At 70.6% G+C, this 52,381-nt stretch carries 68 protein-coding genes, 2 tRNA genes and 1 pseudogene (1 of these 71 cut by a window edge); 37 read left to right on the top strand and 34 right to left on the bottom strand.

All coding sequences use genetic code 11. The annotated features are described in order from the left end of the window. Nucleotides 1-26, bottom strand: partial view of a histidine kinase gene (locus ACBI99_RS34890; RefSeq protein ID WP_219504226.1) — the beginning only. 1,129 nt of this gene lie to the left of the window's left edge; 26 of the gene's 1,155 nt are visible here — the first part of the coding sequence; it begins with the start codon at nt 24-26; its stop codon lies off the left edge, out of view. 120 nt (nt 27-146) lie between these two features. On the opposite strand from ACBI99_RS34890, the gene ACBI99_RS34885 reads away from it, so the two are divergent. Beyond that, nucleotides 147-1,328 carry a TerC family protein gene (locus ACBI99_RS34885; protein WP_219504228.1) on the top strand — a complete coding sequence of 394 codons (1,182 nt, stop codon included), beginning with the start codon at nt 147-149 and terminating at the stop codon, nt 1,326-1,328. Nucleotides 1,329-1,346: 18 nt separating this feature from the next. Here ACBI99_RS34885 and ACBI99_RS34880 read toward each other — a convergent pair whose 3' ends face one another. Together ACBI99_RS34880 and ACBI99_RS34875 are read right to left on the bottom strand one after the other, a co-directional pair. Further along, complete coding sequence (locus tag ACBI99_RS34880) at nt 1,347-2,276, bottom strand: hypothetical protein (RefSeq protein WP_375074396.1); 930 nt, start codon at nt 2,274-2,276, stop codon at nt 1,347-1,349. 40 nt (nt 2,277-2,316) lie between these two features. Continuing rightward, nucleotides 2,317-2,733, bottom strand: a complete 417-nt coding sequence (locus ACBI99_RS34875; RefSeq protein WP_357582961.1) for a MarR family transcriptional regulator — start codon at nt 2,731-2,733, stop codon at nt 2,317-2,319. 55 nt (nt 2,734-2,788) lie between these two features. On the opposite strand from ACBI99_RS34875, the gene ACBI99_RS34870 reads away from it, so the two are divergent. Then, nucleotides 2,789-3,202, top strand: a complete 414-nt coding sequence (locus tag ACBI99_RS34870) for a MarR family winged helix-turn-helix transcriptional regulator (RefSeq protein WP_375074395.1) — start codon at nt 2,789-2,791, stop codon at nt 3,200-3,202. After that, on the top strand, nt 3,199-3,723 hold the full coding sequence (locus ACBI99_RS34865; protein WP_375074394.1) for a DinB family protein: 525 nt from the start codon (nt 3,199-3,201) through the stop codon (nt 3,721-3,723). The genes ACBI99_RS34870 and ACBI99_RS34865 overlap by 4 nt, the downstream gene beginning before the upstream one ends. Here the strand turns inward: ACBI99_RS34865 and ACBI99_RS34860 are convergent, their stop codons facing one another. Then, nucleotides 3,724-4,131, bottom strand: a complete 408-nt coding sequence (locus ACBI99_RS34860; protein ID WP_375074393.1) for a PaaI family thioesterase — start codon at nt 4,129-4,131, stop codon at nt 3,724-3,726. Nucleotides 4,132-4,328: 197 nt separating this feature from the next. After that, nucleotides 4,329-5,198 (bottom strand): SDR family NAD(P)-dependent oxidoreductase, encoded by an 870-nt coding sequence (locus tag ACBI99_RS34855; RefSeq protein ID WP_357582953.1) that lies wholly within the window; start codon nt 5,196-5,198, stop codon nt 4,329-4,331. A gap of 80 nt (nt 5,199-5,278) precedes the next feature. On the opposite strand from ACBI99_RS34855, the gene ACBI99_RS34850 reads away from it, so the two are divergent. From ACBI99_RS34850 to ACBI99_RS34840, 3 genes are all read left to right on the top strand, one after another. Further along, a complete protein-coding gene (locus tag ACBI99_RS34850) occupies nt 5,279-5,905 on the top strand; it encodes a TetR/AcrR family transcriptional regulator (protein WP_357582951.1) in 627 nt (208 codons plus the stop codon). Nucleotides 5,906-6,056: 151 nt separating this feature from the next. After that, nucleotides 6,057-7,184, top strand: a complete 1,128-nt coding sequence (locus tag ACBI99_RS34845; RefSeq protein ID WP_375074392.1) for a sensor histidine kinase — start codon at nt 6,057-6,059, stop codon at nt 7,182-7,184. 4 nt (nt 7,185-7,188) lie between these two features. Continuing rightward, on the top strand, nt 7,189-7,836 hold the full coding sequence (locus tag ACBI99_RS34840) for a response regulator transcription factor (protein ID WP_357582947.1): 648 nt from the start codon (nt 7,189-7,191) through the stop codon (nt 7,834-7,836). Between the two features lie 339 nt (nt 7,837-8,175). On the opposite strand, the gene ACBI99_RS34835 is transcribed toward ACBI99_RS34840, so the two are convergent. Both ACBI99_RS34835 and ACBI99_RS34830 read right to left on the bottom strand, forming a co-directional pair. Then, nucleotides 8,176-9,363 carry a cytochrome P450 gene (locus ACBI99_RS34835; protein WP_219504252.1) on the bottom strand — a complete coding sequence of 396 codons (1,188 nt, stop codon included), beginning with the start codon at nt 9,361-9,363 and terminating at the stop codon, nt 8,176-8,178. A 44-nt stretch (nt 9,364-9,407) separates the two neighbouring features. Further along, on the bottom strand, nt 9,408-9,881 hold the full coding sequence (locus ACBI99_RS34830) for a GNAT family N-acetyltransferase (protein WP_357582945.1): 474 nt from the start codon (nt 9,879-9,881) through the stop codon (nt 9,408-9,410). Between the two features lie 36 nt (nt 9,882-9,917). Here ACBI99_RS34830 and ACBI99_RS34825 point away from each other — a divergent pair, with 36 nt between their 5' ends. Further along, complete coding sequence (locus tag ACBI99_RS34825; protein ID WP_375074391.1) at nt 9,918-10,721, top strand: LLM class flavin-dependent oxidoreductase; 804 nt, start codon at nt 9,918-9,920, stop codon at nt 10,719-10,721. Here ACBI99_RS34825 and ACBI99_RS34820 read toward each other — a convergent pair. From ACBI99_RS34820 to ACBI99_RS34810, 3 genes are all read right to left on the bottom strand, one after another. Then, nucleotides 10,690-11,625, bottom strand: coding sequence for a CPBP family intramembrane glutamic endopeptidase (locus tag ACBI99_RS34820; protein WP_375074390.1), 936 nt, complete (start codon nt 11,623-11,625; stop codon nt 10,690-10,692). The genes ACBI99_RS34825 and ACBI99_RS34820 overlap by 32 nt on opposite strands. Before the next feature lie 96 nt (nt 11,626-11,721). Beyond that, on the bottom strand, nt 11,722-12,888 hold the full coding sequence (locus ACBI99_RS34815) for an MFS transporter (RefSeq protein ID WP_308125719.1): 1,167 nt from the start codon (nt 12,886-12,888) through the stop codon (nt 11,722-11,724). 61 nt (nt 12,889-12,949) lie between these two features. Then, the gene (locus ACBI99_RS34810; RefSeq protein WP_357582939.1) at nt 12,950-13,681 is read right to left on the bottom strand and encodes a BTAD domain-containing putative transcriptional regulator; all 732 of its coding nucleotides are present in this window, start codon (nt 13,679-13,681) and stop codon (nt 12,950-12,952) included. 425 nt (nt 13,682-14,106) lie between these two features. On the opposite strand from ACBI99_RS34810, the gene ACBI99_RS34805 reads away from it, so the two are divergent. The 4 genes from ACBI99_RS34805 to ACBI99_RS34790 are packed head-to-tail and all read left to right on the top strand — an operon-like array spanning nt 14,107 to nt 16,080. Continuing rightward, a complete protein-coding gene (locus ACBI99_RS34805) occupies nt 14,107-14,865 on the top strand; it encodes a hypothetical protein (RefSeq protein ID WP_357582937.1) in 759 nt (252 codons plus the stop codon). Next, the gene (locus ACBI99_RS34800) at nt 14,865-15,485 is read left to right on the top strand and encodes a hypothetical protein (protein WP_375074389.1); all 621 of its coding nucleotides are present in this window, start codon (nt 14,865-14,867) and stop codon (nt 15,483-15,485) included. Before ACBI99_RS34805 ends, ACBI99_RS34800 begins: the two co-directional genes overlap by 1 nt. After that, nucleotides 15,482-15,865, top strand: coding sequence for a hypothetical protein (locus tag ACBI99_RS34795; RefSeq protein WP_375074388.1), 384 nt, complete (start codon nt 15,482-15,484; stop codon nt 15,863-15,865). The genes ACBI99_RS34800 and ACBI99_RS34795 overlap by 4 nt, the downstream gene beginning before the upstream one ends. A 26-nt stretch (nt 15,866-15,891) precedes the next feature. Further along, nucleotides 15,892-16,080, top strand: a complete 189-nt coding sequence (locus ACBI99_RS34790) for an antitoxin (RefSeq protein ID WP_375074387.1) — start codon at nt 15,892-15,894, stop codon at nt 16,078-16,080. A 45-nt stretch (nt 16,081-16,125) separates the two neighbouring features. Here ACBI99_RS34790 and ACBI99_RS34785 read toward each other — a convergent pair whose 3' ends face one another. Next, complete coding sequence (locus tag ACBI99_RS34785; RefSeq protein WP_219504260.1) at nt 16,126-17,076, bottom strand: alpha/beta fold hydrolase; 951 nt, start codon at nt 17,074-17,076, stop codon at nt 16,126-16,128. Nucleotides 17,077-17,200: 124 nt separating this feature from the next. Here ACBI99_RS34785 and ACBI99_RS34780 point away from each other — a divergent pair, with 124 nt between their 5' ends. Further along, entirely contained in the window at nt 17,201-18,178 is a 978-nt protein-coding gene (locus ACBI99_RS34780; protein ID WP_375074386.1) for a helix-turn-helix transcriptional regulator, read from the top strand. Nucleotides 18,179-18,190: 12 nt separating this feature from the next. Next, complete coding sequence (locus tag ACBI99_RS34775; protein WP_375074385.1) at nt 18,191-18,754, top strand: DUF6461 domain-containing protein; 564 nt, start codon at nt 18,191-18,193, stop codon at nt 18,752-18,754. Nucleotides 18,755-18,771: 17 nt separating this feature from the next. On the opposite strand, the gene ACBI99_RS34770 is transcribed toward ACBI99_RS34775, so the two are convergent. After that, the gene (locus ACBI99_RS34770; RefSeq protein WP_219504266.1) at nt 18,772-19,236 is read right to left on the bottom strand and encodes a hypothetical protein; all 465 of its coding nucleotides are present in this window, start codon (nt 19,234-19,236) and stop codon (nt 18,772-18,774) included. Nucleotides 19,237-19,403: 167 nt separating this feature from the next. Between ACBI99_RS34770 and ACBI99_RS34765 the strand changes: the two genes are divergently transcribed. After that, the gene (locus ACBI99_RS34765) at nt 19,404-20,021 is read left to right on the top strand and encodes a DUF6461 domain-containing protein (protein ID WP_375074384.1); all 618 of its coding nucleotides are present in this window, start codon (nt 19,404-19,406) and stop codon (nt 20,019-20,021) included. A gap of 37 nt (nt 20,022-20,058) precedes the next feature. Here ACBI99_RS34765 and ACBI99_RS34760 read toward each other — a convergent pair whose 3' ends face one another. Further along, the gene (locus ACBI99_RS34760) at nt 20,059-21,144 is read right to left on the bottom strand and encodes a GNAT family N-acetyltransferase (protein WP_219504271.1); all 1,086 of its coding nucleotides are present in this window, start codon (nt 21,142-21,144) and stop codon (nt 20,059-20,061) included. A gap of 82 nt (nt 21,145-21,226) precedes the next feature. On the opposite strand from ACBI99_RS34760, the gene ACBI99_RS34755 reads away from it, so the two are divergent. Continuing rightward, nucleotides 21,227-21,781: a TetR/AcrR family transcriptional regulator C-terminal domain-containing protein gene (locus tag ACBI99_RS34755; protein ID WP_375074383.1), complete on the top strand. Its 555-nt coding sequence runs from the start codon at nt 21,227-21,229 to the stop codon at nt 21,779-21,781. Here the strand turns inward: ACBI99_RS34755 and ACBI99_RS34750 are convergent. From ACBI99_RS34750 to ACBI99_RS34740, 3 genes and pseudogenes are all read right to left on the bottom strand, one after another. Further along, entirely contained in the window at nt 21,744-22,103 is a 360-nt protein-coding gene (locus ACBI99_RS34750) for a helix-turn-helix transcriptional regulator (protein WP_219504280.1), read from the bottom strand. The genes ACBI99_RS34755 and ACBI99_RS34750 overlap by 38 nt on opposite strands. 54 nt (nt 22,104-22,157) lie before the next feature. Beyond that, nucleotides 22,158-22,307, bottom strand: a pseudogene (locus tag ACBI99_RS34745) (addiction module toxin RelE); the annotation flags it as partial. Between the two features lie 177 nt (nt 22,308-22,484). Beyond that, nucleotides 22,485-22,961 (bottom strand): hypothetical protein, encoded by a 477-nt coding sequence (locus ACBI99_RS34740; RefSeq protein ID WP_219504282.1) that lies wholly within the window; start codon nt 22,959-22,961, stop codon nt 22,485-22,487. Nucleotides 22,962-23,412: 451 nt separating this feature from the next. Between ACBI99_RS34740 and ACBI99_RS34735 the strand changes: the two genes are divergently transcribed. Next, complete coding sequence (locus ACBI99_RS34735; protein ID WP_375074382.1) at nt 23,413-23,694, top strand: hypothetical protein; 282 nt, start codon at nt 23,413-23,415, stop codon at nt 23,692-23,694. 78 nt (nt 23,695-23,772) lie between these two features. On the opposite strand, the gene ACBI99_RS34730 is transcribed toward ACBI99_RS34735, so the two are convergent. Continuing rightward, on the bottom strand, nt 23,773-24,141 hold the full coding sequence (locus tag ACBI99_RS34730; protein WP_375074381.1) for an Mth938-like domain-containing protein: 369 nt from the start codon (nt 24,139-24,141) through the stop codon (nt 23,773-23,775). A gap of 82 nt (nt 24,142-24,223) precedes the next feature. Between ACBI99_RS34730 and ACBI99_RS34725 the strand changes: the two genes are divergently transcribed. Further along, nucleotides 24,224-24,403, top strand: coding sequence for a hypothetical protein (locus ACBI99_RS34725; protein WP_375074380.1), 180 nt, complete (start codon nt 24,224-24,226; stop codon nt 24,401-24,403). 18 nt (nt 24,404-24,421) lie between these two features. On the opposite strand, the gene ACBI99_RS34720 is transcribed toward ACBI99_RS34725, so the two are convergent. From ACBI99_RS34720 to ACBI99_RS34710, 3 genes are all read right to left on the bottom strand, one after another. Continuing rightward, nucleotides 24,422-24,494, bottom strand: a tRNA-Ala gene (locus tag ACBI99_RS34720). 29 nt (nt 24,495-24,523) lie between these two features. Continuing rightward, on the bottom strand, nt 24,524-25,243 hold the full coding sequence (locus tag ACBI99_RS34715) for an HAD family hydrolase (protein WP_219504288.1): 720 nt from the start codon (nt 25,241-25,243) through the stop codon (nt 24,524-24,526). Between the two features lie 15 nt (nt 25,244-25,258). Beyond that, nucleotides 25,259-25,378, bottom strand: coding sequence for a DLW-39 family protein (locus ACBI99_RS34710; protein WP_013130296.1), 120 nt, complete (start codon nt 25,376-25,378; stop codon nt 25,259-25,261). A 227-nt stretch (nt 25,379-25,605) separates the two neighbouring features. Between ACBI99_RS34710 and ACBI99_RS34705 the strand changes: the two genes are divergently transcribed. After that, on the top strand, nt 25,606-25,812 hold the full coding sequence (locus tag ACBI99_RS34705) for a heavy-metal-associated domain-containing protein (RefSeq protein ID WP_219504290.1): 207 nt from the start codon (nt 25,606-25,608) through the stop codon (nt 25,810-25,812). Between the two features lie 5 nt (nt 25,813-25,817). On the opposite strand, the gene ACBI99_RS34700 is transcribed toward ACBI99_RS34705, so the two are convergent. Continuing rightward, on the bottom strand, nt 25,818-26,336 hold the full coding sequence (locus ACBI99_RS34700) for a universal stress protein (protein ID WP_357582910.1): 519 nt from the start codon (nt 26,334-26,336) through the stop codon (nt 25,818-25,820). Nucleotides 26,337-26,423: 87 nt separating this feature from the next. Then, on the bottom strand, nt 26,424-27,104 hold the full coding sequence (locus ACBI99_RS34695) for a hypothetical protein (protein WP_375074379.1): 681 nt from the start codon (nt 27,102-27,104) through the stop codon (nt 26,424-26,426). A gap of 148 nt (nt 27,105-27,252) precedes the next feature. Between ACBI99_RS34695 and ACBI99_RS34690 the strand changes: the two genes are divergently transcribed. The 4 genes from ACBI99_RS34690 (at nt 27,253) to ACBI99_RS34675 (ending at nt 30,270) form a co-directional block, all read left to right on the top strand. After that, entirely contained in the window at nt 27,253-27,807 is a 555-nt protein-coding gene (locus ACBI99_RS34690) for an MFS transporter (RefSeq protein ID WP_375074378.1), read from the top strand. 71 nt (nt 27,808-27,878) lie between these two features. Beyond that, nucleotides 27,879-28,400 (top strand): copper chaperone PCu(A)C, encoded by a 522-nt coding sequence (locus ACBI99_RS34685; RefSeq protein ID WP_375074377.1) that lies wholly within the window; start codon nt 27,879-27,881, stop codon nt 28,398-28,400. Next, entirely contained in the window at nt 28,400-29,533 is a 1,134-nt protein-coding gene (locus ACBI99_RS34680; protein ID WP_357582902.1) for a Dyp-type peroxidase, read from the top strand. The genes ACBI99_RS34685 and ACBI99_RS34680 overlap by 1 nt, the downstream gene beginning before the upstream one ends. Before the next feature lie 50 nt (nt 29,534-29,583). Further along, nucleotides 29,584-30,270, top strand: coding sequence for a hypothetical protein (locus tag ACBI99_RS34675; protein WP_375074376.1), 687 nt, complete (start codon nt 29,584-29,586; stop codon nt 30,268-30,270). A 10-nt stretch (nt 30,271-30,280) separates the two neighbouring features. On the opposite strand, the gene ACBI99_RS34670 is transcribed toward ACBI99_RS34675, so the two are convergent. The 5 genes from ACBI99_RS34670 to ACBI99_RS34650 form a co-directional block, all read right to left on the bottom strand. After that, entirely contained in the window at nt 30,281-31,102 is an 822-nt protein-coding gene (locus ACBI99_RS34670) for a hypothetical protein (RefSeq protein ID WP_375074375.1), read from the bottom strand. Nucleotides 31,103-31,647: 545 nt separating this feature from the next. Beyond that, on the bottom strand, nt 31,648-32,850 hold the full coding sequence (locus tag ACBI99_RS34665; protein WP_375074374.1) for an ABC transporter permease: 1,203 nt from the start codon (nt 32,848-32,850) through the stop codon (nt 31,648-31,650). Then, on the bottom strand, nt 32,847-33,530 hold the full coding sequence (locus tag ACBI99_RS34660; RefSeq protein ID WP_219504307.1) for an ABC transporter ATP-binding protein: 684 nt from the start codon (nt 33,528-33,530) through the stop codon (nt 32,847-32,849). Before ACBI99_RS34660 ends, ACBI99_RS34665 begins: the two co-directional genes overlap by 4 nt. Next, entirely contained in the window at nt 33,527-34,660 is a 1,134-nt protein-coding gene (locus ACBI99_RS34655; protein ID WP_375074373.1) for a peptidoglycan-binding protein, read from the bottom strand. Before ACBI99_RS34655 ends, ACBI99_RS34660 begins: the two co-directional genes overlap by 4 nt. Further along, on the bottom strand, nt 34,660-35,151 hold the full coding sequence (locus ACBI99_RS34650; RefSeq protein ID WP_219504310.1) for a hypothetical protein: 492 nt from the start codon (nt 35,149-35,151) through the stop codon (nt 34,660-34,662). The genes ACBI99_RS34655 and ACBI99_RS34650 overlap by 1 nt, the downstream gene beginning before the upstream one ends. A gap of 155 nt (nt 35,152-35,306) precedes the next feature. On the opposite strand from ACBI99_RS34650, the gene ACBI99_RS34645 reads away from it, so the two are divergent. From ACBI99_RS34645 to ACBI99_RS34635, 3 genes are read left to right on the top strand one after another with little or no spacing between them, the layout of a single operon-like run. Continuing rightward, nucleotides 35,307-35,963 carry a response regulator transcription factor gene (locus ACBI99_RS34645; protein ID WP_357582891.1) on the top strand — a complete coding sequence of 219 codons (657 nt, stop codon included), beginning with the start codon at nt 35,307-35,309 and terminating at the stop codon, nt 35,961-35,963. Beyond that, nucleotides 35,960-37,162: a sensor histidine kinase gene (locus tag ACBI99_RS34640; RefSeq protein ID WP_375074372.1), complete on the top strand. Its 1,203-nt coding sequence runs from the start codon at nt 35,960-35,962 to the stop codon at nt 37,160-37,162. Before ACBI99_RS34645 ends, ACBI99_RS34640 begins: the two co-directional genes overlap by 4 nt. A 57-nt stretch (nt 37,163-37,219) precedes the next feature. After that, nucleotides 37,220-37,828 carry a response regulator transcription factor gene (locus ACBI99_RS34635; protein WP_357582889.1) on the top strand — a complete coding sequence of 203 codons (609 nt, stop codon included), beginning with the start codon at nt 37,220-37,222 and terminating at the stop codon, nt 37,826-37,828. Between the two features lie 3 nt (nt 37,829-37,831). Here ACBI99_RS34635 and ACBI99_RS34630 read toward each other — a convergent pair whose 3' ends face one another. The 6 genes from ACBI99_RS34630 to ACBI99_RS34605 all read right to left on the bottom strand — a co-directional run bounded on the left by ACBI99_RS34630 (nt 37,832) and on the right by ACBI99_RS34605 (nt 43,244). After that, nucleotides 37,832-38,707 (bottom strand): CU044_5270 family protein, encoded by an 876-nt coding sequence (locus ACBI99_RS34630; protein WP_375074456.1) that lies wholly within the window; start codon nt 38,705-38,707, stop codon nt 37,832-37,834. Between the two features lies 1 nt (nt 38,708). Beyond that, nucleotides 38,709-39,320, bottom strand: a complete 612-nt coding sequence (locus tag ACBI99_RS34625) for an RNA polymerase sigma factor (protein WP_219504320.1) — start codon at nt 39,318-39,320, stop codon at nt 38,709-38,711. A 70-nt stretch (nt 39,321-39,390) separates the two neighbouring features. Further along, entirely contained in the window at nt 39,391-40,206 is an 816-nt protein-coding gene (locus tag ACBI99_RS34620) for a sugar phosphate isomerase/epimerase family protein (protein WP_375074371.1), read from the bottom strand. 1 nt (nt 40,207) lies between these two features. Next, nucleotides 40,208-41,041 (bottom strand): carbohydrate ABC transporter permease, encoded by an 834-nt coding sequence (locus ACBI99_RS34615; protein ID WP_308125720.1) that lies wholly within the window; start codon nt 41,039-41,041, stop codon nt 40,208-40,210. Then, a complete protein-coding gene (locus ACBI99_RS34610; protein ID WP_357582883.1) occupies nt 41,038-41,913 on the bottom strand; it encodes a sugar ABC transporter permease in 876 nt (291 codons plus the stop codon). Before ACBI99_RS34610 ends, ACBI99_RS34615 begins: the two co-directional genes overlap by 4 nt. A gap of 8 nt (nt 41,914-41,921) precedes the next feature. Then, nucleotides 41,922-43,244: an ABC transporter substrate-binding protein gene (locus ACBI99_RS34605; protein ID WP_219504324.1), complete on the bottom strand. Its 1,323-nt coding sequence runs from the start codon at nt 43,242-43,244 to the stop codon at nt 41,922-41,924. 169 nt (nt 43,245-43,413) lie between these two features. Here ACBI99_RS34605 and ACBI99_RS34600 point away from each other — a divergent pair, with 169 nt between their 5' ends. From ACBI99_RS34600 to ACBI99_RS34545, 12 genes are all read left to right on the top strand, one after another. Then, complete coding sequence (locus ACBI99_RS34600; RefSeq protein WP_375074370.1) at nt 43,414-44,415, top strand: SIS domain-containing protein; 1,002 nt, start codon at nt 43,414-43,416, stop codon at nt 44,413-44,415. Next, nucleotides 44,415-45,260 carry a PfkB family carbohydrate kinase gene (locus ACBI99_RS34595; protein ID WP_375074369.1) on the top strand — a complete coding sequence of 282 codons (846 nt, stop codon included), beginning with the start codon at nt 44,415-44,417 and terminating at the stop codon, nt 45,258-45,260. The genes ACBI99_RS34600 and ACBI99_RS34595 overlap by 1 nt, the downstream gene beginning before the upstream one ends. 12 nt (nt 45,261-45,272) lie before the next feature. Continuing rightward, entirely contained in the window at nt 45,273-46,349 is a 1,077-nt protein-coding gene (locus ACBI99_RS34590; RefSeq protein WP_357582875.1) for a LacI family DNA-binding transcriptional regulator, read from the top strand. A gap of 40 nt (nt 46,350-46,389) precedes the next feature. Continuing rightward, nucleotides 46,390-46,938 (top strand): CGNR zinc finger domain-containing protein, encoded by a 549-nt coding sequence (locus ACBI99_RS34585; RefSeq protein ID WP_375074368.1) that lies wholly within the window; start codon nt 46,390-46,392, stop codon nt 46,936-46,938. Next, nucleotides 46,935-47,369: a protein-tyrosine phosphatase family protein gene (locus tag ACBI99_RS34580; RefSeq protein ID WP_375074367.1), complete on the top strand. Its 435-nt coding sequence runs from the start codon at nt 46,935-46,937 to the stop codon at nt 47,367-47,369. The genes ACBI99_RS34585 and ACBI99_RS34580 overlap by 4 nt, the downstream gene beginning before the upstream one ends. A 62-nt stretch (nt 47,370-47,431) precedes the next feature. Beyond that, nucleotides 47,432-47,824: a hypothetical protein gene (locus ACBI99_RS34575; RefSeq protein ID WP_219504333.1), complete on the top strand. Its 393-nt coding sequence runs from the start codon at nt 47,432-47,434 to the stop codon at nt 47,822-47,824. A 186-nt stretch (nt 47,825-48,010) separates the two neighbouring features. Beyond that, nucleotides 48,011-48,493 carry a hypothetical protein gene (locus ACBI99_RS34570; protein ID WP_375074366.1) on the top strand — a complete coding sequence of 161 codons (483 nt, stop codon included), beginning with the start codon at nt 48,011-48,013 and terminating at the stop codon, nt 48,491-48,493. 10 nt (nt 48,494-48,503) lie between these two features. Continuing rightward, nucleotides 48,504-49,331: a hypothetical protein gene (locus tag ACBI99_RS34565; RefSeq protein ID WP_375074365.1), complete on the top strand. Its 828-nt coding sequence runs from the start codon at nt 48,504-48,506 to the stop codon at nt 49,329-49,331. After that, nucleotides 49,328-49,711, top strand: coding sequence for a YbaB/EbfC family nucleoid-associated protein (locus ACBI99_RS34560; RefSeq protein ID WP_375074364.1), 384 nt, complete (start codon nt 49,328-49,330; stop codon nt 49,709-49,711). The genes ACBI99_RS34565 and ACBI99_RS34560 overlap by 4 nt, the downstream gene beginning before the upstream one ends. Then, on the top strand, nt 49,708-50,082 hold the full coding sequence (locus ACBI99_RS34555) for a YbaB/EbfC family nucleoid-associated protein (protein ID WP_375074363.1): 375 nt from the start codon (nt 49,708-49,710) through the stop codon (nt 50,080-50,082). The genes ACBI99_RS34560 and ACBI99_RS34555 overlap by 4 nt, the downstream gene beginning before the upstream one ends. Next, nucleotides 50,079-50,516 carry a GNAT family N-acetyltransferase gene (locus tag ACBI99_RS34550; RefSeq protein ID WP_375074362.1) on the top strand — a complete coding sequence of 146 codons (438 nt, stop codon included), beginning with the start codon at nt 50,079-50,081 and terminating at the stop codon, nt 50,514-50,516. The genes ACBI99_RS34555 and ACBI99_RS34550 overlap by 4 nt, the downstream gene beginning before the upstream one ends. Nucleotides 50,517-50,623: 107 nt before the next feature. Beyond that, nucleotides 50,624-52,186 carry an oleate hydratase gene (locus tag ACBI99_RS34545; RefSeq protein ID WP_375074361.1) on the top strand — a complete coding sequence of 521 codons (1,563 nt, stop codon included), beginning with the start codon at nt 50,624-50,626 and terminating at the stop codon, nt 52,184-52,186. Nucleotides 52,187-52,257: 71 nt separating this feature from the next. Here the strand turns inward: ACBI99_RS34545 and ACBI99_RS34540 are convergent. Next, nucleotides 52,258-52,322, bottom strand: a tRNA-OTHER gene (locus ACBI99_RS34540). Between the last annotated feature and the right edge of the window lie 59 nt (nt 52,323-52,381).

Below are 52,381 nucleotides of genomic sequence, written 5' to 3'. Positions count from 1 at the left end.
GCCTCCAGCGCGGTCCTCGTCAACACATGTGCGACCGTATCGAGGAGCCGCAGGTCACGGCAGTAGTCCTAGGTCTACCGTTCGATCGCTTGAGGTCTGCCCGCCGGGGTACTGCTCACTGATCGGCGACGCGATGGAGGTCACGGGTGGACGTGCCGTCCCTGGTGTGGTGGCTGACGGTCCTCGGGATCGTCGGCCTGCTGCTGTTCGACTTCTTCTTCCACGTACGCAAGGCGCACATCCCGACGTTGCGCGAGGCGGCGGTGTGGTCGGCGGCCTATGTGGGCGTCGCGTTGCTGTTCGGCGTCGGGGTGTGGCTGTTCGGCGGCGCCGACATGGGGGCCGAGTACTTCGCCGGGTACGTGACGGAGAAGGCGCTCTCGGTCGACAACCTGTTCGTCTTCCTCGTCATCATGTCGGGCTTCCGGGTGCCGCGCGCCGACCAGCAGAAGGTGCTGCTGTTCGGCATCACGTTCGCGCTGGTGGCGCGCACCGGGTTCATCTTCCTGGGCGCGGCGCTCATCAACACGTTCGCGTGGGCGTTCTACCTGTTCGGCCTCATCCTGCTCATCACCGCGGGCAACCTGCTCAAGCCGGAGAGCCAGGAAAGCCACTCGCCGGACAACCTGATGACCCGGCTGGCCCGCCGGTTCTTCCGCACCTCCGAGCACTACGACGGCGACCGGCTCACCACGGTCGTCGACGGCCACCGCGTGCTGACGCCCATGCTGCTCGTCATGATCGCTATCGCGGGCACGGACCTGCTGTTCGCGCTCGACTCCATCCCGGCGATCTTCGGCCTCACCCAGAACGTCTACCTGGTCTTCACCGCCACCGCGTTCTCGCTGCTGGGGCTGCGTCAGCTCTACTTCCTCATCGACGAGCTGCTGGACCGGCTCATCTACCTGTCCTTCGGCCTGGCGGCGGTGCTGGCGTTCATCGGCGTCAAGCTCGTCCTGCACGCGCTGCACGAGAACAACGTGCCGTTCATCAACGACGGCGAGCCCGTGCCCGTCACCGAGATCAGCACCGGCCTGTCCCTGTCGGTGATCATCGGCGTCCTCATCGTCACGATCGCCGCCTCGCTGCTCAGCACCCGGGGGCGCGCCCAGAACATCGCCTCCTGCGCCCGGCGCTGCGCCACCGCCTACCTGGAGGACGACCTCGACCCCGCCGAGCGCGACGCCACCTACCGCAGGCTCGTCATCGAGGAGGAGCGGCTGCGCGGGCTCCCGGAGAAGTTCCGCGCCAAGCTGCGCGAGGACGAGCGGCTCATGTCACTGATCCGCCGCGCCCACGAGCGCCACGCCGCCCACGCCGGCCGCTGACCTCCTCACGACGATCGCTCAGCGAACCACCTGGAGCAGGGCCTGGTCCTTGGCGGCGGCCGGCTCGGCGAGGCGCTGCACCTGGCGGCCCTTGGCGTCCAGGACGACCAGCGTGTTGGCCGTGCGGCCCGCGACGCGCACCGCCAAGCGCCCGTCGGGCAGATGGAACGCGCCGAGCAGGCGGCCCTTGACGCCGATCGGCACCCGGCGGCCGGTCGCCGTGTCGACCAGCGTCGGGGTGAACGACGTCGGCCACACGCCGTCGCCGCCCGGATCGGTGGGCCGGAGGGTGCTGACGACCACGTGACGGCCGCCCGGCGACAGGCTCTGGACGTGGTTGGCCAGCTTGACGCCCTTCACCTTGACCGACCTGCCGGTCCTGGTGTCGAGCCGGTGGACGCCCTCGGTGGTGCCGGCGTAGCCCGCCAGGTAGCGGCCGTCGGGGGACCAGGCGAGGTGGCAGGGGCCGGCCGTCCGGCCGAGGACCCGCGCGCCACGGCCGTCGGCGCCGACCACGCGCACCTGCGAACCGTCGCCGCCGACGTACGCCACCCGCCGGGAGTCGGGCGACCACACCGGTGACAGGCAGGGGATGTCGCCCTGGAGCCCGCGCGCGACCGTGCGGGTCCTGCCGCCGTCGCGCACCTGGAGCCGGCCGCCGGACGTGATCCACGCGACCTTCCGCCCGTCGGGCGAGGCCGCGAACTGCGCGCTCTGCCCCGGCTTCCCCAGCTCGGCGGGACGCCCGCCGTAGCGGGTGACGGTGTAGCCACGGTCGTAGGCCGCGTAGACGGCGACACCGGCCAGCGGGGCGGGCGCGGCGGAGGCCGCGGCGGCGGAGACAGCGGCGGTGGAGGCCGCGGCGTGGGGGGTCACGGCCGAGGCCGCCGGGGCGGCGGCCAGCAGGGTGGCGGCGCCCAGCACGGCACATGCCAGAGATCGATGCATGCTCGGATTGTCCCAGCGCGCCGCCCGCCACACCCGGCTTTCAGCCCGGCAACCCGTCGACGAACCTGGTCAGCAGCCTGGCGAACTCCGTGCGCTCCGCCTCGCTCCAGCCCGCCATCGCGCCGGCGAACACCGCCTGGCGTGACCGGCGCGCCTCTTCGACCGCGGCCTGCCCGGCGTCGGTGAGCACGAGGACCGAACGGCGTCCGTCGGCCTGGTCGGCGCGGCGGTGCACCCAGCCGGCCTCGACCGCGGCGGCCACGAGCTTGCTGGCCCGGGGCTGGTCGACGCCGAGCGCCTGAGCCACGGTGCTCACGGTGGCGGGCCCGGCGCCGTCGATCGCGTCGAGGACGTCGAACGCCTGCCCCGTCACCCCGGCGAGCCGGGCCAGCGCCCGCCTCCTCTGCCTGCGCCGGATGGTCACCATGGCCTGCTCAACCCGTTCGACAGCGTCCATACCACCATGATACATGTCATGAGACAAGTAGATGTCCTAGGACAAGGAGCCTCCCATGATGATCGGATCCCGGCTCAAGCGGCTGGACCAGCTGATCGAGGACACCTTCGAGCGCGCCTTCGCCGAGGCCGGGGTGAACCGCCGCCAATGGCAGGCGCTCAACGTCATCAGCCGCGGCCCCACCAGCGCCGGCGAGCTCCACCAGGCGCTCAGGCCGTTCCGGGCGCCGGGCGACACCACCCCCGGCGTGCTCGCCCGGCTGACCGCCCGAGGCTGGATCGTCCGCGACACCACCGGCACGCACACCCTGACCGCCGAAGGCCGCACCGCGCACGCCGCCATCGGCGAACGCGTCCAGGACATCCGCGCCCGGATGACCCGCGACATCACCCCCGAGGAGTACGCCAGGCTCATGGACACACTCGACCGAATGACGCACAACCTGGATCAGGGCACCATGGAGCGATGAACTGGACCGCACCTCAGCCCGACCGATCCGACCCCCCACCCCTCGGCGACGAGCGCGTCCTCCTCGAAGCGTTCCTCGACCACCACCGGCACACCATGCAGCTCAAATGCGCCGGACTGACCCCCGAACAGCTCGTCCGGCGCAGCGCCGAACCCTCGTCCATGTCGCTCCTCGGCCTGCTGCGCCACATGGCCGAGGTCGAACGCTCCTGGTTCCGGCGCAGGCTCGGCGGCGAGCAGCTCGACTTCCTCTACTGCGACCTGGACGACAACCCCGACGGCGACTTCGACGACACCGACCCGGCCCACGCCGAGGCCGACTACGCCACGTACCTGCGTGAGGTCGAGCTGGCCCGCGCCGCCGCCGCAGGCCGCGGCCTGGACGAGACCTTCCACCACAAGCACCGTGACCAGGAGATGAGCCTGCGCTGGGTGTTCCTGCACATGATCGAGGAGTACGCGCGGCACAACGGCCACGCGGACATCCTCCGCGAGCGCATCGACGGGGCGACCGGCGAGTGACTACACGCTCCTGATCTGGGCCGTCGCGGTCGCCGTCGCCACCGGCTCGCCATCGGGGCCGACCAGCTCCCCGGCCAGGAAGGCGATGTCGCGGCCCCGCTTGACCACCCGGCCGCGCCCCACCAGCCTGCCGGGACGAGCCGGGCGCAGGAACTGCACGTGAAGCTCCAGGGTCGGCGCGAACTGCCCCGCGGGCAACGTCGCGACCAGCGCCGGACCCAGCGTGTCGTCCAGCATGGCCGCCAGGAAGCCGCCCTGGATCACGCCGACCGGGTTGGTGAACTGCTCACGCGCCGCGAACGCCACCTCGATCGTGCCCGCCTCCGGGTCCACCTCGACGAGCTCCCAGCCCAGGACCTCCGCGGCCGGCGGCGGCGGCACGGCGCCGGCCATGACGTCCCAGAACATCCCTCTCTCCATCCCCCCATTGAACAGCCCCCCACCGACAACCCCCCGCCGCCCGGGCCACCCCCTGCGCGAGCCCAGCGGCCCCTACTCGGGGGGCCACGAGGGTCGGACCAGCGGAAGGCGGGGCAGCAGTGCCGCACGTGGCGGGGTCAGCGGAAGGCGGGGGCTCAGGGCCGCCCGGGGTTCCCGTTCGGGAGTCAGCGGAAGGCTGGGGCGTTGCGGTGGGCCCAGGCGGCGTAGGTGCCGGGGGTGCGGCCGAGGACCTGGGCGACGTCCGGGCTGACGCGCCGCTCGTCGGCGGTGGGCTCGCCGAGGATGTTCAGCGTGCCCTCGACGATGGGCGCGGGCATGAACGTCAGCATCCGCTCCCGCGCCTGCTCCCGCGTCAGTTCCTGGTACGTGACCCGCTCGCCCAGCGCTTCACCGATGGCCGCCGCCATCTGGCGCGGGGTGATCGGCTCGGGCCCGGTGAGCACGTAGGTCCGGCCGTGGTGCCCGGGTTCGCGCAGGGCGGCGGCGGCGACCGCGGCGATGTCGTCGGGGTCGACGGCCGGCAGCCCCACGTCGCCGAACGGCGCGAACACCGTGCGCCCGTTCCGCACCGACTCGGCCCAGGCCAAGGTGTTGGTGGCGAAGTTGCCCGGCCGCAGGATCGTCCATTCGAGCCCGGATTCGCGTACCTGGTTCTCGTCCTCCAGGGCGCGACGCCCGTGGCCGCCGGAGTCCGGTCGCGTGCCGGCGGACTGCGACGACACCAGGACGATCCGGCGCACCCCGGCGGCCTTGGCGGCGTGGACGGCGTGGCGCACGGTGTCGCCGGTGGCCGCGAGCGCCCCGGTGAGCAGCAGGAACAGCGCGTCGGCCGACTCCAGCGCGGGCCGCAGGCTGTCGGGGTCGGCCAGGTCGGCGGCGACGGCCCGCGCGGGCGACGCCCCGCCGCCGACGGGCTGGGGCAGGTCCGCGGGGGTGATGTGCCGGGAGACGGCGGTGACCTGCTCGCCGGCTTCGACCAGCAGCCGGACCAGCGTGCGCCCGATGTTTCCGGTGGCTCCGGTGACAACGATCATGATGAAGCTCTTTCGAGTGAGTTAGCTGACTGACTTACTGAGAAGAGACCGTAGCACAAGGACCGCCTATAGTGAGTCAGGTGACTGACTCGAAAGTTTCCCGGGCAAGGGCCGCCTCCGCCAAACGGCAACGGCTGATGGCCGCCGCCGCCCGGGTCGTCCACGAGCAGGGGGCCGAGCGCACCACCATCGCGGACATCGCCCGCGCCGCCGACGTCCCGGTGGGCAACGTGTACTACTACTTCAAGACCAAGGACGAGCTGGTCGCCGCCGCACTCTCCGAGCACGCCCGCCGTTTGCAGGAGCTCACCGGCGAGCTGGACCGCCTGCCCGACCCGCGCGCCCGGCTGACGGGGCTCGTCGAGGCATGGGTGAGCCAGAGCGACGTCGCCGCCCGCTACGGCTGCCCGACCGGCACCCTGGCCGTCGAGCTCGACAAACGTGACGAAGGCGGCCTGGACGCGGAGGCGGGCCGGGTCATCCGGCTGCTGCTCGACTGGGCCGAACGCCAGTTCCGCGAGCTCGGCCTGCCCGACCCCGGAGGGCTCGCTCTCACCCTGGTGGGCGCATACCAGGGCATGTCACTCCTGGCCAACGCCCTGCGCGACCCCGGCGTGATGACCAGCCAGGGCGCCCGCCTGACCGCCTGGCTGACCGCGCTGCCGGACGGCCAGGAGCTCAGCTCCCTCCCGAACGGCCAAGGGTGAGCCCGCCGCCCAAAAACCGGCGCAACCCGGGGCGAACCACCCCGCCGGACGGCCGGTCGGCGTCCCGGTCGGCAAGGTCTAGACCCAGGGTGGCCCGACAATAGACCCAGGTCGCTAAGGGCATCGCGGCGAAGTTCCTAGGCTGGGTCCCGTGAACGACAGCCCCCAGCACCAGCTCCCCCTCGACCGGTGGGGCAGCATGGTGCGCTATCTCGCGGCGCTGGGTCCCATGCTGTTCTTCGCCGTGGTCTGGGCCTGGGTCGCCGCCCACGACCTCGACAAGCTGCCGCGCGCCGTGTTCGACGTGTCGCTGGGGGTCCTCGGGCTGGTGCTCATGCGCTGGCGGCGGCGGTGGCCCTGGCAGATCGCCGCCGCGACCGCGCTGCTGACCGCCTTCTCGAGCTCGGCGAGCGGCCCCGCCAACGTGGCGTACGTGTCCCTGTGCACCCACCGCCGGTGGCGCGAGATCGTGCCCGTCGCCGCCCTGTCCTGGAGCAGCGCGACGCTCTACGCGTTCGCGGGCGGCGTGAGCCAGCAGAGCATGATCAGCTTCGTCACCAGCACCACGATCCTCGCCGGGCTGACCGTCTTCGGCCTCTACCTGCGCTCGGAGCGTGAGGCCCTGCTGGCGGAGGAGCGGGCGGAGCGGCAGCGCGTCGAGCAGGCCAGGTTCGCCGAGCGCACCAAGATCGCTCAGGAGATGCACGACGCGCTGGCCCACCGCATGTCCCTGCTGGCGATGCTCGCCGGCGGGCTGGCCTACCGGGTCGACCTGGGCCCGGAGCAGACCCGCGAGACCGCGCTGGCCATCCAGGAGAACGCCCACCAGTCGCTCAACGAGCTGCGCACCGTGCTCGGCACCCTCCGCTCCGACGGCGAGCTGGCGGCCCCGCAGCCGACCATCGCCGACCTGGACGCGCTGTTCCACGAGGTGCGGTCCGCCGGTCAGAAGGTGCTCGTCACCGACACGATCGAGCAGCGCGACCGGCTGCCCACCCAGACCGGGCGCAACGCGTACCGGATCGTCCAGGAGGCGCTCACCAACGCCCGCAAGCACGCGCCGGGCAGCAGCGTCAGGGTGGAGCTCGACGGGCGGCCGGGCGACGCGCTGCGCATCGACGTGACCAACGCGACCCCCTACGGGCCGTCGTCCGCGCCGGGCGGCAGACTCGGGCTGGTCGGCGTGGCGGAACGGGCGCGGATGGCAGGCGGCACGATCGCCCACGCCCACCAGGACGGGCGATTCGTCCTCTCTGTCCGGCTGCCGTGGGAGGCTTGACGTCGTGACACGCGTGCTGATCGTCGACGACGACCCGATGGTACGCACCGGGCTGCGTCTCATCCTGGGCGGCGAGCCCGACCTGGAGATCGTCGGCGAGGCGGGCGACGGGCGCGAGGCCGTGACCCTGGTGCGCGCCGAACGGCCCGACGTGGTGCTGATGGACATCCGCATGCCCGGCCAGGACGGTTTGGTCACCACCGAGCAGCTGGCGTCGCGGCCGGACGCGCCGCGCATCCTCGTGCTGACCGCCTTCGACGCCGACGACATGGTGCTGCGTGCGCTGCGCCTCGGCGCGGCCGGGTTCCTGCTCAAGGACACGCCGCCGGCCAAGATGGTCGAAGCCGTCCGCACGGTCGCGGCCGGCGAGCCGGTGCTGTCGCCCAGCGTCACCTACCAGGTGATCGCCGCGGCCACCGGCGGCCACGCGCCCGGCCGGGACGAGGCACGGCGCGAGCTGGCCAGGCTGACCGACCGGGAGCTGGAGGTCGCGGTCGAGGTGGCCCGGGGCAGCTCCAACGCCGAGATCGGGCAGCGCCTGTCCATGAGCGTCGCTACGGTCAAGGCCAACGTCACCCGCATCTTCGCCAAGCTCGGCACCGACAACCGGGTCCAGGTCGCCATGAAGATCCGCGACGCAGGCCACCTCTGACGCGCCCCTCGGCCCCGGCTCCACTGACGAACCACCCCACCGGGCCGACCCACCAGGCCGACCTGGAAGGGGGCCATCCCGGAAGGGGGGCCACGCCCACCGGGAGTCGCACCCGCAGGGGTTGCGCCCCGCCGGGGTTGCGCCCCGCCGGGGTTGCGCCCCGCCGGAGGTAGCGGCCCGCCGGGGGTCGCGCCCAGGAGCACCGACCCGGAAGGGGGACTCGGAAGGGGCCGCACCCCGCCGGGAGTCACGCCCACCGGAGGTTGCCCCCCGCCCGGAGATCGCGCCCGGAAGGACCGACCCGGAAGAGGAGCCCGGAAGGGGCCGTGTCCCGCCGGGTCACCAGGTGAGGTGGAGGGCTTCGGGGGAGCGGTGGATGAGGGTGGGCGCCATGGTGACCTCGTCACGGGCCAGCCGCAGCCCGGGGAACTCGCGCATCAGGATCTCCAGCGTGATCCGCACCTGCTCCTTGGCGAGCTGGGAGCCGGGGCAGCCGTGCGGGCCGTGCCCGAAGGACAGGCTGCGCAGCGGGGCGCGCCCGATGTCGAACACGTCGGGCCGCGTGGCGGGGTCGGCGTCGCGGCCGGCGGAGGCGTACGAGACGAAGAGCACGTCGTCCTTGCGCAGCTCGGTGCCGGCCAGCGTCACGGGCCCGGTGACCGTGCGGCGGAAGCCCTGGACGGGCGCCTCGAACCGGGCCGCCTCCTCGATGGCGACGGGCACGAGCTCGGGCCGCTCGCACAGCAGCTCCCACTGGCGGCGGTCGCGCAGCAGGTGCAGCACGACGGAGCCGAGCAGCGCCGTGGTGGTGAGGTGGCCGGCGAGCAGCAGGTTCTGGAGGTTGGAGACGATCTCCTTGCGCTGGTCGAGGGTCAGGTCGCCGGTGCCGGGCGCGAGTTCCCTGACCATCTCGGTGCAGACGTCGTCACGCGGATCGCGCCGCCGGGCCCGCGCGTAGCCGTCGAGGAGCCGCTGCAGGGTCACGATCTCCTTGGCGCACTCGACCTGCCCGGCGTCGTCCAGCTCCGTGAACAGCAGCTCCTCGGCCCGCGCCGCGCCCCGGACAGCGCCCGGCGTGTCGGCCGGGTCGAGGCCGATGACGTGCCCGATGACGGAGGCGGGCAGCGGCTTGGCGTACGCCTCCATCCATTCGACCTGGCCGTCGCCGGCGAAGGAGGCGACCAGTTCCTCGGCCCGCTCGGTCACGTACGGCAGCGCGGCGGCGACGCGGGCGGGGGACAGCCCTCTGGTGAGCGGCCGACGCAGCCGCCGGTGCGCCTCCCCGTCGGCGCCGAGCACGGCCTGCACGCCGCCGACGCCCTTGACCAGCTCCGAGAGCGCGGCCTTGCCGGGCAGGTAGTCGGGGCGCAGTGCGCCCGCCGACGAGAAGAGCTCGGGCTTGCCGAGCACTTCGCGGACGTCCTCGCGCCGGGCGACCAGCCAGGCGTTCAGCTCCGGCACGAACGTGAGCCCGCGGTTGCGGCGGGCCTCGGCGTAGGTCGGGTACGGGTCGCGGTAGAGATCCACTCGCCCATGGTCGCGGCTGCCGCTGACCCGGACAAGTGCTGGTTTCACCCGGGATGTGTCAGATCCAGGACGCCGACGGTCTGGCCTCCGCTCTCCTCACCGGTGAGCTCGAACCCGAGCCTGCGGTAGAAGCCCTCGGGTCCCCCGTCCTCCGGTTCCCAGGTCACGTACATGTGGGTGCTGCCGCGCCGCTTGAGCTCGGCGGCCACCGTGGCGACGGCGAAGCTGCCGACGCCGCGCCCCTGCGCCTCGGGGACGACGTTGAGGCGCCACAGGCCGGACCGGAAGTCGACGCCCTTGCCGTCCCAGTCGATGTCGATGAAGGCCATGAGGAAGCCGACGGGCTGGTCGCCGTCGAGGATGAGGCGCGGCCAGGCGACGTCCGGCTGGACGTACGCCTCGGCCAGCGACTTGGCCACCGGCGAGACGAAGCGCTCCTGGTCGGGGCGGACCTTCACGGTCAGCGCCGTGTCGATGTTGGCGAGGGTGATACGTACGGCTCGAAGATCTTTCGTCATGTGCTGAACGATATGCCTGGTGGTTGGATGGGGAGCATGCGCTATGGCATCGACGTCGCGATCCTCGGTGACCTCGCGGAGCCGTCGCGGCTGGTGGCCCTGGCCCGCGAGGCCGAGGCCGCCGGCTGGGACGCCGTGCTGGTGTGGGACCACCTGGCCTTCGCCTGGGGCATGCCTTCGGCCGACCCGTGGGTGGCGCTCTCGGCCGCGGCCGCGGCGACGTCCCGCGTCAGGCTGGGCACGGCGGTGACGGCCGTCGCCCGGCACCGGCCGGAGGTGCTGGCGCACACGGTGGCGACGTTCGACCGGCTGAGCGGCGGGCGGGCGATCCTGGGCGCCGGGCTGGGCGGGGTCCCCGGCGAGTTCACCGCCTTCGGCGCGCCCCGGCCCGGCGGGGCGGTGCTGGACGAGACGCTCGACGTGATCTCCGCGCTCTGGTCCGGCGACGAGGTGCGTCACCGGGGCGCCCGCTACACGGTCGACGGCGTACGGCTGGCGCCCCTGCCGGTGCAGCGGCCCCGGGTGCCGGTGTGGATCGGCGGCACGGCGCCGGCCGCCCTGCGCCGGGCGGCCCGCTGGGACGGCTGGGTCGTGGCGGGCGACGACGAGGAGGGCCGCATGACGCTGTCCCCCGCCGAGCTGGCCGCCCAGGTCGCCGAGCTCCGCCGCCACCGCGTGGCGGACGGGCCGTTCGACGTGGCGCTCATCGGCGTCAGCGAGCCGGGCGCCTCGGTGACGCCCTACGCCGACGCGGGCGCGACCTGGTGGCTGGAGCACCTGCACGGCCGCCGCGGCGACTTCGACCAGCTCATGCGGCGCGTCCGCTCGGGTCCGCCGTAGCCGGCTCCTCGGGGCTGTAGCCGAGCCGGCCCCGCGTGGCGGCCAGGACGACGAGGGCCGCCGTGGTGCCCGCGAGGAGGGTGACGCGCGACGCCTGCTCGGGCGAGGCGATCGACGGGAACAGCTCCGCGTAGGCCATCGACATGAAGTTGTTGACGCCCACGTGCAGCAGCATGACCAGCGGCAGGCTCTGGCCGGTGCGGTTGAACACCCAGGTGACGACCACGCTGAACACGCAGCAGAAGGCGAAGAACTCGCCGATCCGCATCCAGGTGACGTCCGGCCAGCCGCCCCACTCGCTCAGGTACAGCGGCAGGTGCCAGAGGCCCCAGAGCGGCCCGAGGACGAGGGTGCCGGCCAGCGGCCCGAACCTGCGCTGCATGCGCGCCAGGGCGAAGTCCCGCCAGCCGGGCTCCTCGGCCAGCCCGGTGGTGACCATCTGGAGCAGCAGGCCCGGGACGTACGCCACGAGCAGGGCGACGGGCGGCATGCGGACGGGTTCCTCGGACAGGGCGGCGCCGGTCAGCACGAGCACGGCGGGCACGCCGACGGCGGTGCCGGCGTACCAGACCCAGCTCACCCGCCACTTCGTCATCCGCCCGAGCCAGCGCCGGACGCCTTCCTTGCCGTCGGCGATCCTGGTGACCAGGTACGCGGCGAAGATCGGGCCGAGGTAGGCGCCGGGGAGCACGCCCGTGAACTGCGTGGTGCCGAGCACCGAGGGGAACGTGAAGTCGAGCACTCCCAGCCCGGTCGCCGAGAGCACGTAGGGCGTCCAGGCGATCCAGCTCATCAGGTTGGCCAGGACGAAGAAGCTGACGAGCGGACGGCGGCGGATGAATCCCCGCAATCCGGTCTGCTGGTCGGGACTCTCTTCGACAGCCGGCCGGCTGTTGACTGCCATGTCATTCTCCGTGGAACGCTCGTACGAGGACACGGTTCAGGACATCAGCCGGAACCCCGTCCGGTCTCTCCCGCGTGCACCCCAGCGGAGGTACAGCTAGGGGTATGCGCGGCGGGGCCGGACGGCCGCCAGCACCCCCGCCATGAGCAGCGCGACCACCCCGCCGCAGACCATGACGGTGGAGACGGAGGAGGCGTCGACGACCCGGCCGCCCAGGAACGCGCCGAGGGCGAAGGTCGCCTGGAAGGAGGCGGTGAAGACGACGGTGGCGGCTTCGGGCGCGTGCGGCGCGGCGGCGAGGAACGACGCCTGCGAGCAGACGGGCACGCCCCCGTACGCGAGCCCCCAGACGACGAGCAGCCCCACGGCGGCGACGGCGCCGCCTCCCGCCACGGGCAGGAGCAGGGTGGCGAGCGCGATCAGCCCGCCGCAGGTCACGAACGCGACCCGCCATCGGGCGGCCCGGCCCGCGAGGAAGTTCCCGGCGATCCCCGCGACGCCGTACGCGAGGAGCACGGCGCTGACGGCGGCCGGTCCCAGCCCCGTGACGTCCTCCAGGAAGGGCGTGACGTACGTGTACGTACCGAAATGGGCGAGGACGATGAGGAACGTCGCCACCAGCGCGATCGCGGCAGCCCGGGTGCGCAGCAGGTCCAGCAGGGCGCGCAGGCTGGTGACCTGATCGGCGGGCAGCGGCGGCAGCAGCACGACCAGTCCGCCCAGCACCGCGAGCGCGAGCACGGCCAGCACGACGAAGGCGGTCCGCCACCCGGCGAGGTCCCCGATGAACGTCCCTGCCGGGACGCCGAGCACCGACCCCAGCGGCACGGCGGAGAAGATCACGGCGGTGGCGGCGCCGACGGCGTGCGGCGGCACCAGCCGCCCAGCCAGCCCCGCCCCGATGGACCAGAAGCCGCCGATCGTGACGCCGACGAGCACCCTGGACACCAGCATGATCTCGTACGAGGTCGCCGCCGCGGCCAGCACGTCGGCCACGGCGAGCAGCGCCATGAGCGCGCACAGCATCGCGCGCCGGTCGAGCCGGGCGGTGGTCAGCGTGACGACAGGCGCGGCGACCGCGGCGACGACGCCGGGCAGGGCCATGGTCAGCCCCGCGACGCCGTCGGAGACGCCGAAGTCGGCCCCGATGGCGCTCAGCAGCCCGATCGGCAGGATCTCGCTGGTGACGATGGCGAAGATGCCCAGCATGATCGTGACGACCGCGAGCCGGCTGACCAGTGGGGTGCGGGTGATGGTTGACACGGCGTACAGCCAAACAGGCGAGAACCCCTGCGTACCGGCGCCTTTCGGACGCGACCAGTCGTCAGACGGTCTCCACCCGGCCGGTGCCGAAGGGGTAGAGCTGTCGGATCACCGCGACGAGGTCCGGCGCCGGGCGCACGCCGAGGTCCCGCAGCAGGATCCGGCTGAACTTCTCGTACTGCCGCAGCGCGCTGCTGGGGTCGCCGCGCCGGGCGTGGATCTCCATGAGGATGCGGTTCGCGCTCTCCGACCACGGCTCGGTCTGCACCGCCGCCAGCCCGTACGGCAGGGCCTCGGCGGGCCTGCCCAGGCTGAGCAGCCGGGCGGCGGCGCTCTGCAACGCCTGGGCGGTGAGCGTGCGCAGCCGGTCGCGGCGCTCCACGACCCAGTCGTCGGCCCAGTCGGCCAGCAGCGGCCGGTCCACGTCGGCGGGCGGCCCGGCAGGCTCCCCGACGGACGCGCCGACGCCGTAGATGGTGTCATTGATCCAGCGGGTCAGCATCTCGACGTCCACCCGCGTGCCCTCCACCAGGCACAGGATGTCGCCGTCGCACTCGACGACGTCACGCGTCCGCCTGGCCATCCTCGACAGGGTGGTCCGGAGGTTGGCCAGCGCCTGCTGCTCGGTCCCGCCGGGCCAGAGCAGCCCGGCCGTCTGCGAGCGCGACATCGGCCCGATGATCGCCAGCGCCGCGATCATCCTCGCCACCCCGTGGGGCAGGTGCAGCGTGCGCCCGTCCCACCGCAGCCGGAACGGCCCCAGGAGTCGCAGCTCCCCCTTTGACGTCGCCACACTCGCATCCTCCCCCTGGAATCACCCCGGATGAGCGTATCCAGGCATATGCGGAACACCTGGCAGAAAGTCGTGACCACGTTCACGCGCCGCGCTCGTACCGTCACCCGCACGCGCCCGTCGTGATCGCGTGCGGCGGGCTCCGCCGCGGGTGCCGGTCCCGTGCTCCGGCGGAAGCGGTCCAGTCACGCCGATCGGCCGTGAACCGCGCGTTACCGGTCCGGGAGCTCCACCGGCGGCACCGGCGAACACGGCGGCGTTGCGAGCCCGTGCCACGCCGGTGTGCTCGCGCCCGCGCGGCGGTGACGCGCCCGCCACGATCGCATGCGGCCAGGTCGCGCCGGCGTCAGGGTTCGCCGCCGTGGCGGAAACGGCCGCCGGGCTTCACTGAGGGTCACCAACCCACTCCGATTCCAGGAGGAATCATGAGCATCAACCCAGGCATCATCAGCGCACTGAAGCTGCCGCCGCCCCGGCCGAGGCCGCAGGCCGCGATGGCGGCCGAACCGCCGACGCAGAGCGCCGGCGAGAGCGCCTCGGTCGTCGGCAACTCGATGGTGGCGTTCACCGCGAACGTCTCACCGCAGCACAAGGACGACCTGCTGAACTCGTTCGGCCTGGCCCAGCTCGCCGCCACCGCCGGAGGTGCCAACGCGGAGACCGACCCGCTCGGCTACTACCACAAGGTGGTCGAGGTGCTGACCAACATCGGCTACACCGGCCAATCGGTCAACTTCGGCAACTACACCGCGCAGACCGCCACCGTCGAGATCGACAAGGTGGTGCTGGAGATCATGACCTCACTGGTCACCGCGCCCGAGCTGGAGATCGTCAAGGCGGCGCTGGACGCGCTCAAGTCGTCCGCCAACGCCGACGGGGCGCCGTGGCAGCTCTATCACAGCCAGTCCACCAGCGAGAACAACGGCAGCTTCTCGATCGGCCTGGCCACCGAGACCAACAACAACGTGGCCGTCAAGCTGTCCGCCTTCCACTTCACCGGCGACGAGACAGCCACCAAGTTCCTGTGGATGTCGTACTCGTCCACGTCCGTGCACATCCAGCAGGGCCAGACCACGCTCGTCCTGAACGACACCCTTTACGCCACGGTACGGCAGGCCGTGACGGACAAGATGAGCAGCCACGCGAGCAGCTACATCGCCAACCTGCCGTCGCTGGGGAGCTAGTGAACGCCACGACGGCGCTGCTGGTCGACGGCGCGTTCCTGCTGCTGGACGGCGCTCTCACCGCGCAGCAGGGCTACGACGTGGTCAACTCGGTCCTGCTGGCCAGGCACGTGGCAGCGCAGACCGTGGCGTCCGACGCCGGCGGCTACGCCGACGCGCTGCGCCAGGCGCTCGGCAACATCGGCTGGACCAGCACCGACATCGCCACGCACAGCACCCAGCTCGCCGCCGGGAGCGCGCCCCTGACGTCCATCACGGGGGAGCTGGCCAAGCTCGCGCCCGGCGCGCTCGTCGACGAGCTCGTCACCGCGCTGGAAGGGGCCGGTCCGGCGGCCCGCCAGGCGTGGAAGGCCCCGCCCGGCCTGCTGATGATCGCCAGGCTCGACAGCGGCGTCCCGGTGCTCGCGTACGACTACAGCGAGCTCACCCCGGCCGAGCCGGCTTCGGGATACCCGTGGGCCCCGCTCACCGAGGCGGGCACGCTCGCCCAGTTCACCGGATCGGCGGCGATGAACCGGATGGTGTTCACCACCGCGTTCAGCCAGGCGCTGGCCGCCAAGGTCGCGCCGATGAGAAAGGCAGCGGTCATCCCGCTGCGACCAGAAGGGAAAGCCCGATGATTCTGCAACAGAGATCCACGCCCGACCCGGCCCAGGACCTGCCGGCCGGGGACAACACGGTCATCACCGGCCCGATGGGCGACTGCGTCTCCGTGGTCGTCCTCTGGAACCAGGTCCACGGCCAGTATCAGAACGTCCGCGGCTATCACGGGTCCGGCGGATTCCAGGCCATCAACCTGCCGTCCCTGTTCAACGCGGTGCCCAACGCCGCCGGCACCCGCATCATCGCCTTCTTCACGGCGCAGTCGCTGTCGTCGAACGACCGCCAGCGATTCCTGGACTACTGCGCCACGAACTACCCGGCCGCCCAGGCGGTCGTGGCCCAGGGAGGAGGCAACTACCGCGTCGACAGAACCGGCGCCTGGGCGCTCCAGCAATGACCACCGAACCGCGAGGAGAAACACGCATGGGAATCAGGGACTGGATCAAGAAGGCCGAAGAAGTGGCCAAGGAACACCCCGCCGAATCGGCGGAGATCCTCAAGCGGGCCGAGGAGTTCGTCGAGGACGACACCGGCCACAAGTACGACGAGCAGATCACCAAGGGACTGGAGGAGGTCGAACGCACCTTCGACGGAGCTGACGACGACGCATAACCTCTGAACAGGTTCGGAGGCGCCCGGCGAGAACCGCCGGGCGCCTCACCCGTTCAGGCCGGCCTGCTTCTCCAGCCATTCCAGAATCGCCCGGGTCGTTTCTTCCGGCTTCTCTTGCTGGATCCAATGGCCGCAGTCCAGGTTGACCACTTCCACGTCGGGCACGAACTCCGCCAGCTTGTCGGATTTCGGGACCACATCCCGGTCGCCGTAGATCATGAGGGCGGGCTGCCGGATGATCGGCTCCACGTCCGCCAGCAGGTGCCAGTTACGATCAGCATTCCGGTACCAGTTGATCCCGCCCGTGAACCCTGACGTCTCGAAGGCGGAGACGAACACGGCCAGCTCCCTCTCACTCATCAAGGGCTCACCACGTGGCGTTTCCTCTCGTGCGAGATTGATCAACGCCATGCCCGGCTGCGGCTCCCTGGGAGGCTCGTTCTTGCGGTACATGTTGCGGAGGAACCGGTGGACATTCTCGTCGAACACGGCGTCCGCGACGCCGGGATGCCGATTGAAGTGGACGTAGTAGAAGTCGCTGCCGAGCGCGTCCTCGATGAACTCGACCCAGGGCTTCTCTCCACGGTCGAGGTAGGGCACGCTCAGGTTGATCACCTTGCTCACCCGGTCCGGATGCAACAAGGTCAGCCCCCAGACGACGATCGCCCCCCAGTCATGGCCGACGAAAGTCGCGTCTTCGTATCCGTAGTGATCGAGCAGTGCGACCAGGTCACCCGACAGGTGCTCGATGTCATAGTCCGTTACTTCGGCCGGGCGGGACGAGTTGCCGTAACCGCGCTGGTTCGGAACGATGACGTGGTAGCCCGCTGCGACAAGGGCGGGCATCTGATAGCGCCAGGAAAAGGCGTGCTCCGGCCAGCCGTGGCAGAGCACGATGGGCTTTCCCGCGTTCTGCTGTCCCGCTTCGAAGACTTCGAGCTGTACGTCGTTGACGGAAACCATGATGGGTTCGGGGAAATCGGCAGGGTCGAACATTTCTTTTCCTCTCGTCTCTTCGAGTGATCAGACGTCGTAGTGGGACTCTCGGTGAGGCCACGTCCCCATCTTGCGAGCGAAACCGGTCACCTCATGACCGGTTTCCTGTGAAAGTGTCGTCGGCGTGCGAACTGACCGGCTGGTGGCCATCCTCCTCTTGCTGCAACGACGCGAGCAGGTGACGGCGGCAGAGGTCGCCCGAGAGTTGGAGGTCTCCGAACGCACCGCCCGCCGCGACCTCGACGCCCTGGCCATGGCCGGGGTACCCGTTTACTCCACGCAGGGCCGAGGCGGCGGCTGGCGTCTTGTGGGCGGCGCCCGTACCGACCTGTCCGGGTTGACCGAGAGTGAGGCCCGCGCCCTGTTCCTGGTCGCCGGCCCGGCCGCCGCGACGACGCCGGCCGTGAAAGCGGCTCTGCGCAAGCTCGTCCGTGCCCTGCCGGAGCCGTTCCGGGCGCAGGCCGAGACGGCGGCGACCTCCTTGGCCAGGGACCCGGAACGATGGGGGTCGAGCCGGGTCGAGCACCCGCCGCCTCGCTTCCTCGACGAGCTCCAGGACGCGGTGATCCGCGGCGTCCAGGTGCGGCTCGGCTACGTCGACCGCGAAGGCGCCGAAACCGAGAGAACCGTCCACCCGCTGGGCATCGTCGCCAAAGGCCCGTCGTGGTACCTCGTCTGCGACACCGAGACCGGCCTGCGGAGCTTCCGGATCGACCGCGTTTCCTCCGCCGACCCGACCGGCGATCCCGTGCACCGGCCCCCGGGCTTCGACCTGGCCGAGAGCTGGCGCGCGATCGCCGACGAGATCGACCGCAGGCGAACGCCCCTGGAGACCCAGGCGGTATGCGCGCCCCAGGGGATAGGGCTGCTGCGGGCGCTGCTCGGCGGTCGGCTCCAGGTCGGAGGGCCCACGGTGGACGGCCGCATCGAGGTCGTGATCCGCGGCAACAACGAGTACGCGCTCGCCGTCGAGCTCGCCGGGCTGACCGAATGGCTCGAGGTGACCGGCCCTCCGGGCGTGCGGGACCACCTGGCCGCGATCGGCAACGCACTCGTCGAGCGATACGCCTGCTTGCCCCCCGGCCCTGTCGGTAGCGGCTGACAGCATGACGCCATGACCCTGCGACCTCTCGACGTCTCGTGGCTCTGCGACGAATACGCCGGGGAGTGCTACAGCTTCATCTACGTCCGTGCCGCGCCTGAACAGGTGATTGCCCGCCTCGGCGGCCAATGGGAGCACTTCACGCCCGGCCCCTTCCCCGGCGCCCCGGATGAATATCCACGCCCGGGGGATCCTCTCGGCGTCACCGCCATCGGGGATTGGACGTTCGTCTTCGACTCGTACTGGCTCGTCATCGACGAAGACCTGATCGCCGAGCTTTCCCAGGGCACCCGCCTCGTCTCCCAGGCCGCGCTCAGCCTGAAGGGCCTGGACTACTTCTACTGGTGCGAGGACGGCGAGATCAGGTTCTGCCACGGAGCCGATGTGAATGATCCGACCGGAACACCGGACGAGCTCGTGGAGACGATGGCCGAAATCGACCGGCTCTACCCGTCGTTTCCCGACCTCTACAAGGGGCCGGCTTTCCTTCTCGTCGAGCACCTGACCGGGATCAGGCTGACAGAGGAATTGTTGAAAGGTTGCACGTTCCTGTGGGGCGCCATCCCCGGAACGTGATGCCGGACCCCGGCCGCCTAGCTCGCCGGGCGTGGAGCGATCTGGGAGATGCGCTGGTGGGACAAGCCCAGCGCGCTGCCCGCGTCTCGGGTGCTCCACCCTTTGCCGACCAGAAGACGAGCGGCCCGATAGACCGCATCCCGCTCGGCCAGCTCGGCCTGGACACGGGCGCTGCGAGCCGCGGATACGGTGGCCAGCGCGGCAGCGACCTCAGGGTCGCCGGGGACGAACTGAACGGCGACGGCGTCGGGCTTGTCCTCGCGGAGCTTGAGGACGCAGTCGACGACGTTCTCCTTAGTTTCCTTCCAGCTCGCACCCTGTACGTGGGCTGTTTGCCCACCGGGGAGGTCACGAACGGTGGCGGTCCAGTGTTTGCCGATGCGCGTGACGGTGGCCTGGTAGGTGATGGCTTCGGGCTCGTTCTCGCCGATGTTCTCCACGGGCCCGAATTCGTCGAGAATTTCATCGGAACGTGAGCGCATGACGTCAGCGTAGAGGGATATGCCATTCATGGCTAGTGGGCTAGACAGTGCTTGTCCAGTCACCTCGCCAGGGCTGATCAGTACGGCACGTTCACCCCGGCGCCCGAGCACTTAGCTTTGGCTCAGCCTCGGTCCCGGCCTTTGGCTGCGGCTGAGAGGATGCCGACATGATCCCGAATGCTGACGACTACCTCTGGTTCAACGACGACCGGTTCCCCGATCTGGCGGACTCGTACTGCTTCACCCTTGTCCGCGACATGAGCCCCGAGTTACTGATGACCCGTCTCGGCGCCCAGGCCGAAGCTTCCCCTCATAAGACGCTCGATGAGCTGATCACTGCTTCCTACCCCGACCCTGGCACATTCGGCACCCGGGAAGGCAAGTATTTCGGAACCGTCTCCCTCGGGGATTGGCTGCTCATCGTCGAGGTGAACGGGCACCTAGGCGTGAGCAGGAAAACCATCCTGCCGTTGTCGGCTGGTACGCGACTCGTTTCGCATTCTCGCAACGTCAACGCAGTCGGTTACTTCTACTGGGTGGAAGACGGGGAGATTCGCCTCTTCTTCGACCCGCTTTTCCCCTACTCTCGCCACGGCAGTTCCCCGGACGAACTCGTGGAGGTCATGCAACGAGTCGGCTTCGACCTTGCCGACGACGACAGCGTTTCCGATAACCACGACAAGGCGGCGTTCGCACTGGCCGAGCACGTCACCGGGGTCAAGCTGACGCCACAGTTGCTGGAGGAGTCCACCTACCTGTGCGGCCTGGCGCCTCGGCCCCGATGAGCAAGCCACGACCGTTCGGGGCGCACCCCATCGCTCATCAAGGATTTCCGGCGGGGAAGTCAGTGGCGAGAGCGCCGTAGACGAAGGTGTCCGTCCACTCGCCCTTGCTCCACCAGTCCTGCCGGAGGTGGGCTTCGCGCTGCATTCCGGCGCGCTGCGCGAGTCGTGCGGAGGCCTCGTTGCGAGCGTCCATCTGCGCTACGACCCGGTGCACCCGGTACTGCTCGAATGCCAGCCGGAGCACGGCTCGCACGGCCTCCGTCGCGAACCCTCGGCCACTGTGGGCGGGGTCCATCACCCAGCCGATTTCGGCGACTCGACGCTCCACGTCGGTCAGCCAGATCGCCACGTCGCCGACGACCGCGCCCTCATGCTCGATGATCATGGCAAGAGCGGAATTCCGGCTGTCGAGGCCCGTCCGCACCATCCGCTCGCTGATACGGCGGGCAGCGTCCTCCTCCGACCACGGCTCTTCGAGAAGATAGCGAGCGACGTCGGGGCGACTGTAGGTGCGCCACAATGCGTGTACGTCGGCTTGCTGGTACAGCCTCAGCCGTAGCCGCTCCGTCTCCAGGGGAACCAGCGTGATCGGTTCGAGGTCGAGAGCGTAGTGCTGCGCGACGACCTCCTGGCCCGAAGGGGCGACACCACGGGTCTCTTCGCCTCGGCCGAAGCCGGACCGTTCGAGCACCCGCCGAGACGCCTCGTTCTCGGGAACGGTACGAGCTGCGAGCCTGGTGAATCCGCTGCGCCTGGCGAACTCGACCGCGAGATCCAGCGCCGCCGCGGCGACGCCCTTGCCCCGGTGATCCGGGTGCACCCAGAAGCCGACCTCGACAGAGCCTTCCTCCACGCCGAACAGCACCAGACTCCCGGCGAAGGCGTCGTCGGCGGGGTCGGCGACGGTCAGCACCGCGAGGTCGCCGCGCTCCATCCCTTCGCGGATCGTCCCCTCGATCAACGCTTTCACGGACGCCTCGGTGTACTCGGGCTCCGGCAGATGCGCGTACTGACGCACTGCGGGGTCGGCTGTGCCCGCGGCATACGCGCCGGCGTCGGCGGGGCGCATAGCACGCAACACTGCACCCTTGTTGCGAAGCGGGAGAAGGCTGGCATCCAACATACCGGGTAAACTAACATAGTTCGGATAAAGTGGTCATGTGAGTTATTGGGAGCGCCGCAAGCCTGTCCGCAGAGCGCGCGCCGTGGACGTGCGCGACGTCGCACGAACGGCCGTGGAGCTGCTGGACGAGGGCGGACTGCGAGCGCTCACCGTCCGCGCCGTCGCGTTCCGGCTGGAAGTGGCTCCTGCCAGCCTGTACTCCAGAGTCACGTCGGTCGACGACCTCTACGACCTCGCGCTCGATGACGCACTCGGGCGCGACACCGGCCTGCAGGAAGCCCTCGAGCAGGCCGGGCTTCACGCCTTGATGCTCGCCTACTACCGCCATCTCGTACGGCACCCCTGGGCGTGCCAGGTCATCGCCATGCGCGCCCCCAGGGGGCCGAACCACCTGCGCCTCTCCGAACGCATGTGCGTCCTGCTCGCCGAGCGCGGCGCGACCGACCCCCTCAGCGATGCGTATGCGCTGTCGAACTTCGTCATCGGCAGCGCGACAACGACCCCGACGGCAGGCCACGAGCGAGACGCCCCCGTAGACAGCGAGATCGCCCCGCTCTACGCATCACTCCACGCGGCACACACAGTGGACACCGAAACCATCATCGAGGCGGGACTCGACGCCCTCCTGCACCGATAACCGCCGAGCCCAGCCGGCGCGGCTTGTAGGTGGCGCCAGGAAAGCTGGCGGTGAGTTCAAGTCGCCCGCCGATGGCCTCCACATAACGGGCCACCACGTCCACGGATGAGACTTCGCCACGCTCGATCTGCGAGACCCGCGCCTTCGTCACGCCCATCAGGGAAGCAACCTCGTTCTGTGTCAACGCAGCGCTCTTGCGGCGCTGGGCAAGCTGCCAAGCATCGATGAAATCGTCAACGATGCGCCGGGTCTCAGCAAGGGCCTCTTCTCCTCCGGCCTGCTCAACGTGCCCGGCGCGGTTCCACTTCTTGAACGTCGTCATTGGCGCTACTCCTCCCCTTCTGCGCGCTCTTTCAAAAAATTCGTACAGCCGCTCCGCGTGCGGTATGGCTTCCTCATGCCAGCGGTTAGGTTCGGCAGGGCTCGCCTTGATCTTGTCTGCGGCAACGAGAACGATGGCATCTCGTCCAGGGTCGAAGACGAACAGCAGTCGAAGTGCGCTACGTCCGGAGGACCGGAGGCGCAGTGTGACTGGTTCACCTTGCCCACGAGTGGCCTACCCGGCGCCGAACGCCTTTGACGTTGGTCGGCTTCGCGCTACCCGCAAGACCTGTACGTCTTAGCTCGTCGCCCTGGACATCCGCCCGCGCGTGGCCATGCAGATCCTTCGCCACGCACAGATCCCCACGCATACAGCGAAGTCTCATCCACGGAGACGCGCCGAGCGCTGACGGCTTCTCCCGCCGCGTGACGACGGTGCCGTTTGCGACTCGTAGCCGGTCCACCGCAAGAGGAGGACGAGTGCGCCCGCAAGGGTCGTGATCACGCCGGAGAACAGGGCGACGACGGCTACGACGAACTCCCCGTCCGGATCACCGATCCCGGAAGGTCGTCCTTCGACCCAGTTCATCGCCGCCCACGCCTGCGTTGCGACGACCAGGCCGAACAGCGTCGTGATCGAACCCAGGGCGTAGCCAGGTGTACGCGTCCACGACCGCGTGGCGGTCAGCACGACGCCCACCAGCAGCGCGACCGGAACGGTTACGACCTGTCCGGCGTCCAGCGCCATCAAGGCGGCGAGTCGGGCGTGCTCGAAGTTCTCGCCGCGCTGAAGCCATATGAGCGGCAGCACTGCGACACCGCTGAGAAGGCCGATCGCCAGCAACCGAAGCATCGCCACGTACAGAATGATCGTTCACCGGTTCGTCGCTGTGCCACCCCGGCTGAGCGTCAGCTGAAAAGGCCGCTTCCCGATCATGGGTGACCAGCGAAGACGCAGCTCACAGCCTTGATCTCATGCCCCGAGGCTCTCCGCTGTTTCCTCCTGATCCTCGCCTCATCGGGCACGCGACGGGCACGGCCACAGCCGGCGGTCCCCGTTCCGGCAGCCTTCCGTCCCTGATCGACTTCAGTACGCTCCGGCTGTGGAAGTCCGCCCCTGTGCTCGTGAAGGTCATCGCCGGTCTGGCGATAACGGCGCTCCTGCTGGGCGGGCTCGCGTACATGGGACTGACGAGGCTCACCGGTTCAGGGTGCACTTCCGAAGAGGCGAATTTGATCCGGGTGCTGGCGGCACAGAAGATACTCACCGCTCATCCGGAACGGGCCGTCTCCAGGGACGGCTACACCGGATGTTTCCGAGACGATACGTTCTTCACGCGGGCAGATTCTATGAATCCTCCGGCATTCAGGGGGAGTACACCTCTTTCTACGACACGGCGGCTAAGGCCGACGGATGGCGGCCAGTCGTCATCGAAGATCCCGCAACGGACACCTGCTATACCAAGAAGATCAAAGGAGCCACAGCCTTCCTCTCGGTCGGAAGGCACCGCGTGGACGGCGTCGAAGGGTACGGCATCGACATCTCCGCCTCCTATGGTGACGTCCCGGAAGACGGCGGACTCCTGTGCTGAAGTCGCCTCATCAAAAGTGGAGTGGGAAGCGAGCCGTTCCGCGCATGTTCCGGTTCTTGTGCAGGGGCATGCCACCGATCAACAGGTGGAGTGGATCAACCCACCTACGGGGATGGTCGCCGCCAGGGCGTTGTAACGCTCGACGGCGGCCGTCGTCTCCTCCACATAGATCTCGACGCCCTTCTCCATCAAGAGGTCCAGCGTCTCGGGGCAGGTCTGCAGGACCAGCCGCATGCCACGGGACAGAACGATCGTCTGGCTGCCGTTTTCGAGTAGCTCCTGGACGTCGGCGGGTTGGATGCCGCGAGTGTGCCGGGTGCCGGTCTCGTTCCAGTCCCAGTGCCGTCCTCCACCGGGATAGAGCTTGAAGTCCTTGCCTTCGCCCAGGCCCTCGACTACCGTCCGGCCCCAGGAAATCTGTGTGATAAGCGGCGATCGACGCTCCATACCGCGAGACTACTTCTCGCTGTGCCGCAGACAATCAATCCAGGCCCGCCTGATCGTCTCGTCGCCGTCGATCCGGGAGCTGATGGCGCGCATGGGCCACTCCAGCACACGGGCCGCGCTCATCTACCAGCACTCCACCGACGAACGGCAGCGCGAGGTAGCCCGCAAGCTGGACAAGCTGGCCCGCGGCGCACTCACGAAGAACCCATCGGGCACGCCCTGGAACCGCCCTTTGCACAAGCCGAAAGCCCAGGCCGCCTGACCTGGGCTCTCGTGTGTGTGGAGCCTAGGAGATTCGAACTCCTGACATCCTGCTTGCAAAGCAGGCGCTCTGCCAGCTGAGCTAAGGCCCCTTGAGCGAACGAAAGCTAGCTTACCGAACCTACGCGGGTACCTGCGTCGTGCCGAGGTCGTCCGTGAGGATCAGGTCGGGGAGGCTGCTGATCGACTCCAGGAGATGGGTGGCACCCCCTTTGACCAGGCGTTCGCGGCTGTGGACGCCGGTGAGGACGCCGGCCACGATGGCGGCGCCGGCGCTGCGGCCGCAGAGCATGTCGCTTTCGGAGTCGCCCGCGACCGCCACCTGGCGGACGTCGGGGATGCCGAGGCGGAGCACGGCGTGCAGGACCATGTCGGGCCAGGGGCGGCCGCGGCCGCCCGCGTCTTCGGGGGTGATGGCGAGGTCGACCTTGTCATGCCAGTTGAGCATGGCGAGGACCCGGCTCAGCGTGGTGCGGCTGAAGCCGGTGATCAGGGCGACGTGGACGCCGGAGCCCCGGAGTTTGTCGAAGACCTCGATGACGCCGGGCGTCGGGATGAGGCCGGCGCGTTCGATGGCGCCCTCGTAGGAGCGTTCGAACGTGAGGTTCGCCGCCTGGGCCTGTGCTTCGTTGTCGGGGAAGATCCCGCGGAAGACATCGATGGTCGGGCGGCCCCGGGACCGGTGCACGTGAACCATGGCACGTGCGTAGGCCCCGGTCCCGGGGACTATGCCCTGGGTCGCGATCGCCTCGGCGAACGCGCGCTCGACCATGGCGATGTCACCGACCGTGGTGCCTGAAAGGTCCAGGCACGCCAGTTTGATGGGGATGACGTCACTCATCGCCTCGCCGGTCGGTTAGTTCTCGCTACCGGTCGCCTCGGTCCACAGATCGAGCTCGGCGCGGTCAGCCTGCACCTTGCGCCAGATCAGCAACCCCCCAAGGGCGACCAGCGCCAGAACAAGCAGCTTCTTCACGGTGTGACCCCACTTCTTCGACGGTCTCACCTGCCGGGGTGAGACCCAACGGTTGACTTGCAGCCTAGCAAGTGATGGCAGCGGTCCTACGTACCCATCAGTTGGATCATGCCAAATGCGGCGGGTGAGTGCGCGAGGAAGAAAGTCCCCTCCGTCGGGCATACCCCAGGGGGGTAGGGTGTTAGAGTCTGCAGAGCAGACAGCACGAGTTTACGAAGGAGCACGACATGAGCACCGCCACCTTCACCGTGAACGGCATGACCTGCGGCCACTGCGTGAGTTCGGTCAAGGAGGAGGTCGGGGAGGTCGCCGGCGTCACGTCCGTGGAGGTCGACCTGGCGAGCGGCCTGCTGACCGTGGTCAGCGACGCCCCCGTCGACCGGTCCGACATCAGCAAGGCCGTCGAAGAGGCCGGTTACGAGCTGGCCGGGTAGGCGGCTCAGTGCCGGCGGCCGAAGAACCGCCGGGCGCGGTCGCCTGAGAGCGGCGCGTCGTCCGGCGGTGTCGGCTGCCGTACGATCACGACGGTCGTACGGGCGTGCCGCGCGCAGTACATGCTGGTCGAGGGCAGGAACATCCTGCTGATCAGCCCGCGCCTGCCCCGGCCGAGCACCAGCAGATCACCCTCGCCCGCCAGGTCGACGAGGTGATAGCCGGGGTCGCCGACCCTGGCCAGCATGGCGACGGTGAGGTCGTCGGGCACGCCGCCCGCCACGTCGTCGAACACGCCCGCCACCACCTCCGCGCAGCGGGCCTCCTCCCCCTGCCTGACGGCGTGCTGCACGGGCAGCGCCTCGGGGAACGGATGCACGGGAGCCCGGCTGACGTGCACGGCGACCAGCGCCATGCGGTGGAGCCTGGCCACGCCGATCGACCAGGCCAGCGCCCAGCGCGAGGCCGGGGACTCGTCCACTCCCACGATCAGCCTCGGGCCGCCAGGCAGGTCCTGATCCACCACGCCCCTCCCTCGGGTGGTTGAGGTACCCGACCATATTGCTCCCTCCAGCCCGTTACCGGGAGGTGGGAATCGCGAACCTCTTTACTCCTAGACCAGGTTGAGCAAGTCGTCGTAAAGAGTGGCGCGTTCCTGCTCCGTGAGCGTCGCGTACGGGCGGGCGGCGCGGCGGTTCGTACCGGACTCGACGCGGTCGCGCAGCGGGCCGGGGCGGAGGGCGACGATCTCGGCCGCCGTGAGCCCTTCGGCCTGCCAGGACGCAGCGTGACAGTCGGCGCGGTGGTAGCGGAGCGCGGCCAGGCGGTTGAACAGGAGCACACCGGGAGGGGTTCCGTCCGGTTCGTACGGCGGGGCCATGACGGCGAGGGCGCCGCCCGGGTCGCGTCTCGCCTCGTCGAGCACCCGGCCCACCAGGGTGGCGGGGCCGGTCACGTCCGGCCAGATGCGGGTCACGGCGGCCGCGTGCGCGGCGTAGAGGTCGTGGACGGCCGCCAGGCCCTGGCCGGTGAGGCGCAGTACGCCGTCCTGCTCGGTCAGGGCGCCCTCGTGGAGGTGTGCCCGGAGGTCCCGTTCGCGTTCGTCGGCGTCGCCGTACCGGTAGACGGTGGCGAGGTCGTCCCGGGTGACGGGGCGGAGCGGGAGGACGTAGCGGAGGTCGTTCAGGAGCCCGTCGGGGGGACGGCGGGCGGAGGCGTGCACGTTGACGTGGACCGCGTCGATAACGGGCGCGATGGCCGCGGCGAATGACGGCAGGTCAGGAAATTTCGGCATTGGGGGTCATTTAAGCAGCGCTCCCCTCCTTCAGAGCGCCGTGCAGGAAGATCTCGACGAGCTGGGCCGTACCGAGCTCGTCGGGGCTCATGCCGGGGCAATCCCTCGGCGAACGGGCGGCAGGCGGGCGTGCCATGATGGCGGCATCGTGTCTTCAAGCCTGCCGTTCCGCCTGATCCGCACCGCGGTGTTCGCCGGGGTGTGCCTCGGGCTGGGCGTGGTGGCGCACGTGTTCGGCGGCGGGAGCGTGACCGGGTCCGCCCTGGTGGCGGGGTTCGCGGCGGCGTTCTGCCTGGCGCTGCCCGTCGCGGGGCGCGAGCGCGGCGCGTACGTGATCATGCCCTTGCTGGGCACGGCGCAGGCCGTGCTGCACGTGCTGTTCTCGCTGGCGCACGCCGGGTCGGCGGCCGAGGCGGTGGCGCACGTCGCGCACGCCTCCTCCTCCGGGCTGGTGCCCGGGCTCGGCATGCTGGTCGCCCACGGGTGGGCGACCGCGCTGACCGCGCTCTGGCTGGCGCGCGGCGAGGCGGCCCTGTGGGGGCTGCTGCGGCGGCTGGTCACGCGGCTGCTCGCCGTGCTGCTGCCGGTGCTCGACACTCCTTTCTCCGCCCCTCGTACGGTCGAGCCGCCGGTGCTGCGTTCGGCCGTGCTGCGGCACGTCGTCAGCCTGCGCGGGCCGCCCCGGGTCGTCGGAACCCACTGATTCTCCTTCCGACGATCCACACCCTGTGCATGCCGTACGCGCGCGTCACGGGGTGAAGAAAGGCATGTCCGATGTACGTTCGTCCTGCGCTCCTGCTGGCTGCCGTCGTGGCGTTGAGCGGGTGCGGCACCGCCACCGAGAGCACCACGGCCACCGCGACCCAAGAGCCCACCGCCGCCGCCGTCCCCGCGGCCCAGGGGCTGACCATCACCGATCCCTGGGTGAAGACGGTCAAGAAGGGCATGACCGCCGCCTTCGGAACCCTCGTCAACAACACCGGCGCCGACCTGACCGTCACCGCCGGGGCCTCGCCCCTCTCGCCCACGATCGAGCTCCACGAGGTGGTCGACTCGGGAGGGAAGATGGTGATGCGCCCGAAGGAGGGCGGGTTCGTCGTCCCGGCCGGGGGCAAGCACGAGCTGCGGCCCGGCGGCGACCACATCATGCTCATGGGCGTCACCGAAGAGGTGAAGCCGGGCGCGCGGATCCCGTTCACGCTCACCGTGAAGGGCGGGGCGCCGCTGGAGTTCACCGCCATCGGCAAGGATTTCGCCGGTGGTAAGGAGGACTACCAGCCCGGCATGGAGCACTGATGTCCGGGATCAGCCGGCGTGGGCTGTTCGTGGCCGGGGCCGCCACTGCCGCCGCCACCGCTGTGGGCGGCAGCGCCCAGGCGTCGGCGGGCTCCGGGGTGGAGGCGTTCCACGGGACGCACCAGGCCGGGGTGGCGACGGCTCCCCAGGCGCACGCCGTGTTCGTGGCCTTCGACCTGCTGCCCGGCACCGACAAGGAGGCGCTGACCCGGCTGCTGCCGCTGCTGACCGACGACGCCCGCCGCCTCACCCAGGGGCAGCCCGCATTGGCCGACACCGAGCCCGAGCTGGCCGCCGGTCCGGCGCGGCTGACCGTGACGTTCGGGTTCGGGCCGGGGCTGTTCAAGGCGGCGAAGGCGGAGTCGCCCCTGCGGCCGCTGCCCGCGTTCGAGACGGACAAGCTGGACAAGCGGTGGAACGGCGGCGACCTGCTGGTGCAGATCTGCGCCGACGACAACCTGACGGTCGCCCACGCCCTGCGGATGATCGTCAAGGACGCGCGGTCCTTCGCCCGGGTCCGGTGGACGCAGCGTGGCTTCCGCAGCTCCGCCGGAGCGCCGGGCGTCACGCAACGCAACCTGATGGGCCAGCTCGACGGCACCGTGAACCCGACGGACCTGGACAAGGCCGTATGGATCACCGACGGCCCGGAATGGCTGCGCGGCGGCACCACGCTCGTCTTCCGGCGCATCCGCATGAACCTGGAGACCTGGGACGCCGCCGACCGGGTGGCCAGGGAGTTCACCATCGGCCGCCGCCTCGACACCGGCGCCCCGCTGACCGGCCGGGCCGAGCACGACGAGCCCGACTTCGACCGGCTGAACGGGTTCGGCTTCCCGGTCATCTCCGAGTACGCGCACATCAGGCGGGCCCGTACCGCCGATCCCGGCCTCCGCATCCTGCGCAGACCGTACAACTACGACGAAGGGATCAGCGCGGACGGGACCTCGGATTCCGGGCTGCTGTTCGCCTCCTACCAGGCGGACGTGGAGCGGCAGTTCGTCCCCGTCCAGCAGCGGCTGGCGGAGGGGGACCTGCTCAACGAATGGGTGACGACGATCGGCTCGGCCGTGTTCGCCGTCCCGCCCGGCTGCACGGCCGACGGCTGGATCGGGGACAGGCTGCTGTCGTGACCCGGGCGTGGCCCGTGCCGCCTGGTGCGGGCCACGGCATAGTGGTTCCCGTGAACCGGGTCATCATGACGGTGCTCCTGGCGCTCCCGCTCGCGGTGTCCGGGTGCGGCGGTGGCGAGCGCGAGGTGACGGCGGAGGACGTGCTGCGCTACCGCGCCCGGATCGAGCACTCGTCCCTGGACGTCTCCCTGATCACGTCCTGGGCCGACTACCCGGCCGTGGAGACGCCCGAAGCGCTGGCCGCCCAGGAGGGGACGGTCGTCGGCGGGGTCGTCGACGACTGGCAGCAGGGGCCGGCGGCTGCGACCTACCCGGGCGGGCCGCTGGACTACCTGATGCTCATGCGGGTGCGGGTGACCGATCCGGTGAAGGGCGCCACGGCCGGCTCGTACGTGTTCGCCGGGTTCGACCAGGGCGCGGTGGTCAGGGATGCCACCAGGGCCGCAGCGGACTGGCTGCCCGCGAAGGGCGTCGCCGACTACCGGCGCGCGATTCCCCCGGGGACGAAGGTCGTGCTGTTCGGCGACCCGCGTCCCCCGCTCGGGAACATCGTGAAGCCGGGCGACCCGCTGCCGGAGGGGGCGAGGATCATGTCCACGCCGCCGCAGGGGGTGGTCCTGGAGGATGCCGAGCTGGGGGTGCTGGTGGGCGGGATGGACCGGCTCGACCACGGCGGACCGGCCTGGCTGGAGTCCGCCACGGTGGCCGAACTGGTCGAACGGCTCAGGTCCCGGTGAACCATCTGGCTTACTCGGCGCCGCTCATCCTGCTCCACTGCGTGCCCTCGTCGCCTTCGAGCAACTGCCCGTCCCCCTGGTACGCGATTTCGTACCGCGACGGATCCCAGGTGCCCTCGGCATTCTTGAGAACGGCGCTCAACTCGAAAGGACGCCCCTTGTTGTCGATGACCAACGGCTTTTCCTGACCCTGGCTGAGCGTGTCGGCGCGGAACACGAAAGAGCAGTATCGCTTTTCCGTGGTCACATAGAAATGCAGAACGACCTCCTCGTCGCGCTTCAGCGAGATGGTCTTCTCCGAGAAGTACGGGCCGGCGAACTTGAATCTCTCCAGCCGCTGCGCCTCGGTGGGATCCGAGTCGAGGTCGAACCCGAGCCGCACCACCTCGTCCTCCGCCCCGCCCGGCGGGTCCCAGAAGATGGTCCCGGCATGCGGCGGTGTGCATTTCTTGTCGGCCGTGATCTGCATGATCCGCACCTGCTTGTCACGGTTGCCACGCAGGACGACCTCGACCCGCATCTGCCCGAGAGGGACGCTGCCGTTACGCGCGAACCACGCCTGCTGCTCTTCATAGGTCAGGTCGTTGAACTGCTCCAGCTCGCTGACGCTCATGTCCACCGGCTTCGGCAGCGTGTGGATGTTGCCGAAACCCAGGTCGTCCCATTCGAGCTTCACCCGGTCGATCAGGATGGGCGGCTCGGAAGCATCCTCGGCGGAGGCGGTGGGCGAGGTCGGCGCCACCGAGGTCGGCGCCACCTGGGTCGGCGTCCCCGGCTCCGAGGCACCGGGTACGGGGGTCAGGCCGGCCAGATACTCCGCCGCATAGCCCACGACGAAAGGGGCGGCGATTACCGTGACGATCGGAATCGCGTACCAGGCTCGTTTACGACGGGGGTGAGGTGCGGCGGAACCCGGTGAGTGATGCCTTCTGGAAACCGGCCTACCGCCTCGTCGCATCGCATTCCTCACACGTCGCCCGACAGGGCTGCGATTGTAACGTGGGCAGGGTTTCGGATACGAGCCGTCGCGGGGAAAGGGGGTCCTTTCTCGGCGGCGTGGACTGGGCCTAGGGGAGCTGCTCGACTGGGGTTATGGCGAATCGCGCAGAAGGCTGGGAGGGGCGCGGCTTCTGGGCTCTCGGTGGGGGATACGGGTGTTGCGAGGGTCTTGAGGCATTGAGGTTACGACGGCTGAGGTGGGGCGAAAGCTCGGGCGCCGCCAGGCGCCCGTCCTGGCAGGCAGCCCGAGCGGAGCGAGGACCGCCCGGGGTCGGGCCTGGCCCGACTGGGAACGAACGCCTGAGCCCCCAGGCGCGACAGCGCCGACGGCGAAGCCCGCTCGCCAGGGCAGGCAGCCCCGGCCCACAACGGGTGGCGTCAAGGGGCCGCCAGTGCCTCCGTAGGCGACAGGCGTGACGCCCTGATGGCCGGGTAGAGCCCCGCCACCGCCCCGATCACCAGCGTCGCCGCCAACCCGCCCGCCGTGGCCTCGGCCGGAATGACGCTGGGCCATCCCTCGTACGTGGCGTATCCCACGGTCACCACCGCCCCGATGCACACGCCCCCCACCCCGCCCATCGCCGACAGCAGCAGCGACTCGGCGAGGAACTGGGTCCGGATCTGCCCCCGGGTAGCCCCGAGCGACCTGCGCAGCCCGATCTCCGAGCGCCGTTCCAGCACCGAGATGACCATGGTGTTGGCCACCCCCACCCCGCCGACGATGAGCGCCACCGCCCCCACGCCCAGCAGCAGCCCGGTGAACGCCTGCTCCGTAGCCTGTTTGGCCGCCAGCGCGTCGGAGGGCCGGGAGATGTCGATCTCGTTGGACGCCTCGGGGTTGGCGGTGCCGGCGAGGACCGACCGTACGGCCTCCATCCGGTTTTCGTCGACGCGCGTGTAGAGGGTGGTCGGGTGGCCGTCGTAGTCGAGGATGCGTTCGGCGGCGGGCCAGCCGACGAGGGCGCCGGTGTCGAGGTCGGCGGCGAGGGCGACGGGGTGGAGGATGCCGACGACGGTGAAGCGTTCGCCGCCGATGACGACCTGGGCGTCGGGGCCGGCGGCGGTGATGCCGAGCCGTTGGGCGGCGGTGGCGCCGAGGACGACGGCGGGGTAGGTGTGGGTGGCGGCGTTGAGCCAGGTGCCGCTGCGCAGGGTGGCGCCGAGGACCTGGGGCAGGTCGAGGCGGGCGGCGTAGGCGGCGAGGCCGCCGGTCTGGGCGGCGGGGATCTGTTCGGACCGGTAGACCTTGGCTTCGGGGATCTCGCCCATGGCGGAGACGGCCTGGACGGGGCCGATGCGTTCGATCATGGCTTCGGCGTCGACGGGCATCTTGGCCTGTTCGCCCATGATGGTCTGCCCGGAGGAGACGGTGAGCAGGTTGGTGCCGAGGGCGGAGAGCTGGCGGTCGAGTTCGGCGCCGGACGAGGAGGAGATGCCGACGACGCCGATCATGGCGGCGATGCCGATGGCGATGCCGAGTGCCGACAGGAAGGCGCGCAGGGGGCGGGTGCGCAGGCCGACGGCGCCGACGCGCATCACGTCGCGGGGGCGCATCCTGGCCACGGTGAGGGGGGCGGTCATCTGGTGGCTCCGGTGAGCGCGGCGGAGTCGGCGACGATACGGCCGTCGCGCATGCGTACCTGCCGGGGCAGGCCGCCGGCGATCTCCCGATCGTGGGTGATGATCACGATGGTGGTGCCGGCGGCGTGCAGGTCGTGCAGCAGTTCCATGACGCCGGCGCCGGAGACGGAGTCGAGGGCGCCGGTGGGTTCGTCGGCGAGCAGGAGCGGCGGGTCGCCGGCGACGGCGCGGGCGATGGCGACGCGCTGGCGTTCGCCGCCGGACAGTTCGTGGGGCTCGTGGTCGATGCGGTGGCCGAGGCCGACGCGGTCGAGGGCGGCGCGGGCGCGGCGGCGGCGTTCGGCGAGCGGCAGGCCGCTGTAGAGGAGGCCGTCGGCGACGTTGTCCAGCGCGGCGACCCTGGCGGCCAGGTGGAAGTGCTGGAAGACGAAGCCGATACGGGTGCCGCGCAGCGCGGAGAGCTGGTTGTCCGACAGCGTGGACACGTCGTGGCCGTCGATGCGCACGGTCCCGCTGGTGGGCCGGTCGAGGGTGCCGATGGTGTTGAGCATCGTGGACTTGCCGGACCCGGACGGGCCGACGATGGCGACGAGCTCGCCGTGCCGGATCTCCAGGGAGACGGAGGCCAGCGCGGTGACGCCGCCGGGGTAGGTCTTGCTCACGTCGGTCAGGGAGATCATGAGGCGGCCGTCCCCACGGTCATGCCTTCGGCCAGGCCCTCGCCTTCGATCTCGACGCGCCCGCCGGAGAACAGGCCGGTCTCGACGGCGACGTACCGGGTGGTGGCGCCCTCGACGATCTCGACGCCGAAGCCGCCTTCGCGCAGGGCGACGAGTGAGGCGATGGGCACGGTGAGGACGTTCTCGCGCTTGTCGGCGGTGAAGGTGACGTCCACGGCGGCGTTGTCGAGGCCGGCGGCCTTCTTCCTGTCCTTGGCGTCGAGCGTGACGAGCGCTTCGATCTTGGTTTCCGGGTCCTGGTTGCCCTCCCCCGGCACGATGATGGTGGCGACCTCGGTGACCCTGCCGCGCGCGGTGCGGCCGTCGGGCAGCGTGACGGACACCTTGGCCTTCTCCTTGGCCAGCCGCTGGTCCTCAGCGTCGAGCCGGACGGTGACGACCTTGGTGGTGCCGGTGTAGGACAGCACCTTCTGGCCCGGGGAGGCGGGCTGGCCGACCTGGGCGTCCAGCGTGTCGACGCGGATCTTGCCGTCGGCGAACACGACCCGGCCGAGCTCGACCACGCCGGTCTGTTCGAGGCCGCGGTCCTCCTGCCATTCCATGACGGCGGCGGCGGTGGCGTAGGTGTACTCGTCGTCGACGGTGAAGCCGTCGTAGCCGAGCTTGCTGAGGTTGCGTTCCAGGTTCTCGACGTCGCGGCCCTCGACGCCGTCGCGGAGGTCCCGGTACGCGGGTGTGGACCCGTACATGAGGACGACCGGATCGTTGTCGACGCGGTAGAGCGATCGGCCGCGGGTGATGGTGTCGCCGCTGTCCGGCAGCCAGGTGATGGTGCCGGGCTTGCGGTTGACGGCGGTGGTGGCGGGGCCGTAGCCGAGTTCGCCGTCGGCCTCCAGCGTGTCCTCCAGGGTCTCCTTGGCGATCTGGGTGGTGGCCGGGGGGAGCGCGGCGGCGGCGCTCGCAGGTTCGCCGGTGCGGTCGAGCATGCGGACGGTCACGGCCGCCGCCGCGCCGGCGAGGGCGACGGCGACGAGCAGTCCGATGATCTTTCTCCCCCGGCCGCGGCGGCGGCGCGGCCGGTCGGACCCCGTCGTCGAGCCCGTCTGGTCGTCGAGGGCGGCCGGACCCATCAAGAACCTCCCATGGTGTCGTCCATCTGGCAGGTCTTCTGGGCGGCTTCGAAGTCAGGGTCGTCGGCGACGTTCTTGGTCATCCTGAGCATGCCGCCGTCGGGGTCGGGGAACTCCTCGACGCCGTTGTCGCGCATGCACTGGGCGAGCTTGCGGAGCTTCTCGGCGCCCTGCGGGTTGCCGTTGCCGCCCATGCCGCCCTTGGGCCGCAGGTCCTCGCAGGCCTTCTGGGCCTTGTCCATGGCCTCCTTGCTGCCGGGGCCCATCGTCATCTTGACGCCCTGGCCGGGCTTGGGGTCCTCGATGTCGATGCCGTTCTCGCGCATGCACTGCGCCCATTTCACGCCCTGGGCGCCGGGGTCGAGGCTGGGCTGGGCACTGGCGGTGGACTGCCCGCCGCTGACGGAGGCCACGCCGTCGCCGGTGCCGGCGTCGGCGCCGCAGGCCGTGAGTGACAGTGCGAGCACGGCGATCACGCCAAGGGTTCGCATCCGGTGTTCTCCTCGTTCCGCGCGGCCGGTCGGGTGCCGGCCGTCGAGACGCAAGAGAACAGGCCGGGCTGTTTCTCCGCTGTTTCCGCCGGCGCTAACGGGGAGTAAACATCACATCCGTCACGATCGTCCCAGGTCAACGGAAGGGCATGGGCATGCGCGTGCTGGTGGTGGAGGACGAGCGGATTCTCGCCGACGCGATCGCCGAGTGGCTGCGGGACGAGACGCACGCGGTCGACACCGCGCACGACGGCGAGGCGGCGCTGGAGCGGATCGCGGTCAACGACTACGACGTGGTCATCCTGGACCGGGACCTGCCGCTCGTGCACGGCGACGACGTGTGCCGGGAGCTGGTGGCGTCGGAGTCGACGGCGCGGGTGCTGATGCTGACCGCCGCCGGGGAGATCGGCGACCGGGTGACGGGGCTGTCGCTGGGCGCCGACGACTATCTGGCCAAGCCGTTCGCGTTCGTGGAGCTGGCCGCGCGGGTGCACGCGCTGGGGCGGCGGGCGCGCCCGGCCGCGCCGCCGGTGCTGCGGCGGGCCGGGATCACGCTCGATCCGGCCCGCCGCGAGGTCTATCGCAACGACCGGTACGTGCCGCTGTCGAACAAGGAGTTCGCGGTGCTGGCCGAGCTGCTGCGGGCCGACGGGGCCGTGGTGTCCACCGAACAGCTGCTGGAGAAGGCGTGGGACGAGCACGCCGACCCGTTCACGGGCGTGGTGCGGCTGACGATCCTCAAGCTGCGCCGCAAGCTCGGCGACCCGCCGATCGTGGAGACCGTGCTGGGCGCCGGATACCGCATCTCATGAGGTCGATCTCGCTGCGGGTCCGGCTCACCGTCGTCTACGGCGCGGTGTTCCTGGTGGCCGGGCTGGTGCTGCTCGGCGTCACGTACCTGCTGTTCAACCAGGAGGTGACCCGGATCTTCGAGAACAAGTACGGCGACCGGGACGACAGCGGGAACAGGAAGTTCCTCAGCATCATGGTGGACGGGGTGCCGCTCGGCCCGGAGGCGTCGCTGGCGCTCATCCGGCAGCAGGAGGAGGAGTTGCGCGGCGCGGCGCTCACGTCCCTGATCGTGCAGGGGCTGATCGCGCTGGCCGTGGTGGGAGTGCTGGCGTTCGGGCTGGGCTGGCTGGTGGCCGGCCGGGTGCTGGCGCCGCTGCACCGGGTGACCGCGACCGCCCGGCAGATCGCCGCCGCCCCGATCGCCGACCGGGGCCTGGCCGCGCGGATCGCCCTGGACGGCCCCCGGGACGAGGTCAAGGAGCTGGCCGACACCTTCGACACGATGGTGGAGCGGCTGGCCCACTCCTTCGACGGGCAGCGCCGGTTCGTCGCCAACGCCTCGCACGAGCTGCGCACCCCGCTCACGCTGAACCGGGCGCTGGTGGAGCTGGCCATGCACCGGCGTACGGCCTCCGCGGACGTCAAGCAGCTCGGCGAGAGCCTGCTGGAGATCAACGCCAGGCACGAGCGGCTCATCTCGGGCCTGCTGCTGCTGGCCCGCGCCGAGCACGAGATCGCCGACCGCTCGCCGGTCGACCTGGCCGACGTGGTGTCGCACGTGGTGGGGCAGACGGCGCCGGAGGCCGCGCAGGAGAAGGTGACGGTGCACGAGGAGGCGTTCCCCGCGCCCACCAGCGGTGACGCGCTGCTCCTCGAACGCCTGGTGACGAACCTGGTGGAGAACGGCATCCGGCACAACACGCACGACGGCACCGGCTGGGTCAGGGTGTCGAGCCGGAGCGCGTCGGGCGAGCAGGTCACGGTGACCGTGGTCAACACCGGGCCGGTCGTGCCGCCGTACGACATCCCGGAGCTGTTCAAGCCGTTCCGCAAGCTGGGCGGGGACCGGCTGGTGACGGGGCGGAGCGCCGGGCTGGGCCTGTCGATCGTCCGGTCGGTGGCGCGCGCGCACGGCGGCGACGTGACGGCGCGCCCGCGCGAGGGCGGCGGGCTGATCATCACGGCGACGCTGCCGAGAGCGGCGACCTGGATGCCGTGACGCCGGCCAGACGCGGCCCTTAACACGGGATTCCGACCGGGTTATGTTGAGATCATCATGCGCAGCGCGATCAAGGTGCTGCTCGCCGACGACCAGACGCTGCTGCGCCGCGCGCTGGCCGCGCTGCTGCGGCTGGAGCCCGGTCTGGAGGTCGTCGGCGAGGCGGCCGACGGGGACGAGGCGCTGGCCGCGGCCGGCCGGCTGCGCCCCGACGTGGTGCTGCTCGACATCCAGATGCCCGGCAGGGACGGCCTGACCACGGTCGCCGGGCTGACGGAGCTCGGCTGCCGGGTGATCATGCTGACGACGTTCGGCAGGCCGGGCTACCTGAGCAGGGCGATGGCGTCGGGCGCGGCCGGGTTCGTGGTCAAGGACGTCTCCCCCGAGGCGCTCGTCGAGACGATCAGGAAGGTGCACGCCGGGCTGCGCGTGGTGGACCCGGTGCTGGCCGCCGAGTCGCTGGCCGGCGGTCCCTGCCCGCTGACCTGGCGGGAGCGGGAGATCCTGCTCGCCGCCGCCGACGGCGGGACCGTCGCCGACCTGGCCCGCCGGTTCAGCCTGTCGGAGGGCACGGTGCGCAACCATCTGTCGTCCGCGATCGGCAAGACGGGGGCGCGCACCCGAGCCGAGGCGGTCCGGATCGCCGACGAGCGCGGCTGGCTGTGAGCCTCAGGGCACCTGACCGGCCTCGTCCACCAGGGCCGTGGCCAGCACGGGCATCGCGAACTCCGTGCCGTCGCGCACGGCCTTCCAGCCCAGGTAGTCGTAGTCGACGGGGTCCAGGATCGTGTAGCCCTTCCCCGCCTCTCCCAGGTCGAGCACGACGCCGAGGCCCTTGCGGCCGAAGCCGGCGTCGACGTTCTCCTCGATCCGGACGTTCGGGATCCTGCCCAGGGCCCGGAACATGGCCGCGGCCTTCTCCGGCGGGATGATCGGCCCGAACTTCAGATACCACTGGATCGTGCCGAAGGCGTTCACGTCGTCCTCGGTGCCGGGCGGGCAGTTCGGCTGGCAGATGGAGCCGGCCCGGGGGGCAAGCGTGCGGATGTGCGCCAGCAGCCGGTCGGGGTCGTCGGGCAGGCGCTCCAGCTCGGCCTGCGTCTTGCCGGGGTTCGCCGGGCCCTTCTCGGCCTCGCTGATCTTGAGTTCGCCGCCGGGCTTGCGGATGGCCGCCAGCTTGCCGTCCATCCGGGTCCAGGACTCGTACACGGGCAGCTCGGGGACCGGCTGGCCCTCTTTCATGTAGATCCACTGGTCAGGCCGGATGTCCGGCATATCGGACTTCTCGGCGACGAGCGCGGCGTCCTCCAGCACGGCGGCGGCGGTGAGCGGCGGCTTCACAGCGGGCTCGCCGTCACGCAGCACCGCGAACCCGGCCGCCGCCAGCCCGAAGGCCCCTACCAGGGCCACCCCCAGCCGCCAGCGGGGAAGCCGGCGCGCGCCGCCGCCGGCCGCGGCCGTCATGGCCGACCGCAGCCGGGCCTCCTCGGCGCGTACGTCCAGGTCGCGCGGAACCTCGTCCCGCAGCCGGGTGAGCAGCTCCATCTCATCCACGTCCGTACTCCTCGCTCGTAGCGGTGGGGTCGACCTCGCCCAGTGCCCGGCGCAGCTTCTTCCTGGCCCGGAAGACCCGTGAGCGCACCGTCCCCACGGCCACGCCGAGCGACCTGGCCGCGTCCTCGTAGCTGAACTCGCCCCACGCCACCAGCAGCAGCGCGTCCCGGTGCCCGGCGGGCAGGCCCGCGAGCGCGGCAGCCAGCCGGCCGCGCACCTCGGCGGCGGCCACCCGGCCCTCGACGCGATCGGTGAACGGCTCCACGACCGGGTCCGCCCCCGTACGGCTCAGGGCCCGGTAGAGGGAGATCTCGCTGCGGCGGTGCCTGCCGATGAGATTGGTGGCGATCCCGTACAGCCAGGGGCGCGCGTCGGCGCGGGTCAGGTCGTACGTGCCGCGCTGCCGGAAGGCGGCGGTGAACGTCTCCGCCACGACGTCCTCGGCCGCCTCGACGCCCAGCCGGCGGACCACGTACCGCTTGAGCGCGGGCGCGTGCCGGGTGAACAGGGCGGCGAACGCCTCGGGATCGTGCCGGGAGCGCGCGATCACCTCGGCGTCACCGGCCGTCCCGGGCTCGGCGAGCGGCGAGCGCTGTTGTCGCATCTCAAGGACCTTTCGGGGTGGGCACTGACATGAGTGATTGCCACCCCGCGCGGTCACGGTTCCCGCTTTCTCACGAAAAGGTACGGACGGCCTCCAGGCAGCGTTCCACCACCGGGCGCGGATCGAAGGCGTAGGACCCGTCGCCGAACAGCTCGAACGTCATCGCCCCGCCGTACCCCCGGCGGCCTAGCGCCTCCAGGTAGTCGCCCAGCGACAGCTCCCCGTCACCCCAGGCCAGGTGCCCGGCGGGGCTCCCGTCGATCAGGTGCACGTGACGGACCCGGTCGCCGAGCGCGTCGAAGTAGTCGTCCACGCCCTCCCCCGCCGTCGCCATGCCGACGGTGTCGAGCACCGCCCCCAGGTTCGGCGCGCCGATCTCGTCCAGCATCCTGGCCAGCGTGAGGGAGTCGTTGACCAGGTTGGACTCCACCCGCTGGAGCGGTTCGAGCACGCACGTGACGCCCAGCGCGCCCGCGTAGGCGGCGATCTCGCCGACGGCGTCGACCGAGCGCCGCCAGGCGGCCTCGACCGGTTCGTCCTCGAACCCGCGCCCCGGCGTGAGCAGCAGCAGCTCGGCCCCGAGCTCCACGCACAGCTCGGCGGCGCGGCGGAACATCGCGACGCTCTCGGCCCGCAGCCAGGTCACCGGCGAGGCCACGTTGACCGGGTACATCACCTGCTCGGGGGTCAGGCAGCGCACCCGCAGCCCGCGCGATTCGGCCTGCCGCCGGATCGCCCGCGCCTCGGCGTCGCTCGCCCGGGGCACGTGCAGGTGCGGCGCGATCCCCCACAGCTCCAGCTCGGACCGACCGAGGTCGGCCGCATCGTCGAGGAACCGCTCGAACGGCAGGTGCTGGTAGGAGAAGTTCGATCCGGTGATGTTCACGCTATTTCCCAATCCCGTCCGCCAGTCCTTTGACGATGTAACGCTGACCGAAAAGGAACAAGAGCACCACCGGCACCGCCGCGATGACCATCCCGGCGAACACGACGGGGAACTCGGTCCCGTGCTTGCTCATCAGGCTGGTCAGCCCGACAGGCAGCGTCTGCACGCCGCTGCCGCTGGTGAACACCATCGCGAACAGGTACTCGTTCCAGGTGAACAGGATCTGCAGCAGCACGACCGAGGTGATGATCGGCTTGCACATCGGCAGGATGATCCGCCAGAACGCGGTCCACCTCCCGGCCCCGTCCATCTCCGCCGCCTCGTCCACCTCGCGCGGCAGGTCGATCATGTACGCGCGGATGAGGAACGTCGTGAACGGGATCCGGAACGCCGTGTAGAGAATCAGCAGCGCCCAGAAGCTGTTGTAGAGCCCCATCGACTGGAACATCTTGACCAGCGGCACCAGCGCCACGGTCGGGGCCAGCATCAGCCCGCCGAGGATCAGCCCGGTGAACACCTTGTTGAGCGGGATGTCCACCCGGGTCAGCCCGTAGGCAGCCCAAGCGCTGACGAACACGGTGGCGACCGTCGAGGTCACGGTCACCAGCACGCTCGTGGTGAGGTAGCCGCTCACCCCCCGGTTCCACGCCTTGGCGTAGTTGGCGAAGCTCCAGTCCACCGGCAGCGCGAACGGGTCGCCGAACAGCTCGGCGTTGGTCTTGAACCCGTTGAGCACCATCCACAGCAGGGGATAGACCACGACCACCACGAGCGCGAGCAGGAACGCCCACATGAAGACGCGCGCGAGCGCGCCCGCGAAGCTCAGCCGGCTCACCACTCCACCCTTCTCCTGCTGGTCACCCAGAGCTGCGCCAGCGCCACCGCGAGCGTGATCACGAACAGCACGGTCGCGATCGCCGCCGCGTAGCCGAAGTCGTTGCGCACGAAACCGCTGCGGTACAGCCACGTCCCCAGCACCTGGGTGGAGTTGTCCGGCCCGCCGCCGGTCATCACCATGACCTCGTTGAACACCTGGAACGCGCCCGAGATCGTGACCATGGTCATCAGCCCGGTCATCTCCCGCACCAGCGGCAGCGTCACGCTGAAGAAGCGGCGCACCGGCCCGGTCCCGTCGATGGCGGCGGCCCCGTAGATCTCCGACGGGATGCGCTGGATCGCCACCGCGAACAGCAGCGTCGAGTAGCCGAACCCCTGCCACTGGCTCATCGCGATGACGGCGAGCATGGCGGTGTCCTCCTGGCCGAGCCACGCCTGGGCCAGGTGGCCGAGCCCGGCCGCCTCCAGCGCGTGGTTGAGCACGCCGAGGTTGGGCTCGTACAGGAAGTAGAACAGCAGGCCCGCGACCGTCAGGGAGATCGCCGACGGGATGAAGTAGACCACCCGCAGGCCGCGCCGCCACCGCTCGGAGCGGACGCTCTCGATGAGCGCGGCCAGCACGAGCGCGCCGAACACCTGGACGGCGACGGAGATCGCCGCGTAGAGCAGGTTGTTGCCGAAGGAGGACCAGAAGACCGGGTCGCCGACGAGCTTGCGGTAGTTGTCCAGGCCGACGTATTCGCGGCTGCCGCTGTAGATGTCCCATTCCAGCGTGCTGAAGCCGAAGTTCTGCACCAGCGGCAGGTAGACGAACACGCCGACGAGGACGAGCGCGGGGACGACCCAGGTCAGGCGGATGATGGCGCGCACCGGCTCGCCTACCTGGCGGACGCCGAGGCCTGGCGCACGCTGTCGAGCACCTGCTCGGGAGTCTTGCCGCCGCTGATGAGCGCCTCGCCGCCCGACAGCCACGCGTCGGCGACCTCGGGCACGGTGACGGTGTCGAGCCAGATGGCCAGGCCGGACGCCTTGTTGACCAGGTCGATGCCCTCGTACACGGCCTTGCTGGAGGTCTCGGGGGTGACGGCTCCCACGACCGTGCTCGGCTGGCCGTACGGGGGCGCGGACAGGGTCTTGGCGTTGTCCGGGTTCGTCACGAACTTCATGAAGTCGACGGCCAGCGCGGCGCGCGGCGAGGCGGCGTTGATCAGGTAGCCCTCGGGCGCGCCCTCGATCACCTTCGGGTCGCCGGCCGCGCCCTGGGGGACCGGCAGCGGGAAGATGCCGAAGTCGTCCGGCTTGACGACCTTGCCGGAGGTGGCGTTGTCGAACTCCAGGATCTCCTGGTAGTACATGGCCGCCTTGCCGTTGGAGAACGCCTCCTGCGCCGAGCTGTACAGCACGCCGTTGGTGCCCTCGCGGGTGTCGGTGCACTGGTCGACCAGCGTCTTGAACTGCTTGAGGGAGGCCACGTAGCCGGGGTGGTCGAGCTTGGCCGTCGCCGGGGCGAAGTCGGCGCGCAGCGTGTCGGGCGGCACGTTGTAGGCGAAGAGCTGCTGGAGGTAGTGCAGCGCGGGCCAGCCGTCCTTGTTGCCGAACGTGATCGGCTCGTAGCCGGCCTTCCGCAGCGTGGCGCAGCTCCCGATCAGCTCCTCGAACGTCTTCGGCACCTCGATGCCGGCCTTGGCGAAGGCGTCCTTGTTGTAGCCCATGAACTTGCCGTTGTTGTAGAGCGGGATGCCGTAGAACTTGCCGTCGTAGGCGAAGGCCGACAGTGACGCCTGGCTGAACGTCCTGCCCCAGGGGGTGTCGGGGCCGATCACCTTGGTGAGGTCGGCTGCCCGGCCGCCGCGCACGTAGTTCTCCGCCCAGTTGCCGGTCCAGGTGAAGAAGACGTCCGGCAGCGCGTTCGAGGCGGTGAGGGTCTTGAGCTTGTCCTTGATGCTCTGGTCGGTCTCCTGGATGAGCTCGACCTTCACCTCGGGGTGCGCGCGCTGATACTCGGCGGCGAGCTTCTCGAAGTAGGGGCTGAGCGGCTCCCCGGCGAACTTGGTGAGGACGCTCAGGGTGCCGGAGAACTCGGGCGTGGCGGCGACGTCGGCTGCCGGGGGAGCCTGGGCCGGCTCTCCTGCGCAGCCTGCGAGGGTGAGCACCGAGGTCCCGACGAGTGCCGCGAGCGTCGTCAGAGCGCGAGAGCGCATGGGCTTCCTTTCTCTCGGAGCTGGTGCCGAGCGACATTACAGCGATTCTGATACCGGTACCAGACCTGATTTCAAGATCTTCTGTTTGCCGACGTGTTGACGGGTTCCGCAGAGATATGCCACCGTGACCACCGCGTGATACCGGTATCAGGTTGAAAGGACGCGCAACATGCTCAAGTTCGATGAGCCGGAATTCGTCAAGCAGGCCGCCAGCGCCGTGGCCCTGCGCCCCAAGATCGAGGAGCTTGTCGATCGGCTGGTGGACGAGGGGTTCGACAACCTGCTGCTGGTCGGCGCCGGCGGCACCTACGCCCAGATGTGGCCGTACGAGCACCTGGCCCGGCGCACCTCGACGCTGGACGTGCGCTCGGCCATCGCGGCCGAGCTCGTCGTGACCGGCGACGCCAGGCTCGGCGAGCGCACCGTGGCCGTCTTCACCTCGGTCACCGGCACCACCGACGACGTGGTGCGGGCCATCGAGTTCTGCCGTGCCAAGGGCGCCCGCACGATCGGCTTCACCGGCTACGCCGACTCCCCCGTCGCCCAGCAGGTCGACGAGGCGCTGATCAGCGAGCCGAAGACGTGGCCGTTCGACTTCCAGATGCTGCTGTTCATGGGCCGCCTGCTGGAGCGCCGGGGCGAGTTCGACGGCTACGCCAAGCTCGCCGGCGAGCTGGCCGACATCCCGCGCGTCCTCGTCGAGGTGGCCAGGCAGGCCGAACCCGTGGCCGCCGCCTTCGCCGAGGCGCACCGCGACACCGACTACCACTTCCTCATCGGCGGCGGGAACCTGTGGGGGTTCACGTACCTGTACTCGATGTGCATCCTGGAGGAGATGCAGTGGCTGCGCACCACCCGCGTGCACAGCGCCGAGTTCTTCCACGGCTCCCTGGAGCTGCTCGAAGCCGGCACCAGCGTGCTGATCTTCCAGGGCGAGGACGAGTCGCGCCCGCTCACCGACCGGGCCATCGCCTTCGCCCGCCGCGTGTCGCAGGACGTCACCGTCTTCGACACCCGCAACTACCCGCTCGACGGCATCAGCCCCGAGTTCCGCGGCCTGCTCGGGCCGCTCGTCCTCGACACCGTGCTGAGCCGCGTCAGCAAGCACCTGGAGCGGGTCCGTGACCATTCGCTCGACCTGCGCCGCTATTACCGGGTGATGGACTACTGATGAAGGTGCTCGGCTTCGGCGACAACATCGTCGACCGGTTCCTCGACCGCGGCATCGACTATCCGGGCGGCAACAGCGTGAACGTGGCGGTGTTCGCCCGCCGCCTCGGCGTCGAAGCCGCGTACCTGGGAGTGTTCGGCGACGACGAGCTCGGGCCGTTCCTGCGCGAGTCGATCGCCGCCCAGGGCGTCGCCGTCGACCGGTGCGTGGTGCGGCCCGGCGAGACCGGCGTGTCACACCTGCGGGTCGACGACGGCGACCGCGTCTTCCTGGGCTGGAACGGCGGGGGAGTCACCGTGCGCGAACCGCTCGTCCTCGACGCCGGGCTCGTCGCGTACGCCTCCTCCTTCGACCTGGTCCACTCCAGCGTCTACTCGCGCAGCGAGAGCGAGCTGCCCAAGCTGCGCACCCGGGTCAGCTACGACCTGTCCAGCGAGGACGAGTTCCGCACCTCCGCCTACCTGGACCGGGTCTGCCCGCACGCCGACCTGGTGCTGCTGTCCTGCTCCCACCTGGACGTGCCCGCCACCGAGGCGCTGCTGGGGGAGGTCGTCCGGCGCGGCGCCGGGATCGCGCTGGCCACCCGCGGCGTCGAGGGCGCGATCGCGCACGACGGCGAGGTGACCGTGTCGGCCGGGGCGCTGCCCGTGGCCGAGCCGGTCGACACGATGGGCTGCGGCGACGCGTTCCTGGCCGGGTTCGCGGTCTCGCTGCTGCGCGCCGGCTGGCAGCGGGCGGCGCTGGAGCGGGCGCTGCGCGACGGCGCGACGGCCGCCTACGAGCAGTGCCTGGTCGAGGGCGCGTTCGGCGGCGGGCGGCCGATCTTGTCTAGAATCGAGAAATGAGGGACGGCATCCATGCCTGCTGATCGGGGGCAGGCGGCGGGCCAGCCGACGATCTCCGAGGTGGCCGCCGAGGCCGGCGTCGGCCGCGCCACGGCGGCGCGCACGCTCGGCGGCTATGGATACGTCAGCCCCGAGCTGCGCGAGCGGGTGCTCGCCGCCGCCGAGAAGCTGGGCTACCGCGCCAACAAGCTCGCGCGCAGCATGTCGACCGGGGTCAGCCACACGCTCGGCGTGATCGTCGCCGACATCGGCAACCCGTTCTTCGCCGGCGTGGTGCGCGGCATCTGCGACACCTCGCGGGCCCGGGGCTTCGACACGATCGTGCTGAGCACGTACGAGAAGCTCGAAGAGGAGGTCGCGGCCGTCAACGTGCTGCTCGACAAGCGGGTCGACGGCGTCATCCTGTCGTCGGCGGCGGTCGGCAAGGACGAGGTCGCGCACATCAGGGCGGCGACGCAGCGGGTGCCGGTCGTGCTGGTCGACCGCGCGGTGGCCGCGCTCGACCTCGACACCGTCGTCATCGACAACCGCGACGCCGCCCGGGAGGCCGTCGAGACCATCATCGCGGCGGGGCACCGGCGGATCGGGTTCGTGTGGGGGCCGCCGATGGCCCGGCCGCCCGCCACTCGGCGCGAGCTGCTGGCCGAGGCCGCGCGCAACCTGTGGACCGACGGCGAGCGGCTGCGCGGCTATCTCGACGCGCTCGACGACGCGCGCATCCCGTTCGATCCGGAGCTGGTGATGGTCGGGCGCAAGACCGAGGAGCAGGCGACCGAGGAGGTCGGCCGGATGCTCGCGATGCCCGACCGGCCCACCGCGCTGTTCTGCACCGAGACCGACGCGGTGACCGGCGCGCTGCGGGCGCTGCGCGCGGCCGGGCTGGCCTATCCGCGTGACGTGGCGCTGGTCGGGTTCGACGACAGCGCGTGGGCGGCGGTGATGGAGCCGCCGCTGACGATGATCGAGCAGCCGGTGCACGAGCTGGGGGCCAAGGCCGCCCAGGTGCTGCTCGACGCGCTGGAGGGCGCCGAACCGGCCCGTGAGACCCATACGTTGCGCTCCCGGCTGATCGCCCGCGCGTCCGTGTAAGGGTTATAGTCTCCCTATAACAGTTACAGGGAGGCGTTTCTTGCTGATACCCATCGCCGACTACGCCCACGGCGCAGCGGTGGCCAACGACCTCGTGTCGACCTCGCCCACCGTTCGGGGCTCCGAGGGCCTGCCCACCGCGGAGGCGCTGGCCGAGTTCCTGGCCCGCCACGAGCTGCCGCTGTCCGGTGACGACCTGTTCGCGATCCACCTCTTCCGCCGGGAGGCGCGCGGCGTCCTGGAGACCGAGACCGAGGAGCACGCGGTCATGGGCGCCACCGTGCTGGCCCGCCGCGCCGGCCTCACCCCCGTGCTCGACCGCGACGACGCCGGCCGCTGGCAGTGGTACGTGCCCACCGCCCCCGACGCCTCGCTCGCCGACACGCTGGCCACGGTGGTCGGCGTCGCGCTGCTCGGCGTCGTACGGGCCCTGGGCCACGAGCGCTTCCGCGCCTGCCTCGCGCCGGGCTGCCGGGGCGTGTTCGCCGACGTCAGCCGGGCCGGGCGGCGCCGATACTGCACGCCCGAGCTGTGCGGCAACCGGCTCAACGTCGCCAACCACCGTGAGCGTCAGCGAGTCGGCTCATGACCCGGCTGGAAGGGGCGTTCCAACTGCCCGACGGCTCCTGGGTCCGGGGCCGCGGCCTGCGCAACCCGCTGCCGCCCGGCCCCGTGCCCGCCTACGGCCTCTACCTGGGCTCGGCCCGGATGCGCCGCGAGCACGACGCCGGCCTGACCTGGGCGCACGACTGGCTGGAATGGCCCGACTTCCTGCTGCCGCGCGACCGTGACGCGGCCGTCGAGCACATCCGCGCCCTGCACGGCCGGGCCCGCGCGGGCGAGGCCGTCGAGGTCGCCTGCGGAGGCGGCGTCGGCCGCACCGGCACCGTCCTGGCCTGCCTCGCGGTGCTGTCCGGCCTCACCCCGGCCGAGGCCGTGCACTGGACCCGCGAGCACCATCACCGGCGGGCGGTCGAGACGCCGTGGCAACGCCGCTGGATAGCCCGCTTCCCGCGCTGACGTTGACAATCAACGAGGTAAGCCTAACCTAATCTCCTGCCCCTTCTGCTGTAGGAGATCACGTGAGCAACCTCGTAGACCTGACCGCCTGGCCCCTCGTCAACGCCGGCCAGAACGGCAGGCTCACCGTCCAGGACGCCACCGAACTGGCCGACGCCCTGCGCACCACCCTCGACCGCGCCAAAGCCGAGAACCGGCAGTTCGCCATCGTGATGGACCAGCGCGAGCGCAGCGCCCCCGAGAAGGGCGCCACGGAGATCCTGCACGGCTTCTGGGCCCAGCACGCCGAGGAGATCGCCGCCTGGTGCGCGGGCATGGCCAGCATCGTCGCCACCCCCTCGCTGGCCGACCTCGTCCAGAACCCCGGCCCGGGCGGCCTGGCCGTCCTCGGCACCGTCGACCCCGACGCCGCGGCCGCCTGGGCCCGGGACCGGCTCGCCCTCGCCGAAGCCTGAGCCCCGTCCCGTGGGCAGCGTGGGCGGCATGGGCGGCATGGGCGGTATGTACGGCATGGACGCATTCCAAGATCGCCCTCTACACTGACGCTTGATCTGCAGCCACCGGCGTCCTCACCTCTCCCATGCAGGTCACGGAGGCTTCCCGCGCCTCCCACGCCACGTCCTCGCAGGAAGGTGCCCCGCGTGCCCAGCGATGTCTCCTCGGGGCTCAGCCCGTGCGCGCACACGCCGCAGTGTCCTCCCCCGGCCTGCCTGCCGGCGAGCCTGCGGGCCCAGCCCGTGTCGGCCGACCCCGAGGCCCGAGGCGGCAAGGGGGGCAACGACCCTCAGGGCGGCGTCGCGTACGCCGTCAGCAAGATCGTCGCGTACGCCGAGACGATGGACCTGTCGGCGGACGTGGTCAGCCGGCTCAAGTCGGCCACCCCCCGGTTCGAGGGCTGGAACCTGGCGCCGATCGCCGGCATCCCGGCCATCGGCCTGATGTTCGTCAACCGGATCAACACCATCGCCGACACCTGGGCCGACTGCGCGAAGCTGCTGGACAAGGTGCTGGAGGAAGACGGAAGCAAGCTGTTCAAGGTGGCCGAGAACTACGCGGCCGCCCACGCGCCGAGCGTGACGGCCGCCCAGCGCACCGCGGCCGCCATCGACGCGGCCGACGCCTGAAAGGTCCCCCATGCCGCAACCCTCCCCCGGGCCGAACTTCCCCAGCCGGATGCCCACGCCCAAGCCCGGCCAGCTTCACGTCTACGACGCCAACGGCAAGATCATGCGGACCGTCTCGTTCGGCCAGCGCACCGATCCCGGCTACTTCAAGAAGCTCATCACCCAGATACGCGCCCACAACCAGCCGATCCAGATGGGGCTGGCCGTCTCCGGCTTCGGCCTGGCCGGCGTCGCCCTCCTCTCGGCCTCCGTCGTGAACCTGGGCAACCCCTTCCTCTTCTACGACCGCCGCGAAACGTGGAAGGAGATGCACGACACCCTCAAGGGCAGCGCCTGGGACGTGTGGATCACGTTCTTCCACGAGGTCTCGCCGAACTGGAAGGGCCACGCGGTCGACACGCTCCAGCAGTATCTGCGGTTCAAGCTCATCGGCATGTTCGACCAGCTCGGCGCCGTGGCCAAGGACATGAGCGGCACCATGCACAACCAGTACAAGGAAGTGCTTGGGTACGACATGTCCGCCGCCGCGCTGTGGGCCATGTCCGCGCCGGTCTTCACGGCGCTCACCAAGATGAGCGCCCACCCGGTCGGCCGCGTCGCCCTGATGGCGCAGGCCGGCGTCTTCCTCACCGCCGCCGGCAACCTGCTCAAGCAGTTCGCGGACGTCTACAACAAGTACGAGAGCGACCTCAACGACCTCCAGCTCAAGATCAACGACCTGGAGGGGCTCTTCTACAAGATGGGCAACCCCGCGCTGGGAACCCGGGACCTGCACTTCGACCAGAGCGTCTCCGAGGTCGAGAACTGGCGGCCCGCCACCGCGGAGGGCGCCAAGTGACCGACGTGTCCGCCGACGGGGCCGGGGGGACCCACGTCTCCGGGCTGATCCGCCAGGTGGAGGGCCTGGTCGACGCGTTCGCCGGCGCCCTGCGCGAGCTGGAGCAGCGGCAGCTGACCGGCACCGACGACACGGGCCGGGTGACGGCCACGGTGACCGGCGCGGGGCGGCTCACCCGCGTGGCGATCGACCCCAGGGCGATGCGCGACCTCGACCACGCCGAGCTCGGCCAGGCCGTCCTCCAGGCCGTCAGCGCCGCCCGCGGCGCGATGACCGAGGGGCTCGACGAGCTGACGCGCGCCCTGCCCGGCCCGCCGCCGGACGGCCAGGACCCGCTCGCCCAGTACTTCGACGCCGTCCTCCGGGACGGCACCCCGTGAGCGCGGAGGAACTGCGCAACCAGGCCGAACAGCTCGCCGGAGCCACCTCCAGGATCGAGGAGATCGTCGCCGCGTGGAGCACCCGGACGTTCACCGGCTCGGCCGACAGCGGCGGCGTCGTCGCGACGGTCGACGCCGCGGGCGGGCTCCTCTCCGTCGACATCAGCGTGGTCAGCAAGCGCCGGCATGACGGCGTGACGCTCAGCGACGCGATCGTCGCGGCCGTGCGCGCGGCCGAGAACGCCGCCGCCGAGAGCCAGGACGCGATGACGCGCGAGCTGAACACCGCCACCGGCGAGCGCCTCGGCGCCCTCGTGGACGACGCCCGCCGCGCCTTCCACGACCGGGCCGGCCCCCGGCCGCCCGCATGAGGATCCGCCCCCGCACCCCCGCCGACCTCGATGCCTGCGTCGAGGCGCTCGCCCAGGTCCAGGCCGCCGACCGCTACCCCGTCGACTGGCCCGACGACCCCGGCGCCTGGCTCACCCCGACCGGCCTGACGTCCGCCTGGATCGCCGTCGACGCCGACGGCGCGGTGCACGGGCACGTCGGCCTGGGTGCGGACGCCGAGATCACCCGCCTGTTCGTCACCCCGGCGGCACGCGGCCAGGGCCTGGCCGCCCGGCTCCTCGACACCGTGCGCGCCGCCGTACGGACGCCGCTGAAGCTGGAGGTCTCGGCCGAAGGGCAGGCCGCGATCGCCTTCTACGAGCGCACCGGCTGGCGCCGCGTCGCCACCACCCGCGCCGACTGGCTCGACAGCACCGGCGAGCCCGCCGTCGTCCACCACTACGTCACCCCGTAGCTGTTTGCCGGGGTTTGGCCGCCGACGGGACCTGAGTCGACCGCCCACCGGGAAGATCCTTCCCGAAGCGGGGGGCGGCCCCCGCCCGAGCCGGGGACGGTCAGCCAATGGCGCAGGTGTACATCGTGGGCGGCGGCATCGCCGGGCTGGCCGCCGCCGCCTTCCTCGTCCGGGACGCCGGCGTGCCCGGCGACTCCATCCGCATCCTCGAACAGCTCCCCATCACCGGCGGCTCCATGGACGGCGCCAAGGCCCCTACCGCCGAAGGCGGCTACGTCACGCGCGGCGGCCGCATGTTCGAAGAAGAGCACTACGTCTGCCTGTGGAACCTGCTGGAAACCATCCCCACCCTCGACGACCCGGCCATCTCCGTCCGCCAGGAGATGAAGGCGTTCAACATCGAACACCCCACCAACGCCAAGGCCCGCATCATCCTGCGCGACCGCTCCATCCCCGACGCCTCCCGCCTCGGCCTCGACAACCGCGCCCGCCTGGACCTGACCCGCCTGCTCGCCCTGCCCGAACACGTCATCGGCGGCCGCCGCATCGACGACTTCTTCCAGCCGGAGTTCTTCGACAGCAACTTCTGGTGCATGTGGCGTACGACGTTCGCCTTCCAGAACTGGCACTCGGCGATCGAGCTCAAACGCTACTTCCTGGCCTTCGTCCAGGAATTCGACCGCATCCACACCCTCTCCGGCGTACGACGAAGCCGCTACAACCAGTACGACTCGATCATCCTGCCGATCCAACGCCGGCTGGAGACCCACGGCGTGACGACCGAGTTCGGCGTCACCGTCGACGACGCGCACTTCACCGACCCCGCCTGCCGCACCCTCGCCTCCCTCGACACCAGCGCCGGGCCGATCGACGTCGGCCCCGGCGACCGCGTGTTCCTCACCCTGGGCTCCATGACCGCCGACACCACGTACGGCGACCGCGACACCGTCCCCGAGCTGATCCGCGACAAACGCGACGGCTCCTGGCGGCTGTGGCAGTCGATCGCCCGCAAAGCCCCCGACTTCGGCCGCCCCGCCGTCTTCTGCGGCTCCATCCCCGAGACCAAATGGGAGTCCTTCACCCTCACCATGCACAGCCCCGCCCTGCTCGACCGCATCACCCAGTACACCGGCAACGTCCCCGGCGAAGGCGCCCTCATGACCTGGAAGGACTCCCGCTGGCTGCTGTCGATCGTCGTCCCGGCCCAGCCGCACTTCCGCCACCAGGACCCCGACACCTTCACCCTCTGGGGCTACGCGCTGTTCGGCGACGTGCCGGGCGACTACGTGGACAAGCCCATGGACGACTGCACCGGCGCCGAGATCCTCGACGAACTCCTCGGCCACCTCGGCTTCGACGACATCGCCGACCACGTCCGCGAAACCACGCAGATCACGACCGTGCAGATGCCCTACATCGACGCCCAGTTCCAGCGCCGCGCCCCCGGCGACCGCCCCCGCGTCATCCCCAAGGGCGCCACGAACTACGCCTTCCTCGGCCAGTTCGTCGAGATCCCCGAGGACGTCGTCTTCACCGTCGAATACTCGGTGCGCTCCGCCATGATCGCCGTCTACCGGCACTACGGCGTCGAGAAGAAGATCCCGCCGATGTACCACGGCATGAACGACCCCCGCATCGCCGCCTCCGCCCTCCGCACCGCCCTGGGCTGACCCGTGGCGCCGACCGGCTCCGGCAACGACAAAGGCCCGTCCGGATGATTCCGACGGGCCTTCTGGCTGGGTGGGGCTACCAGGACTTGAACCTGGGACCTCTTCCTTATCAGAGAAGTCAGCCAAACTCTCCTACCTGCGCGATCACTAAAGGCGCTGGTAGACGCCAATTCTGAAGAATTCTCACCTATTCTC

The sequence above is a fragment of the Nonomuraea sp. ATR24 genome (genome assembly GCF_041950485.1).
In the GTDB taxonomy this organism is placed as follows: domain Bacteria; phylum Actinomycetota; class Actinomycetes; order Streptosporangiales; family Streptosporangiaceae; genus Nonomuraea; species Nonomuraea ceibae.
Note: the sequence above shows the minus strand (reverse complement) of the source record. Positions and strands in the feature narration are given on the sequence as shown.

Bases quoted from the DNA above. Each gene is read 5' to 3' on its own strand.
- ACBI99_RS34880 (WP_375074396.1), bottom strand. From the start codon at position 2,276: ATGCATCGATCTCTGGCATGTGCCGTGCTGGGCGCCGCCACCCTGCTG.
- ACBI99_RS34875 (WP_357582961.1), bottom strand. From the start codon at position 2,733: ATGGACGCTGTCGAACGGGTTGAGCAGGCCATGGTGACCATCCGGCGC.
- ACBI99_RS34870 (WP_375074395.1), top strand. From the start codon at position 2,789: ATGATGATCGGATCCCGGCTCAAGCGGCTGGACCAGCTGATCGAGGAC.
- ACBI99_RS34865 (WP_375074394.1), top strand. From the start codon at position 3,199: ATGAACTGGACCGCACCTCAGCCCGACCGATCCGACCCCCCACCCCTC.
- ACBI99_RS34860 (WP_375074393.1), bottom strand. From the start codon at position 4,131: ATGTTCTGGGACGTCATGGCCGGCGCCGTGCCGCCGCCGCCGGCCGCG.
- ACBI99_RS34855 (WP_357582953.1), bottom strand. From the start codon at position 5,198: ATGATCGTTGTCACCGGAGCCACCGGAAACATCGGGCGCACGCTGGTC.
- ACBI99_RS34830 (WP_357582945.1), bottom strand. From the start codon at position 9,881: ATGACGAAAGATCTTCGAGCCGTACGTATCACCCTCGCCAACATCGAC.
- ACBI99_RS34825 (WP_375074391.1), top strand. From the start codon at position 9,918: ATGCGCTATGGCATCGACGTCGCGATCCTCGGTGACCTCGCGGAGCCG.
- ACBI99_RS34820 (WP_375074390.1), bottom strand. From the start codon at position 11,625: ATGGCAGTCAACAGCCGGCCGGCTGTCGAAGAGAGTCCCGACCAGCAG.
- ACBI99_RS34805 (WP_357582937.1), top strand. From the start codon at position 14,107: ATGAGCATCAACCCAGGCATCATCAGCGCACTGAAGCTGCCGCCGCCC.
- ACBI99_RS34795 (WP_375074388.1), top strand. From the start codon at position 15,482: ATGATTCTGCAACAGAGATCCACGCCCGACCCGGCCCAGGACCTGCCG.
- ACBI99_RS34790 (WP_375074387.1), top strand. From the start codon at position 15,892: ATGGGAATCAGGGACTGGATCAAGAAGGCCGAAGAAGTGGCCAAGGAA.
- ACBI99_RS34785 (WP_219504260.1), bottom strand. From the start codon at position 17,076: ATGTTCGACCCTGCCGATTTCCCCGAACCCATCATGGTTTCCGTCAAC.
- ACBI99_RS34775 (WP_375074385.1), top strand. From the start codon at position 18,191: ATGACCCTGCGACCTCTCGACGTCTCGTGGCTCTGCGACGAATACGCC.
- ACBI99_RS34770 (WP_219504266.1), bottom strand. From the start codon at position 19,236: ATGCGCTCACGTTCCGATGAAATTCTCGACGAATTCGGGCCCGTGGAG.
- ACBI99_RS34765 (WP_375074384.1), top strand. From the start codon at position 19,404: ATGATCCCGAATGCTGACGACTACCTCTGGTTCAACGACGACCGGTTC.
- ACBI99_RS34760 (WP_219504271.1), bottom strand. From the start codon at position 21,144: ATGTTGGATGCCAGCCTTCTCCCGCTTCGCAACAAGGGTGCAGTGTTG.
- ACBI99_RS34750 (WP_219504280.1), bottom strand. From the start codon at position 22,103: ATGACGACGTTCAAGAAGTGGAACCGCGCCGGGCACGTTGAGCAGGCC.
- ACBI99_RS34735 (WP_375074382.1), top strand. From the start codon at position 23,413: ATGTTTCCGAGACGATACGTTCTTCACGCGGGCAGATTCTATGAATCC.
- ACBI99_RS34730 (WP_375074381.1), bottom strand. From the start codon at position 24,141: ATGGAGCGTCGATCGCCGCTTATCACACAGATTTCCTGGGGCCGGACG.
- ACBI99_RS34725 (WP_375074380.1), top strand. From the start codon at position 24,224: ATGGCGCGCATGGGCCACTCCAGCACACGGGCCGCGCTCATCTACCAG.
- ACBI99_RS34715 (WP_219504288.1), bottom strand. From the start codon at position 25,243: ATGAGTGACGTCATCCCCATCAAACTGGCGTGCCTGGACCTTTCAGGC.
- ACBI99_RS34705 (WP_219504290.1), top strand. From the start codon at position 25,606: ATGAGCACCGCCACCTTCACCGTGAACGGCATGACCTGCGGCCACTGC.
- ACBI99_RS34695 (WP_375074379.1), bottom strand. From the start codon at position 27,104: ATGCCGAAATTTCCTGACCTGCCGTCATTCGCCGCGGCCATCGCGCCC.
- ACBI99_RS34685 (WP_375074377.1), top strand. From the start codon at position 27,879: ATGTACGTTCGTCCTGCGCTCCTGCTGGCTGCCGTCGTGGCGTTGAGC.
- ACBI99_RS34680 (WP_357582902.1), top strand. From the start codon at position 28,400: ATGTCCGGGATCAGCCGGCGTGGGCTGTTCGTGGCCGGGGCCGCCACT.
- ACBI99_RS34665 (WP_375074374.1), bottom strand. From the start codon at position 32,850: ATGACCGCCCCCCTCACCGTGGCCAGGATGCGCCCCCGCGACGTGATG.
- ACBI99_RS34660 (WP_219504307.1), bottom strand. From the start codon at position 33,530: ATGATCTCCCTGACCGACGTGAGCAAGACCTACCCCGGCGGCGTCACC.
- ACBI99_RS34655 (WP_375074373.1), bottom strand. From the start codon at position 34,660: ATGGGTCCGGCCGCCCTCGACGACCAGACGGGCTCGACGACGGGGTCC.
- ACBI99_RS34650 (WP_219504310.1), bottom strand. From the start codon at position 35,151: ATGCGAACCCTTGGCGTGATCGCCGTGCTCGCACTGTCACTCACGGCC.
- ACBI99_RS34645 (WP_357582891.1), top strand. From the start codon at position 35,307: ATGCGCGTGCTGGTGGTGGAGGACGAGCGGATTCTCGCCGACGCGATC.
- ACBI99_RS34640 (WP_375074372.1), top strand. From the start codon at position 35,960: ATGAGGTCGATCTCGCTGCGGGTCCGGCTCACCGTCGTCTACGGCGCG.
- ACBI99_RS34635 (WP_357582889.1), top strand. From the start codon at position 37,220: ATGCGCAGCGCGATCAAGGTGCTGCTCGCCGACGACCAGACGCTGCTG.
- ACBI99_RS34630 (WP_375074456.1), bottom strand. From the start codon at position 38,707: ATGGAGCTGCTCACCCGGCTGCGGGACGAGGTTCCGCGCGACCTGGAC.
- ACBI99_RS34625 (WP_219504320.1), bottom strand. From the start codon at position 39,320: ATGCGACAACAGCGCTCGCCGCTCGCCGAGCCCGGGACGGCCGGTGAC.
- ACBI99_RS34605 (WP_219504324.1), bottom strand. From the start codon at position 43,244: ATGCGCTCTCGCGCTCTGACGACGCTCGCGGCACTCGTCGGGACCTCG.
- ACBI99_RS34600 (WP_375074370.1), top strand. From the start codon at position 43,414: ATGCTCAAGTTCGATGAGCCGGAATTCGTCAAGCAGGCCGCCAGCGCC.
- ACBI99_RS34595 (WP_375074369.1), top strand. From the start codon at position 44,415: ATGAAGGTGCTCGGCTTCGGCGACAACATCGTCGACCGGTTCCTCGAC.
- ACBI99_RS34590 (WP_357582875.1), top strand. From the start codon at position 45,273: ATGCCTGCTGATCGGGGGCAGGCGGCGGGCCAGCCGACGATCTCCGAG.
- ACBI99_RS34580 (WP_375074367.1), top strand. From the start codon at position 46,935: ATGACCCGGCTGGAAGGGGCGTTCCAACTGCCCGACGGCTCCTGGGTC.
- ACBI99_RS34565 (WP_375074365.1), top strand. From the start codon at position 48,504: ATGCCGCAACCCTCCCCCGGGCCGAACTTCCCCAGCCGGATGCCCACG.
- ACBI99_RS34550 (WP_375074362.1), top strand. From the start codon at position 50,079: ATGAGGATCCGCCCCCGCACCCCCGCCGACCTCGATGCCTGCGTCGAG.
- ACBI99_RS34545 (WP_375074361.1), top strand. From the start codon at position 50,624: ATGGCGCAGGTGTACATCGTGGGCGGCGGCATCGCCGGGCTGGCCGCC.